49 protein-coding genes (1 of these 49 running past the window's edge) are annotated in these 57671 nt (G+C 63.5%); 14 read left to right on the top strand and 35 right to left on the bottom strand.

Annotated elements, in window-relative coordinates:
• Positions 1–290, bottom strand: the 5' portion of a protein-coding gene (locus tag FJ958_RS26295) for an FAD-binding oxidoreductase (RefSeq protein WP_140747287.1). It extends 1057 nt beyond the left edge of the window; the window shows 290 of its 1347 coding nt (coding positions 1–290); it begins with the start codon at positions 288–290; the stop codon falls past the left edge of the window.
• Here FJ958_RS26295 and FJ958_RS26290 point away from each other — a divergent pair.
• Positions 271–597, top strand: coding sequence for a hypothetical protein (locus tag FJ958_RS26290; RefSeq protein WP_140747284.1), 327 nt, complete (start codon positions 271–273; stop codon positions 595–597). The genes FJ958_RS26295 and FJ958_RS26290 overlap by 20 nt on opposite strands.
• 34 nt (positions 598–631) lie before the next feature.
• Here the strand turns inward: FJ958_RS26290 and FJ958_RS26285 are convergent, their stop codons facing one another.
• The 13 genes from FJ958_RS26285 to uxuA all read right to left on the bottom strand — a co-directional run bounded on the left by FJ958_RS26285 (position 632) and on the right by uxuA (position 15095).
• Entirely contained in the window at positions 632–1477 is an 846-nt protein-coding gene (locus FJ958_RS26285; RefSeq protein ID WP_140747282.1) for an SMP-30/gluconolactonase/LRE family protein, read from the bottom strand.
• A 6-nt stretch (positions 1478–1483) separates the two neighbouring features.
• Positions 1484–3253, bottom strand: coding sequence for a CoA-transferase (locus FJ958_RS26280; protein WP_140747279.1), 1770 nt, complete (start codon positions 3251–3253; stop codon positions 1484–1486).
• Between the two features lie 14 nt (positions 3254–3267).
• A complete protein-coding gene (locus tag FJ958_RS26275) occupies positions 3268–4284 on the bottom strand; it encodes a hypothetical protein (protein ID WP_140747276.1) in 1017 nt (338 codons plus the stop codon).
• Positions 4281–5063: an enoyl-CoA hydratase/isomerase family protein gene (locus tag FJ958_RS26270; RefSeq protein ID WP_140747273.1), complete on the bottom strand. Its 783-nt coding sequence runs from the start codon at positions 5061–5063 to the stop codon at positions 4281–4283. The genes FJ958_RS26275 and FJ958_RS26270 overlap by 4 nt, the downstream gene beginning before the upstream one ends.
• 2 nt (positions 5064–5065) lie before the next feature.
• Positions 5066–6271, bottom strand: a complete 1206-nt coding sequence (locus FJ958_RS26265) for a CaiB/BaiF CoA-transferase family protein (RefSeq protein WP_140747270.1) — start codon at positions 6269–6271, stop codon at positions 5066–5068.
• Positions 6272–6292: 21 nt separating this feature from the next.
• Entirely contained in the window at positions 6293–7078 is a 786-nt protein-coding gene (locus FJ958_RS26260) for an SDR family oxidoreductase (protein ID WP_140747267.1), read from the bottom strand.
• 1 nt (position 7079) lies between these two features.
• Positions 7080–8075 (bottom strand): ABC transporter permease, encoded by a 996-nt coding sequence (locus FJ958_RS26255; protein ID WP_140747264.1) that lies wholly within the window; start codon positions 8073–8075, stop codon positions 7080–7082.
• Between the two features lie 48 nt (positions 8076–8123).
• On the bottom strand, positions 8124–9656 hold the full coding sequence (locus tag FJ958_RS26250) for a sugar ABC transporter ATP-binding protein (RefSeq protein WP_140747261.1): 1533 nt from the start codon (positions 9654–9656) through the stop codon (positions 8124–8126).
• Positions 9646–10629 (bottom strand): ABC transporter permease, encoded by a 984-nt coding sequence (locus tag FJ958_RS26245; RefSeq protein WP_140747258.1) that lies wholly within the window; start codon positions 10627–10629, stop codon positions 9646–9648. Before FJ958_RS26245 ends, FJ958_RS26250 begins: the two co-directional genes overlap by 11 nt.
• A gap of 110 nt (positions 10630–10739) precedes the next feature.
• Positions 10740–11771: a sugar ABC transporter substrate-binding protein gene (locus FJ958_RS26240; protein WP_140747255.1), complete on the bottom strand. Its 1032-nt coding sequence runs from the start codon at positions 11769–11771 to the stop codon at positions 10740–10742.
• A 28-nt stretch (positions 11772–11799) separates the two neighbouring features.
• Complete coding sequence (locus FJ958_RS26235) at positions 11800–12651, bottom strand: IclR family transcriptional regulator (RefSeq protein ID WP_140747252.1); 852 nt, start codon at positions 12649–12651, stop codon at positions 11800–11802.
• Complete coding sequence (locus FJ958_RS26230) at positions 12651–13793, bottom strand: extracellular solute-binding protein (protein WP_140747250.1); 1143 nt, start codon at positions 13791–13793, stop codon at positions 12651–12653. The genes FJ958_RS26235 and FJ958_RS26230 overlap by 1 nt, the downstream gene beginning before the upstream one ends.
• Positions 13794–13910: 117 nt before the next feature.
• A complete protein-coding gene (gene uxuA / locus FJ958_RS26225; RefSeq protein ID WP_140747247.1) occupies positions 13911–15095 on the bottom strand; it encodes a mannonate dehydratase in 1185 nt (394 codons plus the stop codon).
• Positions 15096–15233: 138 nt separating this feature from the next.
• Between uxuA and FJ958_RS26220 the strand changes: the two genes are divergently transcribed.
• Genes FJ958_RS26220 through FJ958_RS26205 form a run of 4 tightly spaced genes read left to right on the top strand, consistent with a single transcriptional unit; the run spans position 15234 to position 18612 of the window.
• A complete protein-coding gene (locus tag FJ958_RS26220; protein WP_140747244.1) occupies positions 15234–16013 on the top strand; it encodes a FadR/GntR family transcriptional regulator in 780 nt (259 codons plus the stop codon).
• On the top strand, positions 16006–16791 hold the full coding sequence (locus FJ958_RS26215; protein ID WP_140747241.1) for an SDR family oxidoreductase: 786 nt from the start codon (positions 16006–16008) through the stop codon (positions 16789–16791). The genes FJ958_RS26220 and FJ958_RS26215 overlap by 8 nt, the downstream gene beginning before the upstream one ends.
• Before the next feature lie 4 nt (positions 16792–16795).
• Positions 16796–17914, top strand: a complete 1119-nt coding sequence (locus FJ958_RS26210) for a mannonate dehydratase (protein ID WP_140747238.1) — start codon at positions 16796–16798, stop codon at positions 17912–17914.
• On the top strand, positions 17911–18612 hold the full coding sequence (locus FJ958_RS26205; RefSeq protein ID WP_140747235.1) for an RraA family protein: 702 nt from the start codon (positions 17911–17913) through the stop codon (positions 18610–18612). The genes FJ958_RS26210 and FJ958_RS26205 overlap by 4 nt, the downstream gene beginning before the upstream one ends.
• A 30-nt stretch (positions 18613–18642) precedes the next feature.
• Here FJ958_RS26205 and FJ958_RS26200 read toward each other — a convergent pair whose 3' ends face one another.
• Entirely contained in the window at positions 18643–19248 is a 606-nt protein-coding gene (locus FJ958_RS26200; RefSeq protein WP_140747232.1) for an alpha-ketoglutarate-dependent dioxygenase AlkB, read from the bottom strand.
• Between the two features lie 131 nt (positions 19249–19379).
• On the opposite strand from FJ958_RS26200, the gene FJ958_RS26195 reads away from it, so the two are divergent.
• A complete protein-coding gene (locus tag FJ958_RS26195; RefSeq protein ID WP_140747200.1) occupies positions 19380–19580 on the top strand; it encodes a KTSC domain-containing protein in 201 nt (66 codons plus the stop codon).
• A gap of 33 nt (positions 19581–19613) precedes the next feature.
• Here the strand turns inward: FJ958_RS26195 and FJ958_RS26190 are convergent, their stop codons facing one another.
• From FJ958_RS26190 to cyoA, 8 genes are all read right to left on the bottom strand, one after another.
• Entirely contained in the window at positions 19614–20876 is a 1263-nt protein-coding gene (locus tag FJ958_RS26190; protein WP_140747197.1) for a DUF763 domain-containing protein, read from the bottom strand.
• A gap of 136 nt (positions 20877–21012) precedes the next feature.
• Entirely contained in the window at positions 21013–21549 is a 537-nt protein-coding gene (locus FJ958_RS26185; RefSeq protein ID WP_181173317.1) for a response regulator transcription factor, read from the bottom strand.
• The gene (locus FJ958_RS26180; RefSeq protein ID WP_140747192.1) at positions 21539–22891 is read right to left on the bottom strand and encodes an ATP-binding protein; all 1353 of its coding nucleotides are present in this window, start codon (positions 22889–22891) and stop codon (positions 21539–21541) included. Before FJ958_RS26180 ends, FJ958_RS26185 begins: the two co-directional genes overlap by 11 nt.
• The gene (locus FJ958_RS26175) at positions 22888–23706 is read right to left on the bottom strand and encodes an SURF1 family protein (RefSeq protein WP_140747189.1); all 819 of its coding nucleotides are present in this window, start codon (positions 23704–23706) and stop codon (positions 22888–22890) included. The genes FJ958_RS26180 and FJ958_RS26175 overlap by 4 nt, the downstream gene beginning before the upstream one ends.
• Positions 23703–24080: a cytochrome o ubiquinol oxidase subunit IV gene (gene cyoD, locus FJ958_RS26170; RefSeq protein ID WP_140747186.1), complete on the bottom strand. Its 378-nt coding sequence runs from the start codon at positions 24078–24080 to the stop codon at positions 23703–23705. The genes FJ958_RS26175 and cyoD overlap by 4 nt, the downstream gene beginning before the upstream one ends.
• The gene (gene cyoC / locus FJ958_RS26165; protein ID WP_140747183.1) at positions 24077–24703 is read right to left on the bottom strand and encodes a cytochrome o ubiquinol oxidase subunit III; all 627 of its coding nucleotides are present in this window, start codon (positions 24701–24703) and stop codon (positions 24077–24079) included. The genes cyoD and cyoC overlap by 4 nt, the downstream gene beginning before the upstream one ends.
• A gap of 2 nt (positions 24704–24705) precedes the next feature.
• Positions 24706–26709 carry a cytochrome o ubiquinol oxidase subunit I gene (cyoB, locus tag FJ958_RS26160; protein WP_140747180.1) on the bottom strand — a complete coding sequence of 668 codons (2004 nt, stop codon included), beginning with the start codon at positions 26707–26709 and terminating at the stop codon, positions 24706–24708.
• A gap of 10 nt (positions 26710–26719) precedes the next feature.
• The gene (cyoA, locus tag FJ958_RS26155; RefSeq protein ID WP_140747177.1) at positions 26720–27898 is read right to left on the bottom strand and encodes a ubiquinol oxidase subunit II; all 1179 of its coding nucleotides are present in this window, start codon (positions 27896–27898) and stop codon (positions 26720–26722) included.
• A 202-nt stretch (positions 27899–28100) separates the two neighbouring features.
• On the opposite strand from cyoA, the gene FJ958_RS26150 reads away from it, so the two are divergent.
• Entirely contained in the window at positions 28101–29423 is a 1323-nt protein-coding gene (locus tag FJ958_RS26150; RefSeq protein ID WP_140747174.1) for an MFS transporter, read from the top strand.
• Between the two features lie 30 nt (positions 29424–29453).
• On the opposite strand, the gene fghA is transcribed toward FJ958_RS26150, so the two are convergent.
• The 7 genes from fghA to FJ958_RS26115 all read right to left on the bottom strand — a co-directional run bounded on the left by fghA (position 29454) and on the right by FJ958_RS26115 (position 40830).
• Positions 29454–30296, bottom strand: coding sequence for an S-formylglutathione hydrolase (gene fghA, locus FJ958_RS26145; protein WP_140747311.1), 843 nt, complete (start codon positions 30294–30296; stop codon positions 29454–29456).
• 171 nt (positions 30297–30467) lie between these two features.
• Entirely contained in the window at positions 30468–31997 is a 1530-nt protein-coding gene (locus FJ958_RS26140; RefSeq protein ID WP_210243480.1) for an ABC transporter permease subunit, read from the bottom strand.
• The gene (locus tag FJ958_RS26135) at positions 31994–33028 is read right to left on the bottom strand and encodes a betaine/proline/choline family ABC transporter ATP-binding protein (RefSeq protein ID WP_140747305.1); all 1035 of its coding nucleotides are present in this window, start codon (positions 33026–33028) and stop codon (positions 31994–31996) included. Before FJ958_RS26135 ends, FJ958_RS26140 begins: the two co-directional genes overlap by 4 nt.
• A 97-nt stretch (positions 33029–33125) precedes the next feature.
• Positions 33126–34091 (bottom strand): glycine betaine ABC transporter substrate-binding protein, encoded by a 966-nt coding sequence (locus FJ958_RS26130; protein ID WP_181176523.1) that lies wholly within the window; start codon positions 34089–34091, stop codon positions 33126–33128.
• Positions 34092–34334: 243 nt separating this feature from the next.
• The gene (locus FJ958_RS26125; RefSeq protein ID WP_140747168.1) at positions 34335–35897 is read right to left on the bottom strand and encodes a trimethylamine methyltransferase family protein; all 1563 of its coding nucleotides are present in this window, start codon (positions 35895–35897) and stop codon (positions 34335–34337) included.
• A 14-nt stretch (positions 35898–35911) separates the two neighbouring features.
• The gene (locus FJ958_RS26120; RefSeq protein WP_140747165.1) at positions 35912–38377 is read right to left on the bottom strand and encodes an FAD-dependent oxidoreductase; all 2466 of its coding nucleotides are present in this window, start codon (positions 38375–38377) and stop codon (positions 35912–35914) included.
• Entirely contained in the window at positions 38374–40830 is a 2457-nt protein-coding gene (locus tag FJ958_RS26115) for an FAD-dependent oxidoreductase (protein ID WP_140747162.1), read from the bottom strand. Before FJ958_RS26115 ends, FJ958_RS26120 begins: the two co-directional genes overlap by 4 nt.
• A gap of 121 nt (positions 40831–40951) precedes the next feature.
• Between FJ958_RS26115 and FJ958_RS26110 the strand changes: the two genes are divergently transcribed.
• Together FJ958_RS26110 and FJ958_RS26105 are read left to right on the top strand one after the other, a co-directional pair.
• Entirely contained in the window at positions 40952–41929 is a 978-nt protein-coding gene (locus tag FJ958_RS26110; protein WP_150832051.1) for a LysR family transcriptional regulator, read from the top strand.
• A 97-nt stretch (positions 41930–42026) separates the two neighbouring features.
• On the top strand, positions 42027–43355 hold the full coding sequence (locus tag FJ958_RS26105; RefSeq protein ID WP_140747156.1) for an aspartate aminotransferase family protein: 1329 nt from the start codon (positions 42027–42029) through the stop codon (positions 43353–43355).
• A 373-nt stretch (positions 43356–43728) separates the two neighbouring features.
• On the opposite strand, the gene FJ958_RS26095 is transcribed toward FJ958_RS26105, so the two are convergent.
• Both FJ958_RS26095 and FJ958_RS26090 read right to left on the bottom strand, forming a co-directional pair.
• Positions 43729–45138: a mercuric reductase gene (locus tag FJ958_RS26095; RefSeq protein WP_140747153.1), complete on the bottom strand. Its 1410-nt coding sequence runs from the start codon at positions 45136–45138 to the stop codon at positions 43729–43731.
• Positions 45139–45252: 114 nt separating this feature from the next.
• Positions 45253–45999: a glucose 1-dehydrogenase gene (locus tag FJ958_RS26090; protein WP_140747150.1), complete on the bottom strand. Its 747-nt coding sequence runs from the start codon at positions 45997–45999 to the stop codon at positions 45253–45255.
• A 112-nt stretch (positions 46000–46111) separates the two neighbouring features.
• On the opposite strand from FJ958_RS26090, the gene FJ958_RS26085 reads away from it, so the two are divergent.
• From FJ958_RS26085 to FJ958_RS26075, 3 genes are all read left to right on the top strand, one after another.
• The gene (locus FJ958_RS26085; RefSeq protein ID WP_140747147.1) at positions 46112–47002 is read left to right on the top strand and encodes a LysR family transcriptional regulator; all 891 of its coding nucleotides are present in this window, start codon (positions 46112–46114) and stop codon (positions 47000–47002) included.
• 259 nt (positions 47003–47261) lie between these two features.
• Complete coding sequence (locus tag FJ958_RS26080; protein ID WP_246679766.1) at positions 47262–48212, top strand: DUF5996 family protein; 951 nt, start codon at positions 47262–47264, stop codon at positions 48210–48212.
• Positions 48213–48465: 253 nt separating this feature from the next.
• Entirely contained in the window at positions 48466–50178 is a 1713-nt protein-coding gene (locus FJ958_RS26075) for an HAD family hydrolase (protein WP_140747144.1), read from the top strand.
• A 67-nt stretch (positions 50179–50245) separates the two neighbouring features.
• Here FJ958_RS26075 and FJ958_RS26070 read toward each other — a convergent pair whose 3' ends face one another.
• From FJ958_RS26070 to FJ958_RS26060, 3 genes are read right to left on the bottom strand one after another with little or no spacing between them, the layout of a single operon-like run.
• Positions 50246–52525, bottom strand: coding sequence for a xanthine dehydrogenase family protein molybdopterin-binding subunit (locus FJ958_RS26070; protein ID WP_140747141.1), 2280 nt, complete (start codon positions 52523–52525; stop codon positions 50246–50248).
• Positions 52526–52527: 2 nt separating this feature from the next.
• Positions 52528–53550: a xanthine dehydrogenase family protein subunit M gene (locus FJ958_RS26065; protein WP_140747138.1), complete on the bottom strand. Its 1023-nt coding sequence runs from the start codon at positions 53548–53550 to the stop codon at positions 52528–52530.
• A 1-nt stretch (position 53551) separates the two neighbouring features.
• On the bottom strand, positions 53552–54184 hold the full coding sequence (locus FJ958_RS26060; protein WP_246677004.1) for a (2Fe-2S)-binding protein: 633 nt from the start codon (positions 54182–54184) through the stop codon (positions 53552–53554).
• 628 nt (positions 54185–54812) lie between these two features.
• Here FJ958_RS26060 and FJ958_RS26050 point away from each other — a divergent pair.
• Both FJ958_RS26050 and FJ958_RS26045 read left to right on the top strand, forming a co-directional pair.
• Positions 54813–55787 (top strand): HlyD family secretion protein, encoded by a 975-nt coding sequence (locus FJ958_RS26050; protein ID WP_246679764.1) that lies wholly within the window; start codon positions 54813–54815, stop codon positions 55785–55787.
• A complete protein-coding gene (locus FJ958_RS26045) occupies positions 55784–57382 on the top strand; it encodes a DHA2 family efflux MFS transporter permease subunit (protein WP_140747134.1) in 1599 nt (532 codons plus the stop codon). The genes FJ958_RS26050 and FJ958_RS26045 overlap by 4 nt, the downstream gene beginning before the upstream one ends.
• Positions 57383–57671 lie beyond the last annotated feature (289 nt).

The following is a 57671-nucleotide window of genomic DNA, read 5'->3' as shown; positions in this document are numbered from 1 at the left end:
TCCTCGCCGGTCTCCTCGGCCAGTTGCCGCCAGAGACGCTGCGCTTCGATGACGATGGGCAGTTCGTCCGCATCGCGGCCCTGCTGGCGTATCCAGCCCCAGTTGCGCGAGGACTGCTCGGCGGCGATGCGCCCCTTCTCCAGCAAAGTCACCGGTATGTTGCGCCGCGCCAGGAACAAGGCCGCGGTCACGCCGATGATGCCGCCGCCGACAATCACGACATCCGACGTCTTCGGCAGCGGCGCTTGAAACTGGATTGGAGTGGCTTCAGTGAAGGGGAAGGTCGTCAAAGAGCATTGTCCTTTTGGTACGCCACGGCCCTGCACCGATGGCTGGTCCTGGCGGCGCGAGAGTCGCTCCCCTGGGACGTCGGCAACGCGTGAAGAGAGCGCTGGTCAGCACTACACGGTCGAACTCGGGAATTTGCGTGCCAGCACGATGAAATTGTTGGCCACCGTCGAGGCATCGCCGCGCCCGCTCTGTCGCAAGCTGGTCTTCGAGAAATATGTCGACACCACGCCGATGAGCATCGAACGCATCGAGGCGGAACTGCGGCGCAAGGTCAAAAAAGCCGGCGAGGAAAGCACCGTTGCTTAGCCGGGCAATGATGGCCATGGCATGATGCCGCAACTCAGCTGTTTGTCTCTCGAAGAGCCGCCAGATCAATCTCGGTGACATGCCAGCGGCCAAGATTTGCCGTGTAGAGTTTGTCGCCCTTGAAGGCGATGTTGGTGGGGTGCGCCAGCATGGTTGCCGCCGGGTCCTCGATCAGCACTTCGAGACCTTTGTCGACACGCCAGCGATAGATGCGGCTTGGCTCGTAGCACGAGATGAACAGCGAGCCGTCCGGCGCGAAGGCGACGCCGTCGGGAACGTTGTGCACGCCATCGACGACGACTTTTCGCGGCCCTGCCGTGCCGTCGGCTTGGATCGGCACATGGCTGATGCAGGCTGCATCGCTTTCCACGACATAGAGGCCGCTCCCCTCCGGCGCCATGGCCATGCCGTTGGCGAACGACATGGCCTCCCGGCACCACAGGCCGCCCTCGCCCGTCTCAAGGTGGTAGCGGAAGATGCCCGAGCGATGATCCTCGCCAACGCTGTCGGACACGTAGAGCCAGCCCCTTGCCTCATCGACTATGGGATAATTCGGCACACGGATGCCGGACGACGCGAAGCGCTCCATCCGGCCTGTCGCGGCGTCCCAGCGGAAGATCGCGGCATGCCTGAGATCGCAGGCAAAGCAGTTCCCCGCGCTGTCGAAGGCGATGCCAAGCAGAAAGCCGTCCGTGCCACCCATGCGCTCGACCGAACCGCCATCGGCGGCGAGCCGCAGCAGGTCGCCGGTTTCGGTGCCGCACCAGATCGATCCGTCACGGTGGACCGCAACGCCCTCCGGGTGCGCGACGCGCGGATTGGTGAAGATGCCGTCGAAAAAGACGCGCGCGGCGGACATGTCGAGCAACGGCTTGGCCATGGGTCCTCAGCTTTCGGTGAGCGATCTCTGGGCGGCGATACAGCGTGCGACCATGGCGCGGTCGGCCGCAAGAATCTCCGCGATGAGCGCACCGCGCTCCTTGGCGCTGACGAATTCCAAGCGACGCAGGCCGAGTGGGTCGATGCGGTTTCGCAAGATGGCAAGCGCCTCCCCGGAAGGCAGCGGAACCTCCCGGCAATCGGCGCCGAATGTCACCGCGAAACCGGTGGCGTCGCGGATCTGCCGGTACCTAACGCCGGGCATGATCTCGATGACGGTCAATTCCCTGGATATCTGATCAAGCCGGAAGACGCAGAGATCGGTGAAGACCAGCGCCTTGCCGGTGCGATAGCCCATCGGCTCGCGCTCGGCCGGCGTCAGCAGCCCACGGGCGGAACTCGCGATCTCCACCTTATCCACCAGTGACTGGACCGAATGGCGTGGGAGATAGAGCAAATAGTCGCGATGCATGTTGGCGATGTCGGCCATGCCGCCCTGCCCCGGCAGCCGGATCGGGCCACCGCCCGGTTTGCGCAGTTCGATGGTGTTGACGCGGCCGCGCCGGTCAACCTGGGCGGCGCCGACGATCTCATGGGTCACCGCACCCGCCTGATAGTAGGTCGAATAAGTGTCGTCGCCACCGGCATGCGCCACCGCCGTCTCGCAATCCAGGCTCTCGATCAGCGACAGGATCATCGGGCTCGGCGCGATGTCGAGGTGGCCGCAGCTCATTGTCGCGATGATCATGTCGGGCGCGTGGGTAGCCTTGGCCAGCCGGTAGGCGACGTTGGCCAGCGGCGACACCGCGCCGGCGCTGGCAAAACTCTCATTGTCGAGCTCGGCCGCGATACGGGCGGCAATGATCTCGTCGACGGACGCTTTCATTTCGCCGTGCACCGGCGTGGGCATCGCGACGACCGTTTCCGCACGAACCTTTGCAGCTTCTTGAAGCGGCGCCGGAACACCTTTGGAAGGCAGGCGCAGATTGTCCGCCAGTGGTGTTTCCCGGGCCGCGAATGCCTCCGCCAATCGCTGATAGTCCGTGACATAGAATGGCAGACACGAGGCCGGATAAGCGCCGCCGGGCGCCAGCGCTATGGCCGAAACCTGGTTGCGGGTGAGGATGCTCTGGCGCTCGTCATGCCGAAGCGTCCCGACCGGCACGATCTCCTCGACCGTGACCAGCACCTGTCGCGCGGCTCCCGCCATGGCGAAGTCCAAGGCGCGCGGCCCGATGATCTGCACATTGCCGCTTTCATCCGCGCGCTGGGCGTGGACGACGAACGTATCGAGCCGCAATGGTGGGATGAACCCGGTGGCGGCTCCGGAAATCGGATCGGACGCGGCATGCGCACCTGGCACCCGCGCCAGCATGTCTGATCCCAGCGGAAGCTGGAACGGCATGGACGGCAGGTTTTGCTGGGCGGCGCGCAGCGCCTGGATCATCGCGAGCGCCGTCCAATCGCGAACCGGAATGGCACCGCTCTCAGCGGCGGCACGGAACCGGGGCGGCAGGCCGAAAATGTCGAGGCTGGAAAAGCAAAGGTCGATTTCCGCCACAGCATCTGCTTCGAGCATCAGTTCGAGCGGCAATCCACCTGCCCAGCATACGTAGTGCAAGTCCTTGGCGCCCGATTGGGCTATCGCACGCAGCAAGGCGATCGGCAGCCGGGCGAAATGGTGGCCGCCGACGCCGAGCGAGCCGCCTTGGCCGACCATAGCGGCCAGTCCGGCGACATCAGTGAAACGCGGCCGGTTCGGCTTGACCAGGGACATTGCGGCACGGTTCGTCACAGCGCGGATGCCTCGATGCGATAACGGGTCACGAACGGTTGTTCTGGCGAGAAGTCCAGCGCCGTCGCGATACCGGATTGGGCGATGGGATTGTCGGCCTTAGCGGTTGCCGGGCCGAGCCCGAAGGGCGAGCTGACCGGCTCGATGCCGATGGCGACATGGCGCCCATTCCAGGGAGCCGCCTTGCGGCCGCGATTGGAGTACCAGAGCAGGAGGCTTGGGAAATGCTCCTTCTGCCACCCAAGCGTCACCCGGTACCCGTCCTCATGGTTGGCGAGCGTCGCCATGCCGTCGACGCCTTCGATCTGCAGCAGTTCCTCGGTGTCCGCGGCCAATGGCAGGCGCGAGGCGTCAGCCATTCCGCCGCCTCGGGCGAGCACGCTGCTCAAGTCGGCGAACGTCGAGTTCCGGGCAAACAGCTCAACACCCGGTTCGACATCGTGAGGATAGGTACGGCCCTGCTCGAAGTGGCCGAGTTCTAGCGTGGCCGCGCCCGTCTCGAAAGGCAGCCGGAACACCGGATGCAGGCCGATCGGCAAGCGGCAGGCGCGGCGGACGACGACCTTGAATTCAATGTCGATGGCTGGCGCTGATTGATCAGGTGTTATCGTCCGTTCAACCCGCTCGACAGGGCTGCCCCGGGGATAGTCCAGTATCAGCGACAGCGACCCGCTCCGGTTGTGGTGCCAGCTCCAGTCATGGTTGGAGCTGTGGCCATGGACCTCTTCATCCTGTTCCGGCGGCCCCATGACGCGTGCCCAATTCCCGGGCCATTCGTCGGCAGGCACCGAATAGCCGAAGGGCACGCAAGGCCATTCACCGCGCAGTTTACGCAGGATACCAGGCAGCGCTCCCGCCTCCGGTTCGTTCGACCACGGTGCAACGTGCATTGGCGAGACCTGCCGGCCATCGGCCAGCAGGAACGTGACCGGCGCCAGCATCGCGCCGAGCCGCTGGACGGTCAGCGCGCCATGCGCCCAGCCCAGTCCGCGATAGTCGTCGTTGCCTTTCACGGCCCGGCCTTCTTCACAGCACTCCTGTCGGCGAATTCCTTGACGCGTTGCTGGCCGATCTCGCCGCGATAGAGATCGCCCAGTATGTCGCGCTCCATGGCGAGGCCGTCGGCCAGATCACCCGACATGGCATGCGCGGTCAGCGCCTTCAGCCCTTCGATGGCAGCGGCGGGCTCGGCGGCGATCATCCCCGCCAGTTCCAGCGCACGCGGCATCAGCCGGTCGACATCGACGATCTCATTGACCAGCCCGGCATGGACGAATTCCGAGGCCGGCACGATGGCTCCGGTCATCAGGAGAAGATTGGCGCGGTTGCGGCCGAGCTTGGCGACGGTGCGCTGCGTGCCGCCGCCGCCCGGGATCAGCCCGAGCTTGATCTCCGGCAGGCCGAGTTTGGCGAACTGGTTGGCGATGACGATATCGCAGCACAGCACCAGCTCCATGCCGCCGCCCAGAGCGAAACCATTGACCGCGGCGATCACCGGTCTGCGGTTGTTCTCGATTGCCGCATACATGCGTGTGCCGGCAGCCTGGAACGTGTCGAATTCGGGGCCGGTTTGCGCGGCATATTCCTTGATGTCGGCACCGGCCATGAAGCCGCGCCCCTCGCCGGTCACCACGATCGCACCGACGCCCTCCTCGGCCGACAGAGCCTCGAAGGCCTCGGTGATCTCGCCCTGCATCAGCCGGTTCATGGCGTTGAGCTGGTCGGCGCGGCGGAAGGTGACGATCGCGACACGGCCGGCGGTTTCGACCGTGAGTGTCTGGTAGGCGCGCATCGTCAGGCCGCATCCACGGTCATGTCGCCGGACGCTTCCAGCGCCGCGATCTCATCCTTCGACAGGCCGAACTCGGCCAGGATCTCGCGGCCGTGCTGGCCGACCAGTGGGGCCGGCCGCTCGATAGTCGCCGGCGTCTCGCTCATCTTGACCGCGGGCGCCACGACCCGCACCTTGCCGCCACGAGGATGATCGTAGCTGGTGATCATGCCCATATGCGTGACCTGCGGGTCCTCGGCCGCGCGGCGGATATCCTTCACCTCCGCGCACCAGATGTCGGCCGCCAGAAGCCGCGCCAGCAAATCCTGCGTGCCGAATTTCTTCGTCTCGGCATTGACCTTCTCGAACACCTCGTCGCGCTTGTCGAACAAGGTCTTCAGGTCGTCATAGAGGGCGAGCTGCGGTGCCTCCAGCACTTCGTACAACGTCTTGAACGGGCTCATGGCGATCGACACGTAGCCGCCGTCACTCGTCTCGTAGATGCCGAACGGCGCCTGCATGCCGGGATGGCCGATGCCGGAGTTCGGGCGCACGAAATCTTCGCCGAGGTTGAGCACGGCGACATATTCCTGGTTGAGATGCGCCAGAAGGCCGGCCAGCAGGTTGACCTCGATCTTCTGGCCCTTGCCGGTCTTCTCACGATAGTAAAGCGCCGACAGGATACCATAGACCATGTTCATGGCACCGATCTGGTCGGCGAGGCCCGCGCCGGCGGGAACCGGAGCCTGGTCACCACGGCCAGTGTTGGCGATCAGCCCGGCGAGCCCCTGGATCAGCATGTCCTGGCCGGGACGTTCGACATAGGGGCCTTCCTCGCCATAGCCCGAACCCGAGCAGTAGATGATGCGCGGATTGACGGCCTTGAAGTCCTCATAGCCATAGCCGAGCTTGGCCAGCACGCCGGGGCGGAAATTCTGCACCACCACGTCGGCGCTCTTGGCCATCTCCATGACGATGGCATGGACCTTGCGGCTCTTCAGGTTCAGCGCGATCGAGCGCTTGTTGCGGTTCCAGGCGAGGAAGTTCGGGCTTTCCGAGCCGCCCACCCATTTGGCGAAGAAGGTCATGCCGCGGAACATATCGCCGGCGCCGGCGCGCTCGACCTTGATGACATCGGCGCCCATGTCGCCGAGCAGCTGCGTAGCGAACGGCCCCTGCAGCAGATGGCTGAAGTCGAGGATGCGGACGCCTTCGAGGGCCTTGTTCATTTCATGTCTCGTTTCAAAGTTTCAAAGCAGTTCGGGAACGTAGCGCGGCGCGGCGGTCAGTCCGCCGTCGACGCGCAGATCAGTACCGGTCGTGAAGCCCGCCGCGTCGGAGGCGAGATAGACAGCCGCCTCGGCCACTTCAGAGGGTTCGCCGATACGGCCGAGCGGATGCATCTTGACCCAGGCCTTGGCGAGGTTGCCGCCGATTTCCTTGATCAGTCTGTCGTTCATCGGCGTGTTGATGGTGCCGGGCGAGATCGAATTGACGCGGATGTTCATCGGCCCGAATTCGACCGCCATCTGGCGCGTCATTGCCATCACCGCGCCCTTGGCGCCGGCATAGGCGGTCCAGCCGTCGAGGCCGATATGGCCTTGTGCGGAAGCCATGTTGATGATCGAGCCGGACTTCTGCGCGATCATGTGCGGCAGCGCATATTTGCAGCCGCGAAACACGCTGGTCAGGTTGACCGACATCAGCCGATGCCACTGCTCGTCGGTCATTTCATGCACGGGCATGCCGCCGATGGCGATGGCGGCATTGTTGACCAGGATGTCGAGACGCCCGGTCTTCTTCACGGCACTGTCGATGAGGCCCGCGATATCGGCCTCACGCGAGACATCGCAATGCACATAGTCGGCCCGATGCCCGGCTGCTCGCAATACCGCCGCAAAGTCCTCGCCCGCGCTATCGGCGATGTCGCCCAGGAAGACGTGCGCCCCTTCCCGCGCCATGGCCTCGGCGATCGCATGGCCGATGCCGTCCGCGGCGCCGGTGATGATAGCGGTTTTTCCTTCAAGACGAGCCATATCAGCCTCCGTTCGCGCGCCGGCGTTTCGCCTCGTCGAAAGCGACGGCCGCAATGATGATCATGCCGGTGATAACCAGCTGCCATTCGGTGGGCAGGCCGAGCCCGCGCAGACCATTGGACAGGAACTGCAGGATGAGCACACCGAGCGCCATGCCGGTCAGGCTGCCGATGCCACCGGCAAGGCTGACCCCGCCAAGCACCGTGGCGGCCACGACCTGGAATTCGAAATTCAACCCCGCCGTATGCTGCGCCGAGCCGACCCGCGCGGCCAGGATGATGCCGGCGACCGTCGCCAGTAGCGCGCTGATGATGAAACAGACGAACTTGACGCGCCGCACATCGTAACCCGCCAGACGCGCCACTTCCTGATTGCCGCCAACGGCGTAGATCTGCCGCCCGAACGGCCGGTGCTGCATCATGTAGCCGAAGGCAACAAGCAGGACGATGGCAATGACCGCCGAATACGGCATGATGTTGAACAGCCGGCCATCCGACAGCGCGATGAAGCTGTCGAGGCTGGCATCGTCCGGGATCGCGCGTTGGCCGGTGTAAAGATAGACGCCGCCGCGCATGATGAACATCGTGCCGAGGGTCACGATCAGCGAGTTGATGCCGGCATAAGCGGTGAGATAGCCGTTCACCGCGCCGATGATCAGCCCAAACAGCAGCGCACCACCGACACCGAGGAGCAAAGAGTTGGTGTCGTTCATGATGATGATCAGCGGCAGGGCGATGGTTGCCAGCAGCGATCCTATGGAGATGTCCACTTCGCCGGAGATGAAGACGACCGCGCAGCCGATGCCAGCGATGAGCGGCAGCGAGGCCTGGCCAAGCACATTGGTCAGGTTGCGCACGGAAAAGAAATTCTCGACCGTGACGGAGAAGAACGCCAGCACCAGGATGAGGCAGACAAGCAGAGCCAGCTCCTGCCGGGCAAAGAGCCGCGCCAGCGTGGATGGCTGGGTTTTTGCGGAAGCCGTGCTAGCAAGGCTCATCGCTTGCTCCCTTCGAAAAGGCTGGGCCGATCGCGAAGCGTCATTGTCTCACCCGATCGCCGCATTGAGGATGTTCTCTTGCGTCGCTTCATCGCGCGACATGATCGCGGTCAGCCGGCCTTCGCACATCACCGCGATGCGGTCGGACAGACCAAGCAGCTCCGGCATCTCGGACGTCATCATGACCACCGCCAGGCCTTCGCCGGCGAGCCGGTCGATCAGCGCGAAGATTTCCGATTTGGCGCCGACATCGATGCCGCGCGTCGGCTCGTCGACGACGATGACCTTGAGGCCGCGCATCAGCCAGCGCGAGATCAGCACTTTCTGCTGGTTGCCGCCCGACAGATTCTTCACCTGCTGGAACAGGCTGGGCGTCTTAATGCGGAAGCGGTCGACATAATCCTGCACCGCGCGGTGCTCTTTCGCTTTGTCGACGAAGCCCAGTCGGGCGAAGGCACCAAGCGAGGCCAGGCTGGCATTCTGGTAGACAGGCAGCTCGCCCATCAGTCCCTCGCTCTTGCGGTCTTCGGTGAGCAGGCCGATGCCGAGCCGGACGCCGGTGCGCGTGTCATGCGGCGCGAGCCGGCTGCCGTCGACGGTGATCTTTCCCGAAATGATCGGATCATAGCCGACGATCGCCTTGGCGAGTTCGGTGCGGCCCGCCCCCATCAATCCGAAGAAGCCAAGCACCTCGCCGGCGCGTGCCTCGAACGACACATCGTCGAGCTTCTTCGCCGTGCTGAGCTTCTCCACCGACAGGGCAACCTTGCTGCCTGCCGCGCCGCGCTGGCGGGGAAACAGATTGTCGATGCGCCGGCCGATCATGTCCTGGATCAGCGTGTCGCTGGTGTGTTCGCCGATCGGCTTGGTCGAGATGTGACGCCCGTCGCGCAGCACCGTCACCGTGTCGGCGATCTCGAAGACCTCGTCGAGCTTGTGGCTGACATAGACCACAGCGATGCCGAGGCTGGCCAGCCGTCGGATGACGGTGAACAGCAGCGAGACCTCGTTCGGCGTCAGCGAGGACGTCGGCTCGTCCATCACCACCACGCGGGCTTCATGGGCGAGCGCGCGTGCTATCTCGACCATCTGCTGCTGGCTGACAGGCAGCGATCCGGTGCGCGCCGCCGGATCGACGTTGAAGCCGATGCGATTGAACAGGGCGGCTGAATCGGCGCGGATCTTCTTCCAGTCGATCGAGCCGGCCCTGCCGGTCGGATAGCCTTCGAGGAAGATATTCTCGGCGACGGTGAATTCGGAAATCAGCGCGATCTCCTGGAAGACGACCTTGATGCCTTCCTTCAAGCTGTCGCGCGGCGACTTGATGTCGACCTCGCGCCCGCGCAGCCGAATGGTGCCGGCATCCTTGCCATAGACGCCGGCCATGATCTTGATCAGCGTCGACTTGCCGGCGCCGTTCTCGCCCATCAGGGCATGGATCTTGCCGGGCTCAAGGGTGAAGTCGACATTGTCCAGCGCCACCACACCCGGGAAGCGCTTGTCGATGCCGCGCAGCTCCAGCGCCGGCACATCCTTGTCGATGACCACGCCTTCGCCGGGGTGAAGAAAATCAACGGACATTGGCTCTGTTCCGGATGATGTCGAGATAGGTGGCCAGGATGATGACGACGCCCGGCACCACCATCTGCAGGTCCTGGTTCCAGCCGAGGATGATGATGCCGTTGTCGATCACCTTCAGCACCAGCACGCCGAGCAAGGTGCCGAACAGCGAACCGCGGCCGCCGAGCAGGCTCGTGCCGCCGAGGATGACGGCGGCGATGACCGTCAGTTCAAAGCCACGGCCGGCGGTCGGCTGGCCGGCATTCATCAGCGACGACAGGATCATGCCGGCGGCGCCAACGCACAGGCCGGTGACGACGAAGGCAAACAGCTTGAGGCGTTCGGAACGCAGGCCGGACAGGCGCACCGCCTTTTCATTGGCGCCGACCGCGTAGAGGTAGCGGCCGAGCGTGGTGAAACGCAGTGTCACATAGGCGACCACGAAGATCAGCGCCGCCAGGATGACGGGAACCGGCACCGCGCCGACATAGCCGGCGCCGAGATCGGTGAAGCTGGCCAACTGGTTGTGGTTCTGCACCGCCTCGCGGGTGAAGAGATAGACGCCGCCCTGCAGCATCATCATGGTGCCGATGGTGGCGATCAACGAATTTACCCGCAATCGGGTGACGACCAGCCCGTTGAACAGGCCGACCCCGCCGGCAAAGGCAAGGGCCGCCAGCATGCCCAGCGTGAGGCTGTGGGTGGAATTGAGCACCGCCATCCCGATGCAGCCGACGAAGGCGAGCGACGCGCCGACCGACAGGTCGACCTCGGCGGTGATGATCAGCATGGTCATGCCCGAGGCGACGATCAGCACCAGCGCGCATTGGCGCAGGATGGCGATGATGTTGGCCTCCGAATAGAACTGTGGCGCGGCGATCGAGATAGCGATGCACAGCGCTGCCAGGATGATACCGAGCACAAGCTGGCTGCTGCCCAGAAGCTGGCCGCCGATAAAGCGCTTCGGCGCGGTGGCGTGAGTAAGCTCGCTCATTTCAGTCCATTCCGGGCCGATTGTCCCAGGCGTCGCGCCTGTCCTTGGCCGTCAACAGCTCTTGACTAGGCGCCCTTCCCGCATTGCGGGAAGGGCAATGTCGGCCGGCCTTACTTCTTCAGGTCAGCCGAGGTCTTCATGCACTTTGCCGGCGGCTGCAGCGCGTTGACGGCATCCCATTTGATGGTACGGATCTTGCCGTCATAATCGTAGTACTTCTTCCAGTCCTCGCCGTTCATCGGCGCGGTCGGGCTGACGATGTGCTCCGGCACTTCCTCTTTGTTGAAGAGCTTGACCGCGGCATCGATGGCGGTGAGGCCTTCCTTCTCCGGGAACATCGCGGCTTCGATACGGTAGGACGGCTCGTTCTGCATCGCGTTGATGAAGGCAAGGCCTTCGCCTCCGGTGCCGACGGTCAACAGGCCGTCCTGCGACTTGCCAGCCGCCTTCCAGGCCTGCAGGCCGCCCAGCGAGGATGAATCGTTGATGCCGTAGATGATGTTGATGTCGGCGTTCTTGGCGAGGGCCGCCGATGACACTTCGAGCGCGCGGTCCGGGTTGCCGCCGCCATCGAGGTCGTGGACCATGACCGCATCAGGGACGATGGTCTTCAGCCCGTCCATGAAGCCGTGCGAGCGCAGCACCGTGGCCGAAAGCAGCGGCAGGCCGACATTCATCACCTTGGCAACGCCGCCGAGCTTTTCCTTGGCATATTTGCCGGCTTCGACGCCAGACATGTAGCCGGTGTCGTAGTCGCAGATGGCGACCATCGTGGTCATGCCCTTGACCGGGTTTCCCTCGAGCACAACGGGGATGTTGGCGGCTTTGGCCTGACGCAGCAGCGGCACCACGCCTTCCTCGTTCACCGGGGTGATGATCAGCACGTCCACGCCCTTGGCGATAAAGTCTTCGGCCGCGGCGACCTGCTTCGATATATCGAGATTGGCGTCCTGCACCTCGACCTCGATGCCGAGTTCCTTGCCGTGAGCCTTCATGCCCTTGATGACGTTCTGATACCACTCATGGGTGGCGTAGTTGGTGACGTAGCCGATGCGCTTGGGCATGTTCTCGGCATGCGCGGCTGCCGCGCTCATCGCCAGCACGGCGGCGGATGCGAACAGGATTGACTTGGACCAGTGCATTTTCTTCTCCCAGGTTTTATCGCTTTTGTTAATCGCTGAACGGGTAGTCCCGCCGTTCCGGGTCGGCACGTAAGGAAGAGGTGGATTCGCCCCAGCCGAGCGCCGCCGATATCTTTTCGGCGGCGGCCCGGGTGCGCTCGAAGACGGTATCGCGGTCGAACCGCGCCGCCTTCTGCGGCAGCAGCGGAACGGTGAGCGCGGCAATGACGGCGCCGGTGTGGTCGCGCACCGGCATCGAGATGTTGGTGCAGGCTTCGACCGCCAGCGAGGCACGCATCTCGTAACCGAGCCTGGCAACCTCGTTCAGCCGCGCTTCGATTTCGGCCCGGCTGCCCTGGCCTTCGCCGGCGGCCACGATGCGCTCGACGATGCGGTCGCGCTCGGCGCGGTTCGAATGGGCAAGCAGCACGGCACCCGAGCTGGTTTCGAGGATCGGAAAATGCGACCCCAACGCCACCGAATAGCGCATGGGCAGCGGTGAATCGATCTGCAGAACCACCAGCGCATTCTGGCCTTCGCGCACCACGAGGTGGCAGCTCTGGTCGGCATTGGCGGTCAATTCGCGCATCACCGGCAGCGCGCATTCGACAAGCCGGTTCACCGGCGGATGCATGTGCGCCAGTTCGAACAGCTTCAGCGAGAGCCGGAAGCGGTCCGATTGCATGCGGAAGATGTAGCCGCGCTTCTCCAAGAGAAGCAGAATGCGGTAAATCTCGTGGATGGAGCGGCCAAGGCCGGTCGCGATCTCGGTCTGGGTCAGCGTTTCGGCGCTGGTCGCCATGAACTCCAGAACGTCGAGCGCTTTCTCCACCGCCGGCACGCGATAGCCATTGCGGCCGCTTTCGCTGTCGTCCAGGGTCTCGGCAACGCTGGCGGCCATTAGGCGATGCTCCGTTCCGGTTGCCTGGTTTCGCGGTAGAGGCGATTGACGTGGTCCGCGAGTTCGGCCGCCGATAGATCGCCGTCTATCGCTGCGGCCGCATGCGGCGCGCATTCGCGGAAGAAGGTGATGAAACCCGGATGCGTCGGACGCAGATAGGAGGAGCTGATCGTCCGCAGCGTGGAGGAGAAGAAATCACCGGAGAGACCGTTGACCCCAGCGTCCTTCCAGGCAGCCAACGATCCGGGCTGTCCGCCCGCCTTCACGTAGTCGCCCCGCTGGTATTCGGGCGAGCACAGGAACAGCGCGTAGTCGATCGCGGCCTGCTTGTGCTTCGACTGGGCGCTGACGCCGATACCGGCACCACCGAGCAAGGCGCCGGCGGCGTGCGGGGTCGGCACGTCGGCAAAGCGCAGATACGGCCTGTCGATTTTCGAGGCGTAGTTCACATAGCCGAATGCGAACGGCACATAGACCACATCGTCATGCGCGATCATGTGATCGTAGCAGCGGATCGGGTTCCATTTCGATGAGTTCGGATGCGACAGCGCCGCAAGCTCCCGCAATTGCCCGATCGCCTGCTCGACCCTTTCCCTGGCAATGAATTGCTGGCCCTTCTCCTGTGGGCTGCCAAGCGTCAGAAGCATGCACATGGCATCCGTCGGTACGAACGGCAGGCCGAGCCACTTGCCGTCCTTGCGCGCGCGCTGGCCGAGTTCGACCACCTCTTCATGCGTGCGCGGCACCGGTCCGTAGCGCTCCAGAAGATCAGGACGGTAGGAGGCGACCTGGCAAGCGGCGTCGATCGGCAGCGCCCACTGGCGCCCGTTCTTTTCGTAAGAGCGCCAGGACGCACCGACTGAATCGTTTTCGAAGAAGCGGATTTGCTCGGCCGACAAATAGGCATCGAACGGCACCATCAGTTCGTCCTGCGCGATGTCGCCGATGAAAGGGTGGTCGAACACGACCAGGTCATAGGTGCCTAGCACCGGGCCGAGGGCACCCTCGCCGAACTCATAGAGGCTGCGGCGGTCCCACTCGATTTCCAGGCCAGGATTGCCAGCGCGATAGGGCGCGACGCTGGCGTCCAGCGGACCCCAGCAACGTCGATGATCCCACGCAAGACCACGCAGTCTTGTCATTTCAGGCAATTCCTCCCTGGAACCGGGCATCTCCACCCGGCCCGCTTTAGTAGCAGGTATTTTCACATGGACAAGTAACTTTTACATATGCAAACAGCCACTCGCCTACCGGGGGCTTCACGCCAGTTCGAACCGCTCCACAGCGCGCATGATGCCGCGCAGTTCGGCGAGGCCTTTGAGCCGGCCGATCAGCGAGTATCCTGGATTGATCTTTTCCTTGCCGATGTCGTCGGCCAGCAGATGGCCGTGGTCCGGCCGCATTGGAATGCGCCAGTCCGCACGGCCTTCCTTCCGCCGGCGCGCCTCTTCCTGCATCAAAGCGAGGATGACGTGCGCCATGTCGGTGCCACCCTCGAGATGCTCGGCCTCGTGGAACGAGCCGTCCTCCTCGATGGTGATGTTGCGCAGATGCACGAAATGGATGCGGTCGGCGAATTCCTTGATCATGGCGACAATGTCGTTGTCGGCACGCGTGCCGTAGGAGCCGGTGCAGAAGGTCAGCCCATTGGCCGAGCTGTCGACGGCATTGAGGATGAAACGCGCATCCTCAGCAGTCGAAACGACGCGCGGCAGGCCATAGAGCGAGAATGGCGGATCGTCAGGATGGATGCACATGCGCACCCCCTCGTCTTCGGCCGCCGGAATGATCTCGCGCAGGAACCAGGCAAGGTTGTCGCGCAACTCCTTCGGCCCGATCGCATCGTATTCCGCCAAGGCCTCGCGAAAACTGTCCCTGTTATAGCTGCGCTCGGTCGCCGGCAGGCCGGCGATAAGGTTGCGCTCGATCTGGTCGATCCGCTCTGGCGTCAGCACCTTCAGCCGCTTCTCGGCCTCGGCAATGCGCGCCGGCGTATAGCTGGCGGCGCCATTCTTGCGCTGCAGCACGAAAAGATCGTAGGCGGCGAAGTCGATAGCGTCGAAGCGCAGCGCGTAGCCCGTCGTCGGCAGGCGATACATCAGGTCGGTGCGGGTCCAGTCCACCACCGGCATAAAATTGTAGCAGATCGTCTTGATGCCGGCCTTGGCGAGCGCGCGTATGCTGTCGCGATAATAGCCGGCATAGCGCTCGCGTTCGGGCGCGCCGATCTTGAATGAATTGTGGACCGGGATGCTCTCGACGACCGACCATGTCAGGCCGGCTGCCTCGATGATCCGCTTGCGCTCGAGCACTTCGGCCTCAGGCCAGGCCCTGCCGTCGTAGATGTGGTGAAGGGCTGAAACCACACCGGTGGCGCCAGCCTGCTTGACATGTTCAAGCGTCACCGGATCATCCGGACCATACCAGCGCCAACACTGTTCCATGAAGCCTCCTAATCGTCAGATGATGCAAACCATATTGTTGGACCACAACTCTGTCAACAGCACCTTTTTGCAACCCTGCAGTTGATTTCCTTCCAATCAAACTCTAATCTGGTCCAACAAATAACAAGGAGGTAGCCGTTGGAACAGGCTGGGCACGATCTGGCGGAAGATGCCGGCGTCAGCAGCTCTGCCGTCGACCAGACGGTGCGGCAGATCCTCGACCTCATTCGCAACCGCGCCATGTCCGTTGGCGACGTCCTGCCTACCGAGCGGGAACTCGGCGAATTGTTCGGCGCCAGCCGCAACACGATACGCGAGGCGCTGCGCACCATCCGCACCTACGGGCTGATCGATCCCAAGCCGCGTGTCGGCGCGGTGCTGGCCGATCGCCAGAATGTCGCGATCCAGAATTTTTTCGCCGCGCAGATGGACATCTCCAAGACGTCGTTCAACGACATCCAGGGATTTCGCCGCATTATCGAGGTGAGCATCGGCGACCACATCATTCTCAACGCCAGCGTCGCCGAACTCGGCGCCCTGGATGAGGTCAACGGCCTGATAGAAACCGCCAAGGATGTCCAGGAAGCCGCGCAGCGCGATTTCGATTTCCACATGGCGCTGATGAAGCTCGCCGGCAACCGCATGCTGGTGCAGACGTACCAGTTCCTATCGCCCGTCATCCAGCACATCATGACCGTCGGCAAATCGATCCGCCCGGTGCTCGGTGAAACACGCCGTGCCCATGGCGAGATTATCGCCGCGCTGCGCGCACGCGACCGCATCGCCTACAGCTACCTGATGAGCCGGCATCTCGATTTCGGCTTGCGCTTCGTCCCGGACGATCTCGAAAATGCCCGCGCCGCTCCGATGGTGCCGTCGCCAGACATGTCATCTTCCAAGGATTTGCCCCATGCTTGATTTTGAGAACAAGGTTGCGCTGGTGACCGGCACGACCGGCATCGCGCTCGCCACCGCAAGGCGCCTGGCCCAAGGGGGTGCTGCGATCATCGCCTGCGGCATCGACCGGACAGCCAACACCGCCATGCAGGAAAGCCTCGCCAAGGCCGGAGCCAAGGCGCTGGTGCAGACCGTGGATGTTTCCGTCTCCGACCAGGTTCGCGATGCGGTCGCGGCCGGTGTCGCGAAGTTCGGCGGCATCGACATCATCGTCAATTCCGCCGCGGTCCATCCCTACGGAACCGCGACGACGACCGACTGGGAAACCTGGAACCGGGCGATGACGGTCAATGTCGGCTCGATCTATCTGACCGCGCATTTCGGCATCCCGGAAATGGTCAAGCGCGGCGGCGGCGCCATCGTCAACGTCGCTTCGGTGCAGGGCTTCGCCTGTCAGCAGAACGTCGCCGCCTATGCGACGACCAAAGGCGCCATCCACACGCTGACACGTTCGCTGGCGCTCGACTACGCGGCTTCAGGCGTCCGGGTCAATTCGGTGAGCCCGGGTTCGATCCGCACGCCGATCCTCGAGAAAGCCGCGCGCGGCGACAATGGCAGCGATGCCGATGTCGAAGAGGCCTACAGGCGCTTCGGCGCGGCCCATCCGCTCGGCCGCATCGGCGAACCGGAAGAGGTGGCGGAGCTCATCGCTTTCCTGTGCTCGTCCAAGGCCGGCTTCTGCACCGGCGCGGACTACAAGATCGACGGCGGCCTGACCGCCGGTATCGGTGTGAAGTAGAAACATGAAGATCGGTCTTGGCCTTTACCGGGAGTCGCTGACCCCGGACAATTTCCGTTTCGCGCGGCAGGCGGGCGCGTCTCACATCGTTGCCCACCTCACCAATTACTTTCGCGGCCGCGACCCTTCGCTGTCAGCCGGCAGCGAGAAAGAAGGCTGGGGTGACTGCTCCACCGATGAACTTTGGAGCTACGAGGATTTCGCCGGCCTGGTGAAGACGGTGCGCGGGAATGGGCTGGAAATCGCGGCGATCGAGAATTTCTCGCCGCGCTTCTGGTCCGACGTGCTGCTCGGCGGACCCGACAGGGTAAAGCAGATCGAAGGGTTGAAGCGCCTTGTCCGCGATGCCGGGCGCGCCGGCATTCCCTGCATCGGCTATAATTTTTCCATTGCCGGTGTCTGGGGCTGGTCGCGGGGACCGTTCGCACGCGGCGAGGCAATGTCGGTGGGGCTCGACCTCTCGGCCATCGACCCCGATCTACCCCTTCCCGACGGTGTGGTCTGGAACATGCGCTACCGCGCCGGACGGCCGGATTCCGAACCGGTGAAAGTCACCAGCGGCGAGCTTTGGCAGCGGCTTGACACCTTCCTGCGCGAGATCGTGCCGGTGGCCGAGGAGGCCGGCGTCGTGATGGCGGCGCATCCCGACGATCCGCCGGCCGAGGCGCTGCGTGGCGCGGCGCGGCTCGTCAACCGGCCGGAGAAATACGACCGGCTGATGGACATCGTCGATTCACCGTCCAACGGGCTCGAACTCTGCCTCGGCTCGCTGCAGGAGATGCCAGGCGCCGACGACATATACGAACATGTCCGCCGCTTCGCGCAGCGCAAGCGTATCGGCTACATCCACTTCCGTAACGTGCGCGGCAAGGTGCCCAGATACCACGAGACCTTTGTCGACGACGGCGACATCGACATGGCCGAGATCGTGCGCATCCTGCGCGACGAGGGCTATGACGGCGTGATGATTCCCGACCATACGCCGGAAATGTCCTGCGACGCGCCCTGGCATGCCGGAAAGGCTTTTGCCCTCGGCTACATGCGCGCGCTGGTCCAGAACGCCGCATCGCTCGGGCCCTCCCGCACCATCCAATCAACCAGCGCCCGGAGGCAAGCCTCATGACCACATCCACCCGCCTCTATGCAGACGACGCTGAAATGTACCGTCTGTTTGAGAAGGAGCTCTTTGTCGCGGTCGTCGGAGACGTGATGGACACGCTTGGGCTGCAGCATCAGTTCCTGCCGCCCGTGTTCAAGCCTGTCGACGAGAAGACGCGGCTGCTCGGCCGGGCCATGCCGGTGCTGGAAACCGATATTTTTCCGTCAAGTGAGCCGACGCGCAATCCGCTGATGACCGAGCCGTTCGGGCTGATGTTCGAGGCACTTGACGATTTGAAGCCCGGCGAGATCTACGTCGCCAGCGGCGCCTCGCCCCGCTACGCGCTGTGGGGCGAATTGATGTCGACGCGAGCGAAAATCCTCGGCGCGCATGGCGCGCTGGTCGACGGTTTTGCCCGCGACACGGACGGCATCAAGGCGCTGGGTTTCCCTTGCTTCTGCACCGGCTACTACGCGCAGGACCAAGGCGTGCGCGGCAAGGTCGTCGATTATCGCTGCGCAGTCGAAATCGGCGGCGTGCGGATCGAACCGGGGACACTGCTGTTTGGCGACAAGGAAGGTGTCCTCGTCGTTCCACGGCAAACCGAGGAAGAGGTGGTGCGGCTGGCCCTGGAAAAGGTGCGCGGCGAAAAGCTCGTCGCCAGGGCGATCCGCGAGGGCATGAGCGCGGTGGAGGCGTACAGGACCTTCGGCATCATGTGATTTCCGATGGAGCCCTGATGCTCAGCTGTTTCACGCCCTCAATGTCCGCAAGGTGATCGAATAGCGATGCTCGGCAAGCGGTGGGATGCTGTGCTCCCATTCGGTGCGCGAAGGGCCTGTCATGAGATAGGCTGACCTCGGCTCGACCAAAATGGTCCGGCGGTCCCACCCGTCACTGTTCTTTCGACGAAGCCGGAAGCTGCAGGGCGCCAGCAGCGAGACGCCAGCCACATCTTCGAAATGCGGCTTGTCGCGATGCCAGCCGATGCCGGCACCAGGCCGGTATTCATTGATCAGCACCTGCGCGAAGGCCTCGGCAGGCCGGCGCGCAAAGGCCGCGACCTTCTCGCGCAAAGGCAGCAGAAAATCGGGGATCGGCGGCGCCTCGACGACTTCGCGCCGATCGTAATCGTAGCGCAGGCCGAACCCGACGACGCGCCGGTTTGCGAGATGGCCATGGAAATCGAACGCCTGGAAAGGCAGTTCTTCCAGATGCTGGACGAGCTGTGTCTCTTCCTGCGCGGTGATCAATCCGGCCTGGTAGGCGAACCCCTCCGGCAGATCCGAGGTATCGCCAAAGAGATCGTGCTGGAGTGCGACGTTGCGGGCGGTGGCTTTCGATTTGAGCGGCGACATCCCGCCTAGATGGTGAGGAGCGTACCCCAAGGCAATATCGGCACCCGCTCCAGACGTGACACAGATTATGGCTGCACGGAACCAGACGTTGCCCTGGCGGATTTATCCGGCTGAGCAGTCAGGTTGCCAAGATGCCGTCGACAGCGATCCAAAACACACAATACGATCCCGCGACCAGGATCCTCTCCGTCTGGTTCGTGCCGACCGGCTATCGTTACGACTACATGGACGTTCCCCTCGCGACCTATACCGCTTTCAGGAAGTCCTCCTCGAAGGGCCGCTTCTTCAACGAATACATCCGGGATAATTATACGTATCGTCGCGTGGCATGACCCGACGCGTATGCGTTCGGCACCACTTCCCTGTCATGTCTTCTTGTCCAGTTCGGCAGGCGGATTATCCGGCGCTGCCTCCCAGCCAAATACACTGCGGCCGCCAAGCAGATGCGACTGGTCGAATTCGCCGGCGACAATCTCCTTCAGGCTGGGACCGGTGACATACCGCTCGACCTGCCGAGCCTGATCGTCGAGCCGCCTCAACGCGCCGATTTCCTCCTCGCGGCCAAGCTTGGCCTTGTGCACGGCCGACTTCAGCACGCCGATCGTCTCGTCATAGACCTTGAGCGGAACGGGAAACGGGTGCCTGTCCTTGCCGCCATGCGCGAGCGAGAAACGGCCGGGATCGGAAAAACGGCACGGCGCGCCATGCACCACCTCGGCGACGAGCGCCAGCGCGCGCACCGTGCGCGCACCCACGCCTGGCACGAGGAGAAGTTCGGAAAAATCCGCCGGGCCGCGTTCGGCGGCCGCCGCCATGTTTCCATGCAGGCGACGCATGACGACATCGCTTTCGCGAACGTCATGGTGAGCCGGCATGACCAGATGCGGCAGCAGCGGCTGTTCCGGAGCCGGCAGAGTGCCCGAATTCAGGGCAGCGAACTCCCGCAGGATGCGATCCGGGCCGAGGTCATGAAGCAGATCCAGTTGGCCCAGACGCGAGGCCTCGGCACGATGGTCGGTCAGGTTGACGATCTCGCCCTGGTTGGCGCCCTCGATGGCGGCGTGCGGCTGATCGACGAAACTCTCCAGACCTTCGGAGAGCCAATGGTAGCGGCGTGCCACCTTGCTGTCGCCGTTCATGCCTTGCTGCACCACCACCCAGTCGCCGTCGTCGGTGACGATGAAGCCGTGCAGATAAAGATCGAAACCATCCTGGACCGCGGCGCTGTCCACCTTGGCGACAAGCCGGCTGGCGGTAGCCAGGCGCGCGCCGTCGAAGCCGATGCGCTCGCCGATCGCGGCAAGTTCATGCGGGGTCTTGCGCGAATGCGCGCCACGGCCGCCGCAGACGTGGATGCCGAGTTCGCCAGACAGCGGCGTGAGGCCGCGTTTCAAGGCGCCGACGACGCTGGTCGTGATGCCGGAGGAGTGCCAGTCCATGCCCATGACGGCGCCGAAGGACTGGAACCAGAACGGATGCGCCAGCCGCCGCAGCAATTCGTTGCGGCCATAATGATGGATGATTGCCTCGCACATCACGGCGCCAAGACGCGTCATGCGGTCGCCCAGCCATTTCGGCACGCGTCCGCCGTGAAGTGGAAGATCAGCACTGCCCGATCGCTGCGCCACGCCTGTTGCCCGTTCCGGTGTCTGTCCGGACAGATAAGTCTCCCGGGCGGTTCAGGGAAGCCCGGAATGGGCCTATCCCCGGTGGCCGATGAGAGTCTAGCCGGTTTTCAGCCCGCCGCGAGCCGAACCCGTCCGGCTATCTCACCACGCGTTTCTCGAGCTTGCGGGCCAAAGTGCGCCGGTGCAGGCCAAGCCGGCGCGCGGTTTCGGAGATGTTGAAACCGGTCTCGACGAGCGTTTCGTGGATGCGCTCCCATTCGAGATTCTTGATCGAGGTGGGACGGCTGCTCAGCGAAACCGAAACGTCGCCTTCGGCCCGGCCGAAGGCGGCTTCAATGTCATCGGTATTGGCGGGCTTCGCCAGGTAATGGCATGCGCCGAGCTTGATCGCCTCGACCGCCGTGGCGATGCTGGCGAAGCCGGTCAGCACGACGATCCTCATCGAAGCATCACGGGCGCTCAGGAGCTTGACGCACTCCAGCCCGGAGCCGCCGGCTCCCAGCTTGAGATCGACGACGGCGTAGGCCGGAACAGCCGTTTCGAGGGCGCGAGCCAAGTCTTCCCTGCCGTGGCAGACCATGACGTCGTAGTCGCGCTTTTCGAAGGAGCGCTTCAGCGTTTTCGCGAAGGTCGCGTCGTCCTCGACGATAAACAGGGATCGATCAGCCTTCATGATCATCTCCATCGGTCAGCGCCGCAAGCGGCAGCGAAAGGGTGACACAAGCCCCCTGCTCCATGTTGCGCGCCGAAAAGTCGCCTCCCAGCTTTCGAACCACATTCATCACCAGGAAAAGACCAAGGCCACCGCCCGGCCGTCCCTTGCTCGACATATAGGGCTGGCCGAGCGCCGCCAGAATACCCTCGTCGAAACCAGGCCCGCGGTCGCGCACGGTAATCACCAGTTTCTCGCCCTGCCGCTCGGCGGTGACGCCGACCCAATCCTGCGATGCCTCCTGGGCGTTGTCGAACACGTTGAAGATGACCTGCTTCAGCGCCGTGTCGGACACGATCTGCTCGTCGGGTTCGAAATCGTTCCTGTAATCAAGGTTGAGCGGCTGGCGGCTGACACGCCATTCCTGGACAAGATCGTCGAGGAAATGGCGGATGCTGGTGCGGATCGTGCCCTCGCCCCTTGCTTGCCCCGAAGACATGAGAATGCCCGACACGATGCTTTTGCAGCGCTCGATCTGCGCCTGCATTTCGGCCAGGTCGCCGGCCAGCTCGCGGTTGCGGGTGACGCTTCGCATCTGGCGCCAGTCGGAGAGGATAACGGAGATGGTCGAAAGCGGCGTGCCCAGCTCATGCGCGGCACCCGAGGCCAGCAGGCCCATGCGCACGATGTGGTCCTCCTCGGCCGAGCGCTGGCGCAGATCGGCGAGATAGGCATCGCGTTCACGCAAATTACGGTTGATGCGCGTCATGAAGATGACGATCAGTCCCGCTGCCAGCACGAAGCAGATGAACATGCCGCGAATATGCAGGGCCAGCAGGTCACTGCCGCCATGATGCGGGATCGCGATCGGCAGGAACTGGAAGGTGAGGAAGACGAAGCAGGCGGAGGCGGCCACCACCAGGATCCAGGTGGACCACGGTGTCAGCAGAGCGGCGCCGAGGGTGATCTGCAGCAGGTAGAGCGACACGAACGGATTCGAGGCGCCGCCGCTCAGGTAAAGCTGGATCGTCAATGCCGCCATGTCGAAGATCAGCGCGACGAACAGCTGTGCGTTGCTGATCGGCCGCTGGCCACGCAAGACCAGGAGGCTGAAGATGTTCAGCCCGATCAGGAAAAGCACGACGCCGGCCATCTCCGGCAAGGGCAGCGGGATGGCGAACCAGTATTCCGTCACCAAAATGGTAAGCACCTGACCCGCCACCGCCAACCAGCGCAGCTGGATGAGCAGGAACAGGTTCTTCCTGTTCGCCGCATCGGGATTGGCGGCCGCACCACCCTTGCCGGCAATGGACGCCGCCGCGAAGGACTTGTCGTTGCGAAGTGCTTGCGTCGGGATGCTCATCTTGCCGGCCCTTGCCGGGAGCGGCGGCCGATCATCGGCGCGCCCAGGGCTGCGGCGAGCATCGCAGCGAGCGTGAACCAGGTCAAAGCATAGACCAAATGGCTGTTGCGGAAATTAACGACGGTCAAACCGCCGCGCGGCCAGTTGTCCATGTCGGACGCTTCCGCATCGACGAAATAGGGGGCGACATCCGTCAGGCCGCGCACGGCTGCGATGGCGGCAACGTCCCGCGAGTACCAGCGATTGTCCGCGGCATCGTTCTTGCGCAGGAAGCCGCCGCCGGGTTCGCTCATGCGCAACAGCCCGTCAATGACGGCCGGCGCGGTGAAACCACTACTCTCCCGCTCGAATTCGGCCTTGCGCTCCTGCGGAATGAAGCCGCGGTTGACCAGCACGACGAAGCCGTGGTCGGTCCGCATCGGCGTCAGCACCCAGTATCCGCCGCCAAGCTCCGTCACCGCCTGCACCAGCGTGTTGGCGCCACTCAGAAAGCGTCCGGCCAGTCGCACATGGCTGTATTCGGACCCCGCCGCGGTCAAGCCGTTCCAACTGACCGGGCCAGGCGCATCGACGACGGGAGCATGGATACGTTGATCGACGCGGGCGATCAGGTCAAGTTTCCAGACGCGCCTTTCCAGCTGCCAAATGCCAAGCCCGACAAACACCAGCACACCGAGGATCCCGAGCAGCAGGAGGAAGAGACGCGACGCGGGCGATCTGCCGGCGTCCTTGCGTGACGCGGTGCGCAGACGGATGCCGGCTTGGCCGTCCCGTGCCTCGATAGTGGTCCTCCCCGCGCCCGGCGGCGGGCTCATGGCATCTCGTGCATGTCGTGAAGCCCCGGCATCATGTTCGCGTTGAGGTGGTACATCACCCAGAGCGAGCCGGTCAGCACGATGACGACCAGGATCAGCGTGAAGATCAGCGCCAGCATCGACCATCCGCCCTCCGAGGCGGTGTTCATGTGCAGGAAAAAGACCATGTGGACCACGATCTGCACCGCCGCGAAGACCATGACCACGATGGCCGTGGCCTGCCTGTTGTCGATGGCGCCGGTCATGACCAGCCAGAACGGGATGGCGGTCAGGATCACCGACAGGACGAATCCGGTCAGGTAGCTTTTCAGCGTTCCGTGCGCCGCGCCGCCATGCGCGGGGCCGTGATCGGCGGCGTGATCGTGAGCGTTCATCGCAACATCCCCATCAGATAGACGAAGGTGAAGACGCCGATCCAGACGACGTCGAGGAAGTGCCAGAACATGCTGAGGCACATCAGGCGGCGGCGGTTCGCCTCGATGAGGCCAAATCTCGCGACCTGCACCATCAGCGTCACCAGCCAGACCGTGCCGAAGGTGACATGCAGGCCGTGCGTTCCCACCAGGGTGAAGAAGGACGACAGAAAGGCGCTGCGCTGCGGCATGGCACCCTCATGGATCATGTGGGCGAATTCGTAGAGCTCGATCGACAGGAAGGCCAAGCCGAACAGGCCGGTCACAGCGAGCCAGGCCTGTGTCGCGGCCACGCGGCCCTTGTCCATGGTCAGCATGGCAAAGCCATAGGTGATCGAGGAGAAGAGCAGCATGGCGGTGTTGACCGCCACCAGATCGAGGTCGAACAGGTCCTTGGGCGCGGGACCGGCCGCGTAGTTGCCGCCGAGCACGCCATAGGCCGCGAACAGCATCGCGAAGATCAGACAATCGCTCATCAGGTAGAGCCAGAAGCCAAGCATGGTGCTGCTGCCTTCGGCATGCGCATGCTCTTCTTCCAGATGAAAGACCGGCTCGGTGTCGGCCGTGATTGTCCTCGATAGCATGCTCAAACCCTGGACTGAGCGGCGAGAAGCGTCGTCCTCGCCTCTTCCGTTTGCGTGACCTCGGCCGCCGGAATGTGGAAGTCGCGGTGATAGTTGAAGGTGTGGCCGATCGCGGTGGCGATCAGACAGACGAAGCTCAGCGCCGCCAGCCACCAGATGTACCAGATCATGCCGAAGCCGAGCGCGACGCTGAAGGCCGCCAGGATGATGCCGGTGCCAGTGTTATCAGGCATATGGATCGGCCTGAAGCCGGAAAGCGGGCGCCGATAGCCGGCCTTCTTCATGTCCCACCAGGCATCGTTGTCGCGGATGACCGGCGAGAAAGCGAAGTTGTAGGCCGGCGGCGGCGAGGAGGTGGACCATTCGAGCGTGCGACCGCCCCACGGATCGCCGGTGACATCGACGAATTCGGCACGCCTGCGAATCGAGACGAAGATCTGGATCAGGAAAGCGCCGATGCCGAAGGCGATCAGCACCGCGCCGAAGGCGGCGATCACGAACCAGATCTGCAGCGAAGGATCGTCGAAGACGCGCATGCGGCGCGTCACGCCCATCAGGCCCAGGATGTAAAGCGGCATGAAGGCGAACCAGAAGCCGACCACCCAGCACCAGAACGAGACCTTCCCCCAGAATGGATCGAGCTTGAATCCGAAGGCCTTGGGCCACCAGTAGGCAATGCCGGCGAAAAGGCCGAACAGCACGCCGCCGATGATGACGTTGTGGAAGTGCGCGATCAGGAACAGGCTGTTGTGCAGCACGAAGTCCGCCGGCGGCACCGCCAGCAGCACGCCGGTCATGCCGCCGACGACGAAGGTGAGCATGAAGGCCACCGTCCACATCATCGGCAGTTCGAAGCGGATGCGGCCGCGATACATCGTGAACAGCCAGTTGAATATCTTCGCCCCGGTCGGGATCGAGATGATCATCGTGGTGATGCCGAAGAAGGAATTGACGCTGGCGCCGGAGCCCATGGTGAAGAAGTGATGCAGCCAGACGAGATACGACAGGATGGTGATGACCACCGTGGCGTAGACCATCGAGGTGTAGCCGAACAGGCGCTTGCCGGAGAAGGTCGAGGTGACCTCGGAAAAGACGCCGAACAGCGGCAGGATGAGGATGTAGACTTCCGGGTGACCCCATATCCAGATGAGGTTCACATACATCATCGGGTTGCCGCCGAAGTCGTTGGTGAAGAAGTTGGTGCCGACATAGCGGTCGAGCGACAGCATCGCGAGCACCGCCGTCAGCACCGGGAAGGACGCCACGATCAGCACGTTGGTGCAAAGCGACGTCCAGGTGAAGATAGGCATGCGCATCATCGTCATGCCAGGCGCGCGCATCTTGATGATCGTGCAGATCAGGTTGATGCCCGACAGCGTCGTGCCGACGCCCGCCACCTGCAGCGCCCAGATGTAATAGTCGACGCCGACGTCAGGACTGTAGCCGATGCCGGAGAGCGGCGGATAGGCGAGCCAGCCGGTGCGGGCGAATTCACCGACGAACAGCGACGCCATGACCAGGATGGCGCCGCCGACCGTCATCCAGAAGCTGAAATTGTTGAGGAAGGGGAAGGAGACGTCACGTGCGCCGATCTGCAGCGGCACGACGAAATTCATCAGCCCGGTGACGAAGGGCATCGCCACGAAGAAGATCATGATCACGCCATGGGCGGTGAATATCTGGTCGTAGTGATGCGAATTGAGATATCCCTCGGAGCCGTTGAAGGCGATGGCCTGCTGGAGCCGCATCATGATGGCGTCCGAGAAGCCGCGCAGCAGCATGATCAGGCCGAGCACGATGTACATGATGCCGATCTTCTTGTGGTCGACGCTGGTGAACCACTCGCGCCACAGATAGGCCCACAGCTTGAAATAGGTGATCGCGCCGAGAAGGGCGATGCCGCCGAGCGCGACCGCGACGAAGGTGGCGACGACGATCGGCTCGTGCAGGGGCAGCGATTCCCAGGTGAGACGGCCGAAGATGAACTTGGTCAGCGAGTCGGGCATCGGCTATTTCTCACAGTTCGCGCCGCAGCAGGCCGAGCGGCGGCGTATCCGCCTCGGCGCGACGGCTCTCGGTCCCGGGCCGCAGCAGCCCCGCCCCGCGAAGCGGGGAGAGATCCTTCGCCGGCCAGTCCGTCGGCGTGGCATCGGCGGCGTGCCCCGCCGCGGCAGCCTCCTCCGCCGTGCAGATGCTGGCGACGTAGGACGGGTCGTTGCCAAATATCGCGCCGCGCCGGGCGAGCTTGTCATATTGCAGCGGCAGCGTGTTGCGGACGCCCGCGAGACCAAGGCCACCCTTGGCATCGATCGACATCATCTCATTCATGCACATCTTGCCGCGCTCGACGCACAAATTGAGGATGGCGCCATAAAGGTCGGAAGCGACGGAAGCGTAGTGGCGGACCGGTTCGTTCTCGCTCGGCTTTTCGAGTTCGAGATAGCTGTCGCGGTTGAGCGCCGCCGACGCGGTCTTGGCCTGTGCCACCCACTGGTCGAAAGCCTGGTCGGACAGGCCGTGGAAAGCGAAGCGCATCCCCGAAAAGCCGGCGCCGCTGTAGTTGGCCGAGAAGCCGCTATAGGTGCCCGGCTGGTTGATGACGGCGTGCAGCTTCGTCTCCATGCCGGGCATGGCATAGATCTGTCCGGCAAGTACCGGAATATAAAAGGAATTCATCACCGCCGACGAGGTGATGCGGAAGTCGATCGGCTGGTTGACCGGCGCCGCCAGTTCGTTGACGGAGGCGATGCCATAATCCGGATAGATGAAGAGCCATTTCCAGTCGAGCGCCACGACCTCGACCCTGAGAGGCTTGTGCAGTTGGGTAACGGGCTGGCCGGACTCGATCCGGTCGATCCGCCGGTATGGGTCGAGCAGGTGCGTGCCGAGCCAGGTCAGCGCGCCAAGGCATATGATGATGAGCAGAGGGGCGGCCCAGATCACCAGTTCCAGCTTCGTCGAATGATCCCAGTCCGGCGTGTAGGTCGCCGAGGCGTTGGATTGCCGGTAGCGCCAGGCGAAAAAGACAGTCAGCGCCATGACCGGCACGATGATGACCAGCATCAGCAGGGTCGAGACCACGAGCAGGTCGCGCTGCTGGGCCGCGACGTCGCCCGCGGGCGCCAGCACGACCAGATCGCAGCCGCTCAACAGCCCGGCCAGGGGAAACAGAAGCAAGGCTCCAAATCGTTTCATCAAACGCTGCCCTCGATGGACCGCGGCAGCCGTTCATGCTGCAGCACGGTATCGATAAGGGGCTACCGCTGGCGGCGGCGCGGTGACATTGGACAATTTGTCCAATGCCCAGCCGGGGTGGCTTTGGCACAGTGTGCAGCGCACAATGGGATCCCGGGAATTAGGTCCCTGACACCTCATTCCACTCAGTGACGACGGACAAATGGCTCAGACTTCGAGTGCCGAAACGAACAGCGGGCTGATCGGCTCGGATCATGGCCAGGTCAGCGCGGGCGATATCGCGGTCGGCGTGATCGTGGGCAGGACGTCGGAATTCTTCGACTTCTTCGTCTATGCGATCGCCTCCGTCATCGTGTTTCCCAAGCTTATGTTTCCGGCGCACGATCCGCTCGTCGGCACACTCTACTCCTTCTGCATCTTCGCGCTGGCCTTCGTCGCGCGCCCATTCGGCTCCGTGCTGTTCATGGCGGTCGATCGCGCCCATGGCCGCGGCGCGAAACTGACGATCGCGCTGTTCCTGCTCGGCACGTCGACCGTCGCCATCGCGTTTCTGCCTGGCTATGGCGACATTGGTGCTGTCGCCGTCTGGCTGCTGGCGCTGGCCCGCATCGGACAGGGGCTGGCGCTTGGCGGTACATGGGACGGGCTGCCCTCGCTGCTGGCGCTGAACGCGCCGCGGAACCGGCGCGGCTTCTATGCCATGATCCCGCAACTGGGCGCGCCGATCGGCCTCATCGTGGCGAGTTCCCTTTTCGCCTTCTTCGTCGCCAACCTGTCGGCCGACGACTTCTTCTCGTGGGGCTGGCGCTATCCCTTCTTCGTCGCCTTCGCCATCAATGTCGTGGCTCTGTTCGCCAGGCTGCGCATCGTCGTCACACCCGAATTCGCAAGATTGTACGAGAGCGGGGACCTGCAGCCGACCCGCATCAGGGACACGATCAGGGCCGAAGGCCGCAACGTCGTCGTCGGCGCCTTCGCACCCCTGGCGAGTTTCGCCCTGTTCCACATGGTGACGGTGTTTCCGCTCTCCTGGGTGTTCCTGTTCACCAATGAGGGACCGGCGCGTTTCCTGGTGATCGAGGCGGTGAGCGCACTGTTCGGCATTGCGGCCATCGTCGCATCGGGTCCGCTGGCCGACCGCGTCGGACGGCGCGCGCTGCTCGGCGGCTCGGCGATCGCAATCGCGACATTCAGCGGTTTTGCCCCGCAGCTTCTCGATGGCGGCACCATCGGCGAGGCCTTGTTCATGGTGCTGGGCTTCATCCTCCTGGGGCTGAGTTTCGGGCAATCGTCCGGCGTTGTCGCATCGAGCTTTTCCCGACAGTACCGCTATACCGGCTCTGCAATAACCTCTGACTTGGCATGGATGTTCGGCGCCGGCTTCGCGCCGCTCGCAGCCCTGCTGTTGGCCGGCAATTTCGGCCTCATCGCCGCCGGTGCCTATTTGCTCTCAGGCGCGGGCTGCACATTGCTTGCCCTGTGGATCGACGGCGGGCGCCCAGTCGCGGGCCGTCGAGGCGACTGACCAGGCGCGACGACGGACGCTGGTCCCGGATCAGAGCCTTTGCGCATGCCACTTCAGATGGTCGTCCATGAACGTCGAAATGAAGAAATAAGAGTGATCATAGCCGTCCTGCATGCGCAGCGTCAGGGGAATGCCGGCCTTGGCGCAGGCTGCTTCCAGGAGCCACGGCCTCAGCCCATCATTGAGAAATCCGTCCGACTTCCCTTGATCGACGAGGAACTCCGGGAAGCGGTGGCCGTCCTCGATGAGCGAGGTGGCATCCCAGTTCCGCCATGACGCCTCGTCCGCGCCGAGATATTTCTCGAAGGCCGGCCTCGACCAGCCGGCGGTGCTTGGCTGCACGATCGGCGCAAACGCCGAGCAGCTCTTGAAGCGCTCGGGATTTTTGAGCGCGATCGTCAGCGCGCCATGCCCGCCCATCGAGTGGCCAAGGATCGCCTGGCGCGTCATGTCGGCCGGAAATTCCCGCGCGATCAACGCCGGCAGCTCCTCGGTCACATAGGAATACATGCGATAGTTCCTGGCGTAGGGCGCTTGCGTCGCATCGACGTAGAAGCCGGCGCCGCTGCCGAACTGCCAATTCTCCTTCTCGTCGGGAATATCGGCGCCGCGGGGACTGGTGTCGGGACAGACGACGATCAGGCCAAGCTCGGCGGCCATCCGCCTGTACTCGCCCTTGTCCATTACATTGGCATGGGTGCAAGTCAGGCCGGAGAGGTACCATACGACCGGACAAGGTTTTTCACGGGCCTGCGGCGGCACGAAAACGGCAAAAATCATGTCGCAGGAGCAGGCATCGGAAGCGTGGGAATAGACGCCCTGCTCGCCGCCATGCGACCTGGCAGAGGAGATGGTCTTCATCCGGTCCGACATGTGGTTCTTCTCCGCCTTTGGATTGTTCACGGGCGCCTGTCTAAGGCATTGACCGGGATCACGGCAAGGCTGGTGGATTGGACCATGACCGGCGGCACGGGCATTTTTTGGCGCCGCCGGTGTTGCGATCTTGCATGTCCTGAAGCGGCCGCAAAGCGAGGGGGCCGGAGGCTACCGGCTGGGCCTTCCCTGCACGATCCGATCGATGATCATGGCGCAGAGCAAAATCGCGAAACCCGCCAGCAGCCCCTGCCCCACCGCCGCATATTGAAGGGCGTTCAAGACGTCCTCGCCAAGTCCCTTGGCACCGATCAGCGAGGCGATGACGACCATGGACAGGCACATCAATATGGTCTGGTTGATGCCGGCCATGATCGAGGGCATCGCAAGCGGCAGATCCACCCGCGTCAGCAGAAACCACCTTGTGGCGCCATAGGCCTGCGCGGCTTCGCGGACGGCCGGCGGCACACCTTGCAGGCCAAGCGCCGTCAAACGTACCACGGGCGGCGTGCCGAAGATCAAGGTGGCGATCACGCCGGGGGGTTTGCCGATGCCGAACAAAGCGATCACTGGGATGAGATAGACGAAAGCGGGCATGGTCTGCATGAAGTCCAGCACCGGCCGCAATGCCGTGTAGACACGCGGCCTGCGCCCACACCAGATGCCGAGCGGAATGCCGATGGCCAGGCAGAGGACCGCTGCGGTGCCCAGCAAGGCCACTGTCTCCAGGCTTTTTTCCCAGAAGCCGAGGACGGCGAGATAGGCCAGCGCGGCGGCGGTGAAGATGGCGACGCGCGGCCCCGCCAATTGCCAGGCAAGGACGAGGATGATCGCCATCGTCACCGGCCAGGGCATTCCCGTCAGCGCATAGGCCAGGCCGTCGAGAACCAGGGATATCGCCCCGGTGACCACGCCGAACACGCCTTCTCCGCTATGCGATATCGCCGCCATCAAGCCATCCAGTCCGGAGGACAGGGCGACCTGCCAGTCACGATTGGACGGCGCGACGGTGAGCCAGGCGGCCGGTGCCGCGATGGCGAAGCGATAGATTGAAAGCCCGTAGGCGAGGAGACAGAAGACGAGCGCTCCCGTGGCGAGCGGATAATCGAGCCCGTGCCGCAGCGTGGGCTGCGAACGCCATCGCGCGAACCGCCGCTCAAGCATCCTGTTGGCGAGAAATCCGGTGATGAGCTTGGCAACAAACAGCGTGAGGAGACCCGCTCCGATCAACAGCGGCACTTTCGCCCTCGCCGTTTCGACCTGCTGCCTGGCGGCGCTCGCGGCCTTCTCCAAGGCCGCGGCAGACGATTTCAGGCCTTCGGCATTGTCGGCTCCCGCCGCCGTCGCGGCCTTTGCCTGCTCGGCGCGCGCTTCGGCCTGCTTGGTGAGCCGTTCGGCCCGCGCCATCTCCGCACCGCCCAGATTTCCGGCAGCGCCAACACCGATCTGAACCACCGCCAGCATCTCGAGGAAGAAGGCGATCCAGAACAGCACCATTGTGCCACGGGCGGCCGCCCACACCGGACCCAGCAGCGCCGCCGCGATGTTGAACGGCCAGACGGCATTTCGCGCGTCCCTGATGCGGGCGAACATCTCGACGTAGTAGGCCGAATTCTGGACCACGAATTCCCGGACAAGACCTTCTTCCGACGACCGGTCGTGCCCGACCATCGGCTTGGCTACCGGATCATGAGCGTTCACGGTCGTGCGCCCTTTCTCAAACCCTCGAGGAGAGCTTGCCTGTCGACGATGCCGACAATCCCGCCGCCATCGGTTACCGCCAGTGGAGCGGCATCCTGGGCGGCGAGTTCGACAAGCTCGGCCAGCGGCTGCTGCGAGGCGACCTTGCGCAACCGATCGATATCCAGCATTGAGCGATCCCGTGCCCTGAAGCTCTCGACGGGTTCCATGATGCGCCGCGCGGTGATGACCGTCAGGCGCGAAATGTCGGCGACGAACTTTGCCACATATTCGTGCTTCGGCGCGGTGACGATCTCCTCGGGCGTGTCGATCTGGATGATGACGCCATCCTTCATGATCGCGATGCGGTCGCCGATGCGGATCGCCTCGTCGAGATCATGCGTGATGAAGACGACCGTCTTGCCTATCGATCGTGACAGGGCGAGGAATTCGTCTTGAAGCTGCCGCCTTATCAGCGGGTCAAGCGCGCTGAACGGCTCGTCCATCAAGAGGATCGCCGAATCCGCGGCCAGCGCCCGGGCCAGTCCGACGCGCTGCTGCATGCCGCCCGAAAGCTCGTGGCAATAGCGATCGCCCCAGCCGGACAGGTTGACCTTGGCGAGCGCTGCCTCGGCGACATCGAAGCGACGCTGCTTGCTTGCCGCCTGGATTTCCAGCGGCAGGGCGACATTGTCGCGAACCGTCCGGTGTGGAAGCAGGCCGAAGCTTTGAAACACCATGCCGATCTTGCGGGACCGCAGCGCCCTGAGTTCGGACGGCGTCTTGGCCATGATGTCCTCGCCGTCGACGAAAATCTTGCCGGCCGACGGTTCGAGAAGACGGTTGATATGGCGGATCAGCGTCGATTTCCCGCTGCCCGAAAGCCCCATGACGCAGAATATCTCCCCCGGAGCGACCGAAATGCTGACGTCGGCCACGCCGACCACGCAGCCGAAGCGCTTGACCACCTCGTCCTTGTCGAGGTGCTCGCGCAGGATAGCCGTCATCGCCTCCGGCGCGCGGGCGCCGAAGACTTTCCAGACATCGTTCATGACAATGGCGGCGGGACCGGCGGCGGCGTCCACGTCTATCGATCCCGCTCGGCGGCGAACAGGTGATGCAGGCTGTAAACCGTACGCCGGCCGACCGTCAGTGGCCGAACCACTTCGCCACGTCCTGAGGATGGGCCTTGATCCATTCCTTGGCCACATCGTCCGCCGGTTTCTTGTCGACGATGATTGCATATGCCCATTTGCTGATGTCGTCCGGGTTGAAGGTTATGCGCTCCAGCGCCGCGGTCAGGTCCGGCTGGCGTTGCGCAAGCGAGGCAGCATAGGCAACGTGCACGGTTGTGTCAGCATAGGCGGATGAGACTTTCGACTTTTCAAACCATTGCGGGTCGTCGTTGGGCTGCACGACGACAAATTTCGCCGGATCGTTTTTCGGCTCGGTCAGGAAGGCGAGCTTGTAGCGGGCGAAATTCTGGTGCGGGCTGTAGCAGTAGCCGACCCATGGCTTGTCGGCCTTGGCAGCGCGGTCGAGCGAAGCTGCCGCCACCGCTTCGTCGGTCACCTGCAGGTCGAAGAAATCGGCAAAGCCATAGTCGCGGGCACGAACCTTCTCGATGTTGGTGGATTGCCAGCCTGACGCGCCGATCCAGATTTCGCCCTTGCCGTCACCATTGGTGTCGAAAAGCTTGGCATTGTCCGGATTGGCGAGATCCGAGACATCCTTGATGCCATATTTGTCGACAGTGACCTGGGTGACGCAGTAGCCCTGCTTGGCCTCATAGCCGTTTTGCGCGAGCTTCACGGTGCCGGCGCCCTTCACATATTTGTCGACGAGGCCCTGCTGGTTCGGCAGCCAGACATCCGGCCAGATATCCACCTCGCCCTTGTTACGGCTCATCGCCTCCCAGATCACCGGGACGGCGGTGGTGGTCACCGTCGAAACCTCCAGCCCCAATTCCAGTTGGGCGGCGTCCTTGATGACGTTCATGACCGCTGTCGCGGTGGCGTAGTTCGGATCGGGCATCGTCACGTCCGCGGCGAGCGCCGAAGACACAGGCATCAGCAACAGAGCGCCGAATGCCGTTTCGAGTAGGTAGCGTTTCATGATGTTCCCCATTGCGCTGATTTCGTTCAGTCTATCCATCAGGTTAGCGGAACGCGCAGCCAATCCATCCCAAATTTCCTCGCATTAGGAAAAACGATGAGCCGCATAAGGTCATCACCTCGCAGCCGCATGCTCCTGACTGGATGGCACCAGATCAGGATGACGTTTCGCCATCCTGATCTGTCTCTTTGTTGGAGCATGATCTTTCCCGAAAACCGGTTCCCACTTTTTGGGGATCATGCTCTAGAAATACGCCTGATCCGGCTCGCTGGCCTTGCGGCCCGCAATGAATGCCTGCAGCGCCTCGTCGATGGCCGGATCGAGGCCCGGATCCTGATACTCATCGAGCAGCCGTTTCCACTGCCGGTTGGCGCGCTGGGCGGCGTCGAGGCGCCCGTCCTCGTTCCACTGTTCGAAGGAGTTGTTGTCGCTGCTGGTGGATCGGTAGAAAGCCGACAGGAAGTTGGACTGCGTGTGCGCGCTGCCGAGGAAATGCGATCCCGGTCCGACCGCTTCGATCGCCTCCATCGCCTGTGCGTTGGCCGATAGATCGATGCCCTCGAACAGGCTGGCGACCTTGCCGCAAAGATCGGCGTCGATGACCGTCTTTTCGAAGCCGGTGACCAGTCCGCCTTCCAGCCAGCCCGTGGCGTGGTTGATCACATTGGCGCCGGCAAACATCGACATCAGGATCCCCCATGTCGCCTCCTGTTCGGCCTGGGCGTCGGGAAGCTTGGACGCCGACAGCGAGCCGACAGTGTGGAACGGCACGCCGACACGGCGCGCCAGTTGCCCGCACGCCAGCACCATCTTGCCTGCTTCCGGCGTGCCGAAGGTCGGCGCACCGCTCTGCATCGAGATGGTGCTGGCAAAGCTTCCCATCAGGCAGGGCGCTCCCGGGTTGATCAGTTGCACAAGGCTGAGACAAGCGAGCGCCTCCGCCAGCACCTGCGCCAGTGTGCCGGCGACCGTGCACGGGCTCATCGCGCCGGCCAGAGTCCAGGGCGTGCAGGCAACCGGCTGGTTGTTGCGGGCATAGACCTTCAGCGAGCCGGACATGTTGGCGTCGAGCACCAGCGGCGCATTGGTGTTGGACACGTTGTAGAGCACGGCGTTGTTGGCGACGAACTCTTCGCCGAAGACGATCTTAGCCATGTCGACAGCGTCCTGTGCGCGCTTCGAACCGATGAAGGCACCCATGAATGGCCGGTCGGAATGGCGGATGTGCGTGTACAGCATGTCGAGATGTCGCTTGTTGGCCGGCAGGTCGACAGGCTCGCACACCACGCCGCCCGAATGATGCAGGTGCGGGATCATCTGATGGATTTTCACCAGGTCGCGGAAATCGCCGATCGTGGCATAGCGACGGCCACGGTCGAGGTCGTGGACGAAGGGCGGTCCCCAGGACGGGCACAGCACGGTGTTGTCGCCGCCGATCATGACCGTGTTGGCGGGGTTGCGGGCATGCTGCCTGAATTGGGAAGGGGCCGTGGCACGGATGATCTTGCGGCACATGCCCGGTTCGAAGCGCACCCTCGTGCCCTGCACGTCGGCGCCGGCCTCCCGGAAGATGTCGAGGATTTCGGGGTCGTCATGGAACTCCATGCCGATCTCCTTGAGCAGCCGGTCGGCATTGGCCTCGATCAGGCTCAGCCCTTCCTCGTCGAGGATGTTGAAGGTGCCGATCCTGCGGCTGATATAGGGACGGCGCGGCGCCTGCTGCGCCATGCGCTGGCCCTGCCTTCCGGCCCTGCCTCCGGTTCGGGGTGCGTGAGCTTCGGTGGTGATCGTCGCGTCCGTGTTCATCTTTTTCTCCGACATCAGGCAAGCGTGAAGGCAGCCGGTTCCGCGGCATGGACGCCGCGCAGCCGCAAATTGCCGGGATCATAGGGGGCTTCGCGAAGTTCCCGCGCCGCGAGTTCCTTTCCGAGGATAGAGACGCTCAACCCTCCGGTCGGGACACCGGGGCGCAGATAGGCAAGCGCAATGATCTTGCCGGTGCGGAAGCCATGGGCGCCGGAGGTGACGATCCCGACCGGCCGCTCCGCCTGGATCACGGCATGAGCGTAGAAAGGCAGCCTTTCGGCGTCATCATCGATTTCGAGAAGCACCATTCTCCAGGCGCCATCGCCGACGCGTGCGAGCATGGCCTCGCGGCCAGTGAAATCCCGTCCCTCGGTTTTGACCAGGGCGTCCAACCCGGCTTCAAGCGGCGTCCGCTCCGTCGTCAGGTCGGCGCCCCAGGCACGATAACCCTTCTCCAGCCGCATGGCGTTGAGGGCGTGGATGCCGAACGGGCGCAGATCGAAACGTCGGCCGGCCCTGGTGATCGCATCATAGAGCTTGCCGAATTGCGCCAGCTGGACATGAAGCTCCCATCCCAGTTCGCCGGCATAGGACACCCGGAGCGCCGCCGCCTTGATGCCGGCGACCCGGATGATCTGGGCGGAAAGCCAGGGAAATCCCGCGTTGGACAGATCGGCCTCGCTCACCGTCTGCAGCAGATCGCGGGCACGAGGCCCCATGAGGGCGAGCACGCCGCGCCTTTCGGTGACATTGTCGATTGTCACATTCGCAAAGGCTGCGGCGCGGGAGCGCAGCAGGTCCTCGTCATGCCGCTCCGCCACAGCGGCGCTGGTCAGGTAGAACCAGTCATCGCCGAGGCGCGTTACCGTGAATTCCGACGCGACGCCGCCCTTTGCCGTCAGCACATGGACGAGGCCGATGCGACCCTGCCGCGTTGGCGGACGATTGGCGCCAAGCGAATCCATGAAGGCGCTCGCCCCGGGGCCGCCAACTTCGAACTTGGAAAAGGCGGACAGATCGATGGCGCCGACGCCATCGCGCACGGCGAGACATTCGCCGCGCGCCGCTTCGAACCAGCCGGGCTTGCGAAAGGTCAGCGGCGGATCGCGATCGATCCCGCCGATGGCGAACCAGTTCGGCCGCTCCCAGCCATAGGCGGCGCCCAGCACGGCGCCCTGGTTTTTCTGGAGGTCGAGCGCCGGTGTGGTGCGGCGCGGGCGCCCGGCTTCACGCTCTTCATAGGGATAGTGGATGCCGAACTGCAGACCGAACCCTTCGACCGCCCTGTCGATGCGATAATCCCGATCGGCATAGTTGCCGAACCTGCGTGGATCGATGGCGAGCGCGTCGCTCGGCGGCGCCCCGTCGACGATCCAGTCGGCGAGGAAACGTCCGGCGCCGCCGCCTTCCATCACCCCCATGCTGGAACCGGTCAGCAGCCAGGCGTTATCAAGGCCGAATGCGGGACCGATCAGAGGATTGGCGTCCGGGGTGAAGGTGATGGGCCCGTTGACCACCGTCTTGATGCCGGCATTGGCAAGTGCGGGGACGCGCTCCATCGCCAGCGCGATGATATGCTCGACGCGGTCCAGGTCAGGCGGCAGCAACTCCATGCCGAATTCGGCCGGCACCCCGTCGATTGCCCAGGGCTGGGCCGACTTTTCATAGGGGCCGACGATATAGCCGTCGCGTTCCTGGCGCAGATACCAGCTTTCTTCGGGATCGCGGATGATCGGCAATTCCTTGGCGCCGGCGGCAATGCGATCGGCGATTTCAGGCACCCTGTCGGTCACGACATATTGGTGCAGCATCGGCACGACCGGCAGGTCGAGACCCATCATCGCGCCGATCTCGCGGCACCAGGTGCCGGCGGCGTTCACCACATGCTCGGCGGTGATGTCGCCCTGCGTCGTGCGGACGAGCCACTCGCCGGATGCCTTCCGTTCGATCGCCAGGACGGGATTGTGGCGGACGATCTCGGCGCCGCGGGAGCGCGCACCGGCCGCCATTGCGTTGGTCGCCAGCGTCGGATCGACATGGCCGTCATTGGGCTCATAGATCGCCCCGATAATGCCGTCGGTCAGGCAGAGCGGATAGATCTGCTTGAGTTCTTCCGGGCTCAGGATGTGGAAATCATGGCCCACGAACCGGCCGAGACCCTGAACATGGCGGAATTCGTCCATGCGGTCCCGCGAGCGGGTGATGCGTAGTGCGCCGCTGGCATGGAAGCCTGTTGGCAGCCCGGTCTCGGCGGTCAGGATTTCCCGATAGAGCCGCACCGAATGCGCGCGCATCTCCATGATCGTCGCATTATGGGCGAAATGCGTGCAAAGGCCGGCGGCATGCCAAGTGGAACCGGCGGTCAGTTCATGCTTCTCGACGAGGACGACGTCGCCCCAGCCGCGCTTGGCCAAGTGGTAGAGCAGGGAAACGCCCATGGCTCCACCGCCGATAATAACGACACGGGCATGCTGCCTCATGAAATTGTCTCCTCGCAGCCGCGCATCCGCGCTCCAGTTGGGTCATAGGGCGGCTTGTCGAGCGCCCTCAGCATATGGCGCGTGCCGGCCACCGCGATCTCGTAGTCGGAGGCCAGCACCTGTGCTTTCGTCTCACCCGGCTGGCAGGCAACGTAGCCAAGGCAAAGGCTCAAGCCGGTGCGTGAACCAAGACCGCCCGACGTGGTCAGGCCGGCAAGTTTGCCGTTCCGATAGATCGGCTCATCATGAAGTAGAAGCGGATTGGCGCCGTCGACCGCGAAATGCAGGAGCCGGCGGCTGACGCCCCCGGCCTTCTGCGCCAGCAGCGCGTCGCGGCCGATGAAATCATTCTTCTTCCAGGAGACCGCGAAGGACAGGCCAGCCTCCAGCGGCGTGTCCTTCGGGCCGATATCGTGCCCCCAATGGCGATAGCCCTTTTCAAGGCGGCAGCCATCCAGCGCATAATGGCCGCAGAAGACGAGGCCGTGGGCGCGGCCCGCCGCGGCGATCGTGGCGAGCAGGCTTTGCGCGCATTCGACCGGCACGTAGAGCTCGAAGCCGAGTTCGCCGACGAAGCTGACGCGGGTGGCCCGGACACTGACCATGCCGATATCGATGCGGCGCGAGGTCGAGAACGGGAAAGCGGCATCGGAAAGATCGGCGTCGGTCAGGCTTTGAAGCAGGTCGCGGGAGCGCGGCCCCATGACGCCGAGCACGGCTTCCGAAGACGTCGCGTCGAAGACCGAGACGTCGAGGCCAAGATCCTCAGCATGGCGCCTGATCCAGGCAATGTCCTTCTGTCTGGTCGCCGCACCGGAGATCACGCGGAATGCGTGGGCGCCGTCGCGGGTCACGGTCACGTCGGCCTCGATCCCGCCCCGCGCATTGAGCATCTGCATATAGACGGCACGGCCTTCGGCGACATCGACGTCGTTGGCGCAAAGCCTCTGCAACAACGTCCCTGCGTCGCGGCCAACTATGTCGAGCTTGGTGAAAGGGGAGAGCTCGAACAGGCCGACGCCCTCGGCCATGCGGCCGGCTTCCGCTTTCGCAGCACCCCACCATGGCTGCGCGCCGACCGAATAGCGGACTGCTCGTGCGGCCTCATCCCGGCCGAACCAGAGCGGCCGCTCCCACCCTGTCGGCGCACCGAAAACAGCGCCGGCAGCCGCGAAAGTCTGGTGAAAGACAGAACGCCTGACGTCGCGGCCCGCGCTCGGCTGCTTGTAGGGCCAGTGCATACGGAACAGATCGGCGACCGCTTCCTCCATCCGGGCGCCGACAAAGGATCTAGACGCGGCGGACCGGTCGAAGCGGGCAATGTCGAGCGCCCACAGATCAAGGCCTGGCTCGCCGTCGACGATCCATTCGGCCATCGCCTTGCCGGCGCCGGCCGAAGACATCATGCCGGTGGAATTGAAACCGGCGGCGACATGGAAGCCGCGCAGGTAAGGCGACTCTCCCATCAACGGCCGCGTGTCGGGCGTGAAACTCTCGGGGCCGTTCATGAAGTGCCTGATGCCGGCTTGCGAGAGCGCCGGCAGAAGTTTGAGGCCCGCGGCCATGAATGGTTCGAACTGATTCCAATCCTCCGGCAGTTCGAGGAACGGCCTGCCACCCGCCGGTCCGCGGACGTCGAAGATCTTGGCGTTCGGTTCGAACCCACCCAGAACCAGCTTGCCGGAATCGCCCTTGACGTAGATGCCCTCGTCGAGGTCACGCACGATGGGAAACGGATCCTGCAGGCCCGCAATCGGCTCCGTCACGACATACATATGCTCGACCGCCTGCAGCGGCACCGGGACACCGGCAAGAGCGCCGATATCGCGCGCCCAGGCGCCGGCGCAGTTCACGACCGTCGCGCAATCGATGGTGGCGCCCGACGCCAGCTTGACGCCGGCGACCCTGCCGTTCTTCGTCACGAAGCCAGTGCAGACGGCCCCTTCCAGTATCCGGATGCCGGCGGCGCGTGCGCCCTTGGCATAGGCCGCGCAGATGTCGACCGGATTGGCCTGACCATCCTCTTCGACCCACAGAGCGCCCTCGATGCCGTCCGGGACGATGCCGCGCACGCGGCCGGCAACGCCAGCGCCGTCGATCATCTCGACCGTCAGGCCACAGACATCGCCCATATGGGCGATACGCTTCAGCTCATCCATTCGCTCCGGCCTGCGCGCCAGCCACAGGCCGCCTGTGCGCCGATACCCGGAGGCCTGCCCGGTCCGCTCCTCCAAGCGTGGAAACAATTCGGTCGCATATTGCGCAAGCCTTGTCAGATTGAGGCTGGCGCGCAGCGGACCGACGATGCCGGCGGCATGCCAGGATGTGCCGCTGGTCAGTTGGTGACGCTCCAGCAGAACGACGTCGGTCACCCCGAGTTCGGCGAGATGATAGGCTATGCCGAGGCCAATGACGCCGCCGCCAATGATCACGATGCGTGCGCTGTCATTCACCGGGCAAATACCTTTGTTGGGATCGAACGGCGCGATCTTTTCCCGGCAAGCCTCTTGCACTCAATCGAATTTTTGCAACATTAGGAAAACTTATGAAGACATCGCGGACTGGAGTTGGCGGATGAAGAGCGGCGGTTTCGATTTCAACCTGTTTCGATCCATCGAGGTCTTTGCGGCCGTCGTGGAGACAAGGCACGTCACCCAGGCGGCCCAAATGCTGGGCATGACGCAGTCCGCCGCTTCGCAGCACCTGAAGAACCTCGAGACCGCGCTTGGCGTCAGCCTGATCGACCGCAATCTGCGCCCGATCGAACTGACCAAGGCAGGCATCGCATTGCATCGCCGCGCCATTGCCATCCTGGCCGAGGTGGAGGGGCTACGCACCGACGCGCGGCGGGTCAATGCCGCGCCGCTGCCGCTGCTGCGCGTCGCGCTTCTGGCCTCGATCGCGACGACACTGGCGCCGGCGCTTTCCGTGCTGGCCCGAAACACCTTCGGCATTCCCGAACTCAGTCTCTTCGCCGGCCTGGCGACCGACCATGTCGCGTTGTTGCGGGCCCGGCGCGCGGACCTCGCCGTCACCTCCGGCGAGCTTTTCGAGATCGAGGGGCTGACGCGTTATCCGATCATGACGGAGAAGTTCCTGCTGGTAACGCCGAAGGGCTTCGCCGGCGATGTCGGCGACATCGTCAAGCTCTCCAAGAAGCTGGCCTTCGTGCGGTTTTCCAGGGAAACGCCGGTAGGCCTGCGGGTCGACCAGCATCTGAGCCGGCTGCGCATCGAAATCCCGCGCACCATGGAAGGCGACCGTTCGAGCGTGGTCATGGCGCCTGTCGCGGCCGGGATGGGCTTTGCGATCCTGACACCGACCCTGCTCATCGACGGGCTGGCGGAAGGCATGGAGATCGATGTGCACGCTTTGCCGTTCACCGGGCTGTCGCGCAACATCCTGCTGGTGGCGCGGGAACGCGAACTGGGCAACCTGCCGGAAGCCTTCGCCACGCGCACCGCCGAGGTGCTGACCAATGCGATCCGTACGCGCCTGCCTGGCCTTCCTCCCGATTGTTATGTGGTCGACCGCCCCTCATCGCAGGACTAATCGGCTCCATCATTTAAACTGATGGATATCTTTGGCGGTTCACACATTCCTCATTCAGTGTTCAATCCCTGTCAGGTTCCCAACACAGGAGACGGGCATGAATGCTCCTCACGCTCATTCTAATCTGGAGATCGACTGGTCGAGCGAGGCGATCGTCGACCGGCGAAACCGCTTCTATGCGGCCTCGCAGCGCAAGTTCGTGCCCTACAAGGACCCGCTGATCATCAAGCGCGGCAAGGGCCAGTATGTCTGGGATGACAAGGACCGCAAATACATCGACCTGCTCGGCATGAATCTTTGCATTTCCGTCGGCCACGCGCACCCGCAGGTGGTGAAGGCCACCACCGAGCAGCTCGCCGAACTCACGCATTGCACGACGATGTTCTATCACCCGGTTCCCGCGCAATATGCGGAGGAACTGGTGGCCACGATGCCAGGGGGCCATGACTGGGTGGTGCATTTCACCAACAGCGGCGCCGAGGCGATCGACCTTGCCTTGCTGATGGCCCGCAGCCACACCGGCAACATCGATATGCTCGCACTTGCCTCGAGCTATCATGGCGCCACCTTCGGAGCCCAATCGCTGACGGGAATATCGGGATTTCGCCATCCCGTCCCACAGCTCGGCGGGGTGACCTTCGTGGCCGAGCCCAACCAGTATCGTGGTATCCACGGCGAGGGCGTCGAGCCCTATTTGAACGAGGTCGAGCGGGCCATAGCCACTTCAACCAGCGGCAGGTTGGCTGGCATGATCATCGAGCCGGTACAAGGCTATGGCGGCATCGTGCCGATGCCCCACGGCTACATTTCCGGCGCGTTCGAGCGTGTGCGCGCGGCTGGTGGCCTTTGCATCATCGACGAGGTGCAATCGGGCGTCGCACGCACTGGCGATGCCTTCTGGGCCTTCGAAACGCACGGTGTCGTTCCCGATATCGTCGTTGTCGCCAAAGGCGTCGGCAATGGCATCCCGCTTGGCGCCGTCATCGCCAAACGAGACGTCGCCGAATCCATGGCGGACAAGTTTCTTTTCCACACTTACGGCGCCAATCCGGTAGCCTGCGCGGCCGGACGCGCGGTTCTCAAGGTGATCCGCGAAGAGCGCTTGCAAGAGAATGCGCGAACGGTCGGCGCCGCACTGAAGACGAGGCTGCAGGAGCTCAAGAACCATTCTCGCCTGATCGGCGATATCAGGGGGGAAGGTCTCATGCTTGCCATCGAGTTGGTGAAGGATCAGACGACGAAGGAACCTGCACCCGAGGCGACACTCGCGATCTTCGAAGAAAGCCGGCGCAACGGCCTCGTTGCGAGCCGATCCGGACCTTATAGAAGCGTCATCAGGATGTGCCCGCCGCTTTGCCTGTCGATGGCGGACGTCGACGATGTGATGGAGCGATTTGTCAGGAGCTTCCAGAGCATCACAGCTTGATGGTTAACCGTTCGCCATCGCCCGGCCGAATGAGGATCACGCTCCCTTTATCTTTGTGGACCACCGTGCGGACCGCTGACGAGGAGCGCCAACGCATGTCCAAGAGCGATCAGGACTTCCTGATGGAGAAATGCAACGACGCGGCGACGGGCAAGCCTACGCTCCATTCTGCGACAGGATCAGGATGGTCGGCGGCGCCAACAGGTAGCGCCCCCGGAAACGATCTCCACAGGGCGTAAAGGCCCGCCTCGGCTCCAGCGGGGGCGGGCCAGCATTGACGTGGTGGACTTCGGATAGGCAATGCCACGGCCGAGGTGAGGCAGCGCCACATCGAGAATTGCACGAAGGCGGATCCCGACTATGGCGCGGCGCCTCATTCGACATGTTGCTCGGACCGGGGCGGCACGTTCGACAGCAAGGGACCAAGTCCCTCGGCGATCGTCAGATGCGTGATGACGGCGTCGCGCAGCTTCGGATAGGGCAGATTCGCCAGCATCGCCGTCTGCACCGCAGCCAGGACCTCGCCGGCCTCGGAGCCGATCATCGTGAAGCCGAGGATGCGGTCGTCGTCGCCGGCCACGACCACCTTCATGAAACCCTCGGTTTCGTCCGTCGCCTCGGTGCGCAGCACCGCGCTCATCGGCAGCCTGGCGACGCGCACGATGACGCCCTGGCGCTGCGCCTCGCCTTCGCTCAGGCCGACGCGGGCGAGCGGCGGATCGGTAAACATGGTGTAGGGCACCAGCCGGTCGCGCGTGCTGCGATGCCCGCCGGCAAGATTGTCCCTGATGATGCGGAAGTCGTCGACCGATACATGCGTGAATTGCGGGCTGCCAGCGCATTCGCCGAGCGCCCAGACGTCGAGTGCGGCCGTCTCCAGCCGTTCGTTGACACTAATAAAGCCACGGGCGTCCAGCACGACGCCGGCCTCGTCCAGGCCTATGCCGGCGGTGTTCGGGATGCGACCGGCGGCAACGAGCAGATGGCTGCCCTCTATTGTCCGCTCGCCCGAAGCGGTGCGCACCGTCACGCTGACCTCTTCGCCGGAGCGACCGCGCACCGCAAGAGGTTCGGCGCCAACGAGGAAATCGATGCCTTCGCTCTCGAGAAGCCGCTGCATCTCTTCGGCGATGTCGCGGTCCTCCCGACCGACAAGCTGAGGTCCGGCTTCGATCACCGTCACCCGGCTGCCGAAGCGTCGATAGGCCTGCGCCATTTCCAGCCCGACATAACCGCCGCCGAGCACGATGAGATGCGGCGGCAAGGTGTCGAGCTCGAGGGCGCCGATATGGGTGAGCGGCTGGGCTTCCTGAAGGCCGGGAATGCTGGGGATCGCCGCATGCGTGCCGACATTGATGACGACCTTATCGCCAGTGAGCAGGCGCGTGCCGCCTTCGTTCAGCGCAACTTCAATGGTCTTCGGACCAACGAAGCGCCCGCTGCCCATGATCAGCTCGGCGCCGCTGGTCTTATACGCATTGAGATGGAAGGCGACCTCGCGCTCGACCATCTCCTGCTTGCGCCGGCGGACCTTCACCATGTCGGTCGAGACCGGCCCGGTGACGGTGCCGAACTGGGCGGCGTTGCGGGAGAGGTGCGCGACGCGGGCGCTCCACACTTCGTTCTTGCTGGGCAGGCAGGCGACGGCGGGACAGGAGCCGCCAACCCAGCGGCGCTCGACGACCGCGACGCGATGGCCGGATCGGCCCAGATGCCAGGCAAGCGCCTTGCCGCCCTGGCCGCTGCCGAGGATCAGGAAGTCATAATGTTCTGGTTGGGGCATGAGCTTTCTCCGCTGCATTCCGGAAAGGATAATGGCACATCCGACGGTAAGCGGACGAGTCCGTTCGCCTGCCGTCGCTCTTTACGCTTGATGCGGGACTAGCCAGGCAAGCCGTCAGCGCTGCCCGCCGGAGGCGGTGATGCGTTCGCCCGTCAGCCAGGCGGACTGGTCGGAGGCGAGGAACACGGCCACGCGGGCGATGTCGTCGGGCTGTCCGAGCCGTCCCATCGGCAATGTCGCGCCGATGGTCCTGGCGGTCTCGCCCTCGATGCCAGCGACCGCCAGGCCTTCGGTTTCCGTCATGCCCGGGGCGATCGCGTTGACGCGGATCTTGCGGCCGGCGAGTTCGTTGGCGAGCGCCTTGGTGATCGTGTCCACCGCACTCTTGGAGGCCGAATAGACGACCGAATTCGGCACCGGGTTGGCACTCGAAATCGTACTGAGATTGATCACGCTGCCGCCATGGCCGTCAAAAGCCCTTGCCGCTTCCTGCGTCGTCAGGATCGTGCTCAGCACGTTGGTATCGAATTGGCGATGAAATTCCGCTTCCGTCACCTCCTCCAGCGGCCCGAAACGGTAGACGCCGGCATTGTTGACGAGGATGCTGGGTGTGCCGAAGGTGGCCTTCGCCTCGGCGAACAGCCGCTTCACGTCGGCGCCCTTGCTGACATCGGCCTGGATCGCAACGGCCTTGCCGTCGTCGCGCAGGATGTCGCCAACCACCTTGTCCGCGTCTTCCTTGCTCGAGCCGTAGTTGACCACCACCGCGGCGCCCGCCTTTGCGAATTGCCGCGCGATTGCCGCGCCAATCCCTTTCGAGGCGCCGGTCACGATCGCTACCTTGCCTTTCAACTCATCCATGATCTTTCTCCTTCCTGTGAACCGCCGCCAATCGGCGTGTTGCTCAGGAGATAAATCATGCATCAAACAGCGGGTAGCGCCGCTGGCATCATATGATATATACGTATCTGGTATGAATGATCGGCTTCAACAGCTTGCGATCTTCGTCCGCACGGTCGAGACCGGAAGCTTTTCCAAGGTGGCCCGCGAGTTCGCGTTGTCGCAGCCTTCCGTCTCGCGCACGGTGGCGGCGCTCGAGGAGCGGCTCGGCGTCAAGCTGCTGACGCGGACCACGCGCCAGCTCTCCCTCACGGATGCAGGCGAAGCGCTGCTTTCCAGGGCGCGCGAGGCGCTTGCCGGCGTAGAGGAAGCGGAAAACGCCGCGCGCGGCGCGGACCGGCTGTCCGGCGTTCTGCGTGTGGCGCTGCCGGCGACCTTCGGCGCCAGGCAGATCGTGCCGCTCTTGCCTGGTTTCCTCGATCGGCATCCCCAGCTCAAGATCGATCTCATGATGTCCGACCGCTACGAGAACCTCGTTGCCGAGGGCGCCGACATGGCGCTTCGTCTCGGCAATCAGCCGGATTCCAGCTTCGTGGCGCGCAAGCTTGCCACCGCCCGTCGCCTCTTCGTCGCTTCGCCCGACTACCTTGCGCGCCGTGGCACGCCGAGGACCCTTGCCGACCTTGCTCGACATCATCTCGTCGGCGGCCCGGGCGACGGCGGCGAGCAGAATTGGACGGCCCATCGCGACGGGGTGATCGAGGTCCACCCGGTCGATCCGCGGGTGCGGACCCGTTCGGCGACAGGCGCGGTTGCCTCCGCGAGCGCTGGTCTGGGCATCGCGATCGCCTCGGCATGGATGTGCGCCGAAGAACTCGCCTCCGCGAGATTGGTGGAAGTCCTGGCCGATTATCGGCTTGAACCTACAACGGCATATGTGGTTTTCCCGGCAGGGCGGCGCCCCTCGCAGAAAGCGCGTGCATTCAGCGACTACCTCGAGCAGGTGCTGGTGACCGAACGGTAATCGAGCCGCTCGCTGAGGCCACATTGCTGTGCCAGTCAAGCCGGAGAGATGCGAACACGTGCATTGCTCCCCGACCAACGAGGCCAATGCGGCACCATGGTGCTGGGTGGCGATCGCCTTGTGCCGGGCTGGCCAATCGTCGGGCGGTCCTCATATAGTACCTCCATCGTAGCTTGCGGACGCGGCGGACAGATGGACTATCTTCCGGTGAGGGAAAACCGCATGCACCCGTCCGGAGCCTCAACGAAGGGAGAAAACCTTGTCGTCTGCCGATGATCTGGAACGCTGGCCGGACCTGCCTTACGCGGCCTGGAAGGACACGTACGAGACCCTCCACTTGTGGACCCAGATCATCGGCAAGATCCGCTTGATGCGCGAGCCCTGGCTGAACCATTCCTGGCATGTGCCGCTTTACGTGACCGCTCGCGGCTTGACGACCTCGCCGATCCCCATGGGTGGGCGAGCATTTCAAATCGATTTCGATTTCATAGACCATCTGCTGTGGCTGAGGACGAGCGACGGTCACATCCGGCAAATCATGCTCGCGCCCAAAACCGTGGCGGAGTTCTATGGCGAAGTAACGCTCGCGCTGGACGAACTCGGGCTCACGACGCCGATCTTCACCCAACCGTCCGAGATCGCCGACGGCGTCCCGTTCGATCAGGACCGTGTTCATGCCGCTTACGACCGCGACTATGCCAACCGCTTCTGGCGCATCCTGCTTTCGACGCACGCGGTCTTTTCGCGATTTCGCACGGGATACCTGGGCAAGGTCAGTCCCGTGCATTTCTTCTGGGGCGGTTTCGACCTCGCAGTCACGCGCTTTTCCGGCAGGCGGGCACCGCTGCATCCCGGCGGCGTGCCCGGCCTGCCGGACACGGTGGCCCGCGAAGCATATTCGCACGAGGTGTGCAGTGCCGGGTTTTGGCCGGGTGGCGGCCCGATCGACTACCTAACCTTCTATTCCTATGCCTATCCGGCGCCGGAAGGCTATGCATCGGCTGCTGTCCAGCCACCACAGGCGTTCTTTTCCAAGGAGTTCGGTGAATTCCTCCTGCCCTACGATGCCGTGCGCCGGGCGCGGGATCCGGAAGCCACGCTCATGTCGTTTCTGCAGAGCACCTACGAGGTGGCGGCCGACCTCGGCAAATGGGATCGCGACGCACTAGAATGCTCCGTCGGCGTGCCCTGTCGGCCGCGCCCGCTGTAGATTGGTGGCGGTCATGCGTGGCGCGATCACGTGTCCAGGCACCGCCGCCAGGGGCGACCGACAAAGGAATGGCGTGAACGACGTAAACTTTTTTGTCCGACAGGCGTTGTTCGTTCTCCAGACCGGGAGACAGCCATGCCAGATGAAATCGCAAATCGCCGGCTAGGCCGCCAAGCAACGCCAGCGCAACATCGGTACTCCTCGATCCGTCGGCCAGCAGCCTATCGGCGTGCGGCCGTGAAAGGTCGGTGAGATGTATTTAATAGCCTTGGCGACGGATTACGACGGCACTCTTGCATATAACGGGACTGTCTCAAAAAAGACCATCTCCGCGCTCGAGCGGCTGAAAAAGACCGGTCGAAAGCTTATCCTGGTCACCGGCCGCGAATTGCCCGACCTCAAGCAGGTCTTTCCCGAGATGGCGCTGTTCGACAAGGTCGTCGCCGAAAATGGGGCGTTGGTCTATACGCCGGCCAGCGAAGAAGAACGCACCATTTCACCGGCGCCCTCGCCCGACTTTGTCGCCGCGCTGAAGAAGCGCGGCGTCAAGCCGCTTTCGGTCGGGCGCTCGATCGTGGCCACCTGGGAGCCTCACCAGGCAACGGTGCTCGAGGTCATCAAGAAACTGGGACTGGAACTCGAGATCATCTTCAACAAGGGCGCGGTGATGATCCTGCCGAGCGGCATCAATAAGGCGACCGGGCTTGCCGCTGTGCTGGAGGATCTTCGCCTGTCGCCGCTCAATGTGGTGGCGGTTGGCGATGCCGAAAACGACCACGCCTTCCTGAAAGCCTGCGGCTGCAGCGTCGCCGTCGACAACGCGCTGCCGGCGGTGAAAGACACCGCCGATCTCGTGACGCGCGGCGCACGCGGCAAGGGCGTCGAGGAACTTATCAGCAAACTGATCAAGCAGGATCGCGCTATCGTGAAAAAGGGCCGCGACGGCGTCCTGCTCGGAACGGCAGGCGGCAAGGACATCCATCTGTCGCCGATCGATACGGTCCTGATCGCGGGGAGTTCCGGCATCGGCAAATCGACGCTGGCCACGGCGCTCACCGAACGGTTCGTCGAGGCGGGTTTTCAGTTCTGCATTTTCGATCCGGAAGGCGACTATGACGGCCTTCAAGGTGCGGTTGGGCTGGGCGACGGTTCGAGCGTGCCGACAAAGCAGCAAGTGCTCGATCTGATCGAAAAGCCTGATACCAATGTGATCGTCAACGGACTGGCTCTGCGTGTCGACGAACGCCCCGACTTCTTCGCCGACCTGCTGCCAGGCCTGGGCAATTTCCGTTATCGAACCGCAAGGCCGCATTGGCTGGTCATCGACGAAGCGCACCATCTTCTGCCCAGCCGGCGCGACGATACCCGTGCCGTGCTGTCCCTGGAATTGCCGGGCACGATCCTCATCACCGTGCATCCGGAGGCGGTCTCGGCGGATGTTCTGCGCCTGGTGACGGCGGTGATCGGCGTTGGCCCAACAGCCAAGAGCGTCATCCAGACATTCTGTCGTGAGACGAGAACCGAACCGCCAGGGCAAATGCCTTCGCCAAAGGGAGACCGCGTGCTGTTCTGGCGCCCGCAAATGGGCAAGAAACCAATGACCGTGAAGGTAATCGAACCGCGCCAGTCGCTCAGGCGACACAGCCGCAAATATGCCGAAGGCCAACTCGACGAGGCCGGCAGCTTCTATTTCAAAGGTCCCGACGATGCGATGAACCTGAGGGCGCACAATCTGATGATTTTCGCCCAGATGGCGGAGGGCATCGATGACAAGACCTGGGACTATCATTTACGCGCCGGCGACTATTCCGAATGGTTTCGCCATCAGATCAGGGACAAGGATCTGGCGCGCGAAACGGCAGCCGCCGAAAAGGACAAGACGCTATCGCCGCAAGAGAGCCGCAAGATCGTGCTCGACGCGGTGCGCCGGCGTTACACCGCTCCAGCCACAGCGCCGGAAGAGTAGGTTCAATCGCTCATCCGCGTGCTGCCACGGATACGAGCCGGCAAGGCCGGCCAATCCGGCGTCGTGGTCAAGTGACAAGATCCTCGATCCTGATCGGCAGGTCGCGAATGCGTTTTCCCGTTGCATGATAGACGGCGCTTGCCACGGCGGCCGCGGTTCCAACATTGCCGAGCTCACCCAGTCCTTTGACACCGGCCGGATTGACCTCGTGATCGATTTCCGGAACCAGGATCACCTCCACCTCCTTGATGTCGGCGTTGACGGGGACCAGATAATCTTGCAGGTCGCGGTTGACGTAACGCGCGTGGCGCTGGTCGATCTCCGTCGCTTCATGAAGGGCCTGACCGATGCCCCAGATCATGCCGCCCATCAATTGGCTTCGGGCGGTTCGCGTGTTCATGATGCGCCCAGCGGCAAAGGCGCCGACCAGTCGTGGTACCCGAACCTCCCGCGTATGGCTGTTGATGCGAACCTCGACGAACTCCGCGCCGAAAGCATATTTTACCGAATCCTGATCCTGGTCGCCGCCGTGGAACTCCGACTCTCCGGCATAGAGTTTCTTCAGCGCCTCCGGCGAGGAACCCCGTGGCGCGAATTCCGCATATTCCTCGATCGCGCCGATCTGCATGATCTTGAAGACGTCCGACAGAGCTGCCGACTTGCCGTCGTCGGCAACGATCTTTTCTCCTGCCATGTCGAGCTTCGCATTGCCGGAACCGGCCAGCGGACCACCCTCGCCCACGGCGGCCGCAAACAGTTTTTGACGCACCGCTTCGCAAGCCTTGAGAACCGCGGAGCAGACACTGGCGGTGGAGATCGAGCCTCCCGACACCGGTGCCGGCGGCAGGGCACTGTCACCCATTTCGACGCTGACCTTGTCCAAGTCGACGCCGAGGCGTTCGGCGGCCATCTGGCCGGCCACGGTGCGCACGCCGGTGCCGATTTCGTGCGAGCCGCACTGCACCCGGACCTGTCCATCCGCTGTCAGACGAATGCGGGCGGCACACGGCGCTACAGCAGTCGGGTAAATGGCGGTCGCGCATCCCATGCCGACCAGCCAGTCCCCGTCGCGCATCGAACCTACCCTTGCCTCGCGCCTCGACCAGCCGAACGCCCCGGCGGCCTGTTCATAGCATTTGAGCAGCGACCGGCTGGAAAAGGGCTTTCCGCCGATCGGCTCCTTCTGCGGCTCGTTGATGCGTCGGAACTCGATGGGATCCATGCCAAGCGCCACCGCCATTTCGTCCATGGCGTTTTCCAGCGCATAGACATAAGGAGTCTCGGGCGGCGATCGCATGTAACCCGGCGTGTTCCGGTCGGCATGGACCAGCGAGACATGCGTCAGCACCGAGCCATAGTTATACATGCGGGCAGTGGCGGAGGCGCCGCCGACAACGTAAGGATCGGGCCGGGACGTGACCTCCCAGCCCTCATGCGCGAATGCGGTGATGTGACCGTCCTTGCCTGCTCCGATGCGAATGCGGTGACGGGTTTCTGCCCGATAGGTCTGCGTGCCGAAAGCCTGCATGCGGCTGACCACGCAGCGCACCGGCCGACCCACACGACGAGCGGCGACCGCCACGATCGCCGTACGAGCCGTCATCGGTCCCTTGGAACCGAATGCACCGCCAACATAGGGGCTGATGATACGCACATTGGCCGGATCGATCTTCAGCTGCCTCGCCAGTTCGATCTTCCAACCGGTGACGTTCTGGCTGGGCTCATGCACGGTGAGTTGGTCGCCCTGCCACCATGCCGTGGTTGAAAAGAGCTCGATAGGATTGTGATGTTGGGTGGGTGTCGAATATTTCTGGTCGATCTTCACTTCGGCCGAGGCATAGGCGGAATCGAAGTCGCCGACCTTGGCGTCCTCCTTGTACATCGGGCTTTTGCCGGCGGCCGGTTCGATCTTGGTTCCCTGGGAATCGAAGCTTGCGCTCGGGTTTTCCTGCGCGTAGTCGGCCTCAATCAGCATCGCGGCTTCTTCGGCTGCCTCGAAGCTCTCGGCGATCGTCAGGGCAATGATCTGGCCATCATGGAAAACGGTCTTGTCGTGCAACGGACCGATCGAACTAGCGCCGGTATTGCCGAATTTCGGCTTTTCGATCTGATCCATGTCGCCGATGCTGACGATGTCGAGCATGCCGGGGACGGCCCGAGCCCTGTCAAGGTGAAGAGCCTGGATCGCGCCTTTGGCAATCGTGCTGGTTGCAAGCGCGGCATAGGCGACATTCCCAGCGGCAAGGTCGGCGGAATAACCGGCCTGGCCGGTCACCTTCAGACGGGCATCGATACGGGGAACCGGCTGGCCCATGTTCTCCTTCGGCGCGGGAGCGGCTTGGTTCATAGTCAGACCTTCATATCGCGTGTTTCGAGCAGCGCCCGCACCAAAGTGCGTTTGCCAAGTGGTATCTTGAACGCGTTGTATCGCCTCGGCTGCGCTTCCGCGAAAGCGGCGTCGGCGGCCGTCTCGGCCACCTCCTGATCGAGCGTTTTGCCCTGGAGCGCCTCTTCCGCGGCTTTTGCCCGCCACGGCACCGTCGCCACGCCGCCCAGGGCTATTCGCGCATGCCTTATCATGTTGCCATCCAGATCGAGGGCGACGGCCGCCGAAGCCAAGGCGAATGCATAGGACTCGCGGTCGCGTATCTTCAGATAGTGCGAGCGGCGTGACCATGCCGCGAAAGGCACCTCGATGGCGACAATGACGTCGTCCGGCGCAAGATTTGTTTCAATGTCGGGCGTATCACCGGGAAGACGATGAAGTTTGGCGAACTCCATTCTGCGCGCGCCGCGCTTTCCTTCGATCTCGACGGTGGCATCGAGCGCAATCAACGCCTGGGCAAAATCGCCGTGATAGGTGGCGATACAGCCATCGCTTGTGCCGAGCACGGCATGCTGGCGGTTGAACCCTTCCATTGCCGCACAGCCGGAACCTGGATCGCGCTTGTTGCAGGGCCAAGAGGTCTCGCGGAAATACTCGCATCGCGTTCGTTGCAAGACATTGCCCGCAAGGCTGGCCATATTGCGGATCTGACCGCTGGCGGCGAGTTTCAGGCTCTCGGAGAGCAGAGGGCAGATTCGCCTGACATCGTCATTGTCGGCTGCCTCACCCATTCGAACCAACGCCCCGAAGCGGATGATGCCGTCACCGATCTTGATCTGTCGCAAGGTCGGTTCTCTCAGGGCGTTCAGATCGAGCAGCCGCTTGGGCTTGGCAACGCCGAGTTTCATGTAGTCAGCAAGGTTGGTGGCGCCGGCGATGAACTGAACGTCGGCTTTCGTCGGCTGATCCTGCTGGTCAGCAAAGCGCGAGGCGACCGCAACCGCGGCGGAGACGTCGGCAGGTCTTTCGTAGACGAAGGGCCGCATGTCAGGACCTCCTCGTTTCGTCCCGCGCCTGGACAATGGCCGCGACGATGTTCGGATAGGCGGCGCACCGGCAAAGATTGCCGCTCATATATTCGCGGATATCATCTTCCGATCCCGCATGGCCTTCGTTGACGCAGCCGATCGCGGACATGATCTGGCCCGGCGTGCAATAGCCGCATTGGAAGGCATCATTGTCGATGAAGGCCTGTTGCATCGGATGCAGACTGCCATCGGCGGCGGCAAGCCCCTCGATGGTGGTAACGTCGCGGCCTTCGTTCATGACCGCGAAGCTTAGGCACGAGAGCACCCGTCTGCCGTCGACAAGAACAGTGCAGGCGCCGCATTGACCGTGGTCACAACCCTTCTTGGTACCAGTAAGTCCGGCATGGTCGCGCAGCGCGTCCAGCAGACTGGTGCGATTGTCGAGGGCAAAATTGTAGGACTGCCTGTTGACGCGCATCGAAACCGCCGCAAGAGCGCGCGCATTGTCCTGACCGTCGGATGGCGGCTCCTCGGCTTTCGCCGACCGGGTAATGATCGGCATTGTCGCCGCTGCAAGAACGGATCCGCTCATGAAGCTGCGCCGGCTGAGTTTCGAAACGGTGGAGGTGCCGGTTGATATGACCTTGGGCATGGCTGGCTCGCGGCTGGCTTGAGTGGCCCGAACCGCCGAGATGCCACAAGGTTCCCCCCTCACGTCTCTGTGATCGCATTCCTCTTTGACAAGTAACTCCAGCGGGAACCTCCTTCCTTCAGCGGCGGTTCTTTGCCTGAGCAGGAGGCGATTAAGTATGAGCGATCGACAAACCCGCCGTGAGAACGAAGGACCGGTCTTTCCGCACAAGACGCTCGGCAAGGCGAAATCGTCCTGAGAACCCGCACGGCCGGATCATCTTCATCGCCGGGCTGATTGGTATCGTAGCGCTGGCAATCGTGCTGCGCCTTGCGATCGGCTGAGGTGCCAAGCCGCGAGGCGTCATGTCCTTTGGACAGGAACCTTTGCCAAGGCCCTTCGTTGTTTTGCGTCCGCCGCCGGCGTCGACGAAAGCCTCGGTAACCCGAAAGCTATCCCCTTGGACACGAAAGTTGAAAGAGCCGACCCAAAAGCTGAGCGCGTCGATGAAACGCGAGCGGCGCTCCGCCAAGCGCGGGCTCAACGACCGCGTAATAGCGGTAAGGGAGGGCCGGACGCCCCGCCGCGGGACACCGATCTGCTCGGTTTTCCCAGGCGTCATCCCTATGCGACAGCCGCCATTGCCCTTGTGCTGCTGCTGATCGTGGCGGGAGGCGTCATCTGGTGGCTCAATGCCCGCCAGTACGAATCCACGGACGATGCTTTCATAGATGCCCGCACGGTCACCGTCAGCGCCGAAATCGCCGGGCGCATCACCGATGTGGCTGTCACCGACAATCAGCCGGTGCGCAAGGGTGATGTCCTGTTGCGCATCGACGACAGCGACTACCGCGCATCGCTCGACCAAGCCGACGCGGGCGTGGCCGCCGCGCAAGCCGACATCGCCAATGTCGCGGCCCAGATCGAGGCGCAAAACGCCAAGATCGACGCGACGCAGAAGCAGGTTGCCCAGGCGCAGGCGGCGGTCGACTTCGCCAAGGCGGAGGACCAGCGCAATCGCGAATTGCTGGCCAAGGGAACAGCGACGCAACAGCAGGCACAGCAGGCGGCATCGACGCTGCGGCAGGACCAGGCAACGCTCGACAGCACGGTGGCGGACGTGGCCGCGGCGAAGAGCCAGGTTTCGGTTTTGCAGGCGCAGACCAAAACCAGCGAAGCCAAGCTCCGGCAGGCAGAAGCCACCCAGAACCAGGCTCGCACGGCGTTGGCACGCACCACCATAACCGCGCCTGTCGCCGGCCGGGCAACAAACATTTCAGCCGCCATCGGCACCTATACCCAGCCGGGCCAGGTGCTGATGATGTTCGTTCCCAACGAAGTCTGGGTGAAGGCGAACTTCAAGGAAACCCAACTCGACCTGATGCGGGCCGGACAGCCGGTCGACATCGACATCGACGCCTATCCCGACAAGACTTTCCATGGCCGTGTCGACAGCATCCAGGCCGGCAGCGGCACCGCCTTCAGCCTGCTGCCAGCGGAAAACGCCACCGGCAACTTCGTCAAGGTCGTGCAGCGTGTGCCGGTCAAGATCGTCTTCGACAATGCGCCTGACGTGCTTCTGGGCCCCGGCCTTTCGGTGGTGCCGACGGTCAAGGTGCGATGACCGGCGAAGCGACGCGCGGGCAAGACGAAAGCCGTTCGGCCGCCGGCGGCCGCAACCCCTGGCTCATCGCCATCGTGGTCTCCATCGCCACCTTCATGCTGGTGCTCGACACCTCCATCGCCAATGTGGCGCTGCGCAACATCGCCGGCAGCCTGGCGGCCGGCGTGGATGAAAGCACCTGGATCATCACGACCTACCTTGTCGCCAATTCCGTCATCATTCCGGTCAGCGGCTGGCTGGCCAGCGTTGTCGGCCGCAAACGCTACTACATGTTTTGCGTCGCGACCTTCACAATCGCATCGCTGCTGTGCGGGCTGGCCCCGAATCTCGAAATGCTGATCCTGTTCAGGATCCTGCAAGGCCTTGGCGGCGGGGGCATGGCGCCAAGCGAGCAATCCATCCTGGCCGACACCTTTCCACCTGAAAAGCGCTCGCAGGCATTCGCCCTCTACGGTATCGCCGTCATCGTCGCGCCGACGGTCGGACCGACCCTAGGCGGGTGGCTGACCGACCATTTCTCCTGGCACTGGATTTTCTTCATCAACGTGCCGTTCGGCATCCTCTCGGTGGCGCTGGTCCAGTGGTTGCTGGTTGAGCCTAAGGTACTCGAGGACGAACGCCAGGAGAGGCTGCGCGGCGGCCTGAAGATCGACTGGGTTGGCTTCCTGCTGGTCGCCCTGGCGCTTGGCTGCCTGGAAATCTTCCTTGACGAGGGGCAGCGCAACGACTGGTTCGCATCGACCTTCATCACCATTTTCGCCGTGATCTCGGCGATCTCGTTCCTGCTGCTCATCCCATGGGAACTGAGCCGCGACGACCCGATCGTCGACATACGGCTGCTCTTCAGCCGCCAGTTTGGCACGTCGTTCCTGGTGATGATGGCGGTCGGCGCCGTCCTGTTCTCCACCACGCAGTTGATGCCGCAGCTGCAGCAGACCGCCTTCGACTACACGGCGACGCTGTCGGGCTTGTCGATGATGCCGGGCGGCATCGCCATGCTGATGCTGATGCCGGTTTCAGGATTTGCCGCTGGTATCGTCCAGCCCAAATACCTGATCATGCTCGGCATGTCGGTGGTGGCGGTCGCCCTATGGCACATGACGTCGCTGACGCCGGACGCCAGCTTCCTTTTTTTCGCCTTCGCCCGCGTCTTCCTAATGATCGGATTGCCCTTCCTCTTCATTCCGATCTCGACCGCGTCCTATGTCGGCCTGCGGCCGCAGCAGACCAACCAGGCCTCGGCCCTGATCAACGTCGCCCGCAATATCGGCGGCAGCGTCGGCGTGTCGTTGTCCAACACCGTAATCGCTCAAAACGCGCAATTGCATCAATCCAATCTGGTCGCCCACACGGCACAATCGTCCGCGACCTATCAACAGGTTCTTCGCCAGGTGACCGACCATTTCGTCGCCCAGGGCTCACCCTTGGTCGAAGCCAAGCAGCAAGCCATCGGCTGGATCGGCCAGCTCATCGCCCGCCAGGCGTCGCTGCTCGCCTATGTCGACGTCTTCCGTTATTGCGCGGTGGCGACGGCCTTGCTTGTTCCCCTGGCGCTTTTGCTCCGATCTCCCAAGCCGAAACCTCAAGGGCACTAGCCAGGAGGGGGCAAACAGCGCCGGCGGCGTAATCGGGGTGCACCTCGATGACGCCGCCGGTTGACGCCGGGCTTTGGGAACACGCTGACCTGGCCGGGAGGCTGGAGGCCCGCGAAAAGCCTTGGCGTTTCCCTGACTATGGCCGCAGGCGCCGGACTTTCCTGGCCGTCCATAGGCCGAGGCTGAGGCAATCGTAGGGTTCGAGCCCGGTCTTGGCTGGCGGCGTGTGGCTGGCTTCAGTAAACGACGACGCTTCGGATCGACTTGCCCTCATGCATGAGGTCGAACC

Source organism: Mesorhizobium sp. B2-3-5 (assembly GCF_006442395.1).
GTDB lineage: Bacteria > Pseudomonadota > Alphaproteobacteria > Rhizobiales > Rhizobiaceae > Mesorhizobium.
This window is presented reverse-complemented; position numbering and strand designations above follow the sequence as displayed.

What these genes read in the sequence shown, in the direction of transcription:
- FJ958_RS26285 (WP_140747282.1), bottom strand. Translation starts at nt 1,477, where the DNA reads ATGGCCAAGCCGTTGCTCGACATGTCCGCCGCGCGCGTCTTTTTCGAC.
- FJ958_RS26280 (WP_140747279.1), bottom strand. Translation starts at nt 3,253, where the DNA reads ATGTCCCTGGTCAAGCCGAACCGGCCGCGTTTCACTGATGTCGCCGGA.
- FJ958_RS26270 (WP_140747273.1), bottom strand. Translation starts at nt 5,063, where the DNA reads ATGCGCGCCTACCAGACACTCACGGTCGAAACCGCCGGCCGTGTCGCG.
- FJ958_RS26265 (WP_140747270.1), bottom strand. Translation starts at nt 6,271, where the DNA reads ATGAACAAGGCCCTCGAAGGCGTCCGCATCCTCGACTTCAGCCATCTG.
- FJ958_RS26260 (WP_140747267.1), bottom strand. Translation starts at nt 7,078, where the DNA reads ATGGCTCGTCTTGAAGGAAAAACCGCTATCATCACCGGCGCCGCGGAC.
- FJ958_RS26255 (WP_140747264.1), bottom strand. Translation starts at nt 8,075, where the DNA reads ATGAGCCTTGCTAGCACGGCTTCCGCAAAAACCCAGCCATCCACGCTG.
- FJ958_RS26250 (WP_140747261.1), bottom strand. Translation starts at nt 9,656, where the DNA reads ATGTCCGTTGATTTTCTTCACCCCGGCGAAGGCGTGGTCATCGACAAG.
- FJ958_RS26245 (WP_140747258.1), bottom strand. Translation starts at nt 10,629, where the DNA reads ATGAGCGAGCTTACTCACGCCACCGCGCCGAAGCGCTTTATCGGCGGC.
- FJ958_RS26240 (WP_140747255.1), bottom strand. Translation starts at nt 11,771, where the DNA reads ATGCACTGGTCCAAGTCAATCCTGTTCGCATCCGCCGCCGTGCTGGCG.
- FJ958_RS26235 (WP_140747252.1), bottom strand. Translation starts at nt 12,651, where the DNA reads ATGGCCGCCAGCGTTGCCGAGACCCTGGACGACAGCGAAAGCGGCCGC.
- FJ958_RS26230 (WP_140747250.1), bottom strand. Translation starts at nt 13,793, where the DNA reads ATGACAAGACTGCGTGGTCTTGCGTGGGATCATCGACGTTGCTGGGGT.
- uxuA (WP_140747247.1), bottom strand. Translation starts at nt 15,095, where the DNA reads ATGGAACAGTGTTGGCGCTGGTATGGTCCGGATGATCCGGTGACGCTT.
- FJ958_RS26215 (WP_140747241.1), top strand. Translation starts at nt 16,006, where the DNA reads ATGCTTGATTTTGAGAACAAGGTTGCGCTGGTGACCGGCACGACCGGC.
- FJ958_RS26210 (WP_140747238.1), top strand. Translation starts at nt 16,796, where the DNA reads ATGAAGATCGGTCTTGGCCTTTACCGGGAGTCGCTGACCCCGGACAAT.
- FJ958_RS26205 (WP_140747235.1), top strand. Translation starts at nt 17,911, where the DNA reads ATGACCACATCCACCCGCCTCTATGCAGACGACGCTGAAATGTACCGT.
- FJ958_RS26200 (WP_140747232.1), bottom strand. Translation starts at nt 19,248, where the DNA reads ATGTCGCCGCTCAAATCGAAAGCCACCGCCCGCAACGTCGCACTCCAG.
- FJ958_RS26195 (WP_140747200.1), top strand. Translation starts at nt 19,380, where the DNA reads ATGCCGTCGACAGCGATCCAAAACACACAATACGATCCCGCGACCAGG.
- FJ958_RS26185 (WP_181173317.1), bottom strand. Translation starts at nt 21,549, where the DNA reads ATGAAGGCTGATCGATCCCTGTTTATCGTCGAGGACGACGCGACCTTC.
- FJ958_RS26180 (WP_140747192.1), bottom strand. Translation starts at nt 22,891, where the DNA reads ATGAGCATCCCGACGCAAGCACTTCGCAACGACAAGTCCTTCGCGGCG.
- FJ958_RS26175 (WP_140747189.1), bottom strand. Translation starts at nt 23,706, where the DNA reads ATGAGCCCGCCGCCGGGCGCGGGGAGGACCACTATCGAGGCACGGGAC.
- cyoD (WP_140747186.1), bottom strand. Translation starts at nt 24,080, where the DNA reads ATGAACGCTCACGATCACGCCGCCGATCACGGCCCCGCGCATGGCGGC.
- cyoC (WP_140747183.1), bottom strand. Translation starts at nt 24,703, where the DNA reads ATGCTATCGAGGACAATCACGGCCGACACCGAGCCGGTCTTTCATCTG.
- cyoB (WP_140747180.1), bottom strand. Translation starts at nt 26,709, where the DNA reads ATGCCCGACTCGCTGACCAAGTTCATCTTCGGCCGTCTCACCTGGGAA.
- cyoA (WP_140747177.1), bottom strand. Translation starts at nt 27,898, where the DNA reads ATGAAACGATTTGGAGCCTTGCTTCTGTTTCCCCTGGCCGGGCTGTTG.
- FJ958_RS26150 (WP_140747174.1), top strand. Translation starts at nt 28,101, where the DNA reads ATGGCTCAGACTTCGAGTGCCGAAACGAACAGCGGGCTGATCGGCTCG.
- fghA (WP_140747311.1), bottom strand. Translation starts at nt 30,296, where the DNA reads ATGTCGGACCGGATGAAGACCATCTCCTCTGCCAGGTCGCATGGCGGC.
- FJ958_RS26135 (WP_140747305.1), bottom strand. Translation starts at nt 33,028, where the DNA reads ATGAACGATGTCTGGAAAGTCTTCGGCGCCCGCGCGCCGGAGGCGATG.
- FJ958_RS26130 (WP_181176523.1), bottom strand. Translation starts at nt 34,091, where the DNA reads ATGAAACGCTACCTACTCGAAACGGCATTCGGCGCTCTGTTGCTGATG.
- FJ958_RS26125 (WP_140747168.1), bottom strand. Translation starts at nt 35,897, where the DNA reads ATGAACACGGACGCGACGATCACCACCGAAGCTCACGCACCCCGAACC.
- FJ958_RS26120 (WP_140747165.1), bottom strand. Translation starts at nt 38,377, where the DNA reads ATGAGGCAGCATGCCCGTGTCGTTATTATCGGCGGTGGAGCCATGGGC.
- FJ958_RS26110 (WP_150832051.1), top strand. Translation starts at nt 40,952, where the DNA reads ATGAAGAGCGGCGGTTTCGATTTCAACCTGTTTCGATCCATCGAGGTC.
- FJ958_RS26105 (WP_140747156.1), top strand. Translation starts at nt 42,027, where the DNA reads ATGAATGCTCCTCACGCTCATTCTAATCTGGAGATCGACTGGTCGAGC.
- FJ958_RS26095 (WP_140747153.1), bottom strand. Translation starts at nt 45,138, where the DNA reads ATGCCCCAACCAGAACATTATGACTTCCTGATCCTCGGCAGCGGCCAG.
- FJ958_RS26090 (WP_140747150.1), bottom strand. Translation starts at nt 45,999, where the DNA reads ATGGATGAGTTGAAAGGCAAGGTAGCGATCGTGACCGGCGCCTCGAAA.
- FJ958_RS26085 (WP_140747147.1), top strand. Translation starts at nt 46,112, where the DNA reads ATGAATGATCGGCTTCAACAGCTTGCGATCTTCGTCCGCACGGTCGAG.
- FJ958_RS26075 (WP_140747144.1), top strand. Translation starts at nt 48,466, where the DNA reads ATGTATTTAATAGCCTTGGCGACGGATTACGACGGCACTCTTGCATAT.
- FJ958_RS26070 (WP_140747141.1), bottom strand. Translation starts at nt 52,525, where the DNA reads ATGAACCAAGCCGCTCCCGCGCCGAAGGAGAACATGGGCCAGCCGGTT.
- FJ958_RS26065 (WP_140747138.1), bottom strand. Translation starts at nt 53,550, where the DNA reads ATGCGGCCCTTCGTCTACGAAAGACCTGCCGACGTCTCCGCCGCGGTT.
- FJ958_RS26060 (WP_246677004.1), bottom strand. Translation starts at nt 54,184, where the DNA reads ATGCCCAAGGTCATATCAACCGGCACCTCCACCGTTTCGAAACTCAGC.
- FJ958_RS26045 (WP_140747134.1), top strand. Translation starts at nt 55,784, where the DNA reads ATGACCGGCGAAGCGACGCGCGGGCAAGACGAAAGCCGTTCGGCCGCC.